The organism is Lachnoclostridium sp. An138, from assembly GCF_002160765.1.
In the GTDB taxonomy this organism is placed as follows: Bacteria; Bacillota; Clostridia; order Lachnospirales; family Lachnospiraceae; genus Laedolimicola; species Laedolimicola faecalis.
This window is the reverse complement of the sequence record NZ_NFLF01000011.1, coordinates 57672-115342: the sequence shown is the minus strand read 5'-3', so window position 1 is coordinate 115342 and position 57671 is coordinate 57672. Positions and strand designations below refer to the sequence as shown.

Below are 57671 nucleotides of genomic sequence, written 5' to 3'. Positions count from 1 at the left end.
TACGCAAGACGGAAATCAAAGACCTGGGGAGTCTGAATGCTCCAGACAAGACTCCGCGCCGGCGTCATCGCCACAAACCCATCCTGATCCGCAATCTTTACCGTGTCCTTGGAGGGCATTCCCACAGCACAGGCATGATACTTTTCCACTGCGTCAAAGGCGCGGGATAGAATTTCCTCGTGGATAAACGGACGGACACCGTCATGGATGAATACGCAGCCTTCCTTTTCCTCCTCCGTCAGAGTATGCTCCAGAGCCTGAAGGCCCTTCCAGACCGAAGCATAACGCTCCGCCCCGCCTTCCACAACCATTTTCACTTTACTGAATCCATACTTTTCTACAATTTCCTTCTGTACAAAAGGAATCTCGGCCGCCCCGGTGACCAGAATCATACTGTCAATCAGCGGCGAATCCTGAAAGGCGGCCAGCGAATAATACAGCACCGGTCTGCCGCAAATCTCCAGAAACTGCTTCTGTATTCTGCTGCCCATCCGTTTTCCCTGGCCTGCTGCCAGCACGATGGCCGTACATTTTCTCCGCTTCATTCTCACCGCTCCCCCAGTTTCAGATTCGGAACCGCATTCAGGTCAAGACCGTCCCTTTTTCCGGCAATGAATTCATAGTAAGCCGCCACGCCAATCATAGCCGCATTATCCGTACAGAAAATCGGTGAAGGATGGTAAAAACGGATGTGATTCTTTTCACAGGCTTCCGTAAACGCCGCCCGCAGAGTAGAATTGGAAGCCACGCCGCCCGCAATCGCGAATTTATCCAGGCCGCTGTCCCGGACCGCCTGCATGGCATGCTCCACCAGTACGTCGCAGACCGCCTTCTGGAAGGAAGCCGCCACGTCTGCCCGGTTCACCGTCTCACCCTTCATCTGACAGCCGTTCAGGTAATTCAGCACCGCTGATTTCAGTCCGCTGAAGCTGAAGTCATAGGGCGAATCCTCAAACTTCGGCCTGGGAAATGCAATAGCGTCCGGATTTCCTTCCTTTGAAAGCCTGTCAATCTTCGGGCCTCCCGGATAACCGAGGCCGATGGCGCGGGCTACCTTGTCAAAAGCCTCGCCTGCCGCGTCGTCTCTTGTCCGGCCGAGAATCTCATAGGTTCCATAATCGCGCACAATCACCAGATGCGTGTGGCCGCCGGACACCACCAGGCAGACAAACGGAGGCTCCAGATCGGGATTTTCAATATAATTGGCGGAAATATGGCCTTCTATATGATGCACACCTACCAGCGGCAGCTTTTTCGCGTAGCTGATCGCCTTCGCTTCCGCCACTCCCACAAGAAGGGCGCCCACAAGGCCCGGCCCGTAAGTGACGCCTATGGCGTCCAGATCATCCAGAGTCATGCCCGCAGTGTCCAGAGCTTCCTGGATCACCTGATTGATTTTTTCGATATGCTTCCGGGAAGCGATTTCAGGCACCACGCCTCCGTAAAGCTTGTGCAGCTCAATCTGCGACGAGATTATATTGGAAAGAACGCAGCGGCCATTCTTCACCACCGCTGCCGCCGTCTCATCACAGGAGCTTTCTATTGCCAGTATATAGATATCTTTTTCCGTGTTGCTGCTCATTTCTCATCATCCTCAAAATTCAGTTCTGCAGATTTCCTGTCTTTGCCGGCCTTCGCCCGCGGGAAAATGCGGCGCACCTCATCCATGAATTCCTCCGGCCGCGTCAGCGACGGACTGTAATGGGTCAGCCACAGCTCTCCCACCTCTGCTTCCTTTGCCAGACGAGCCGCCTCGTAAAAGGTCATATGCTTATGCTCCACCGCCTTAGCCTGCTTGTCCTTTTCTCCATACATGCCTTCGCAGATAAACAGATCGGCGCCCTTTGCGTTTTCCACAATGGAGGGCGTGGGCCGCGTATCTGTACAGTAGACCACCTTGATGCCCTTCCGCGGAGCGCCCATCACCAAATCCGGCGTATAGACGGTATCTCCGTCCTCCACGGTCTCCCCCTTCTGCAGCCGGTTCCAGAACTGTTTTGGAATATTCAGCTCCAGCGCCCGGTCCAGCTGAAATTTCCCGGCGCGGTCGATTTCGATGGAATATCCATAACAGGTGACATTGTGGTTGACCCGGAAAGCCCTGATCCGGTAGCCGTTTATGCTGATTTCTTCCTGAGGCTTCGTAAGCTCCCGAAATTCGATGGGAAAGGGAAGCTCAGGCGCGATGACCCGGAGAGCGTTCACCACCCGTTCCAGCCCTCTGGGGCCTATAAGAGTCAGAGGCTCTGTCCTCTCCGCATTTCCCATGGTCAGCAGAAGCCCCGGAAGGCCGCTGATATGATCCCCATGAAAATGCGTAAAACAGATCACGTCAATGGGCTTGAAGCTCCAGCCCTTTTCCTTGATCGCAATCTGTGTTCCCTCTCCGCAGTCTATGAGAAGACTGCTTCCATTATATCTGGTCATCAGCGCTGTCAGCCAGCGGTAGGGAAGCGGCATCATGCCTCCGCTTCCCAGCAAACATACATCTAACATTTCCGTCTCCTATTATAAATACTCTGCCTGCTCCGTCCTGGTCAGGGGAATCCGGAACTGCTCCGTCATCTTGTCGTAGCATTCTTCACAGAGATCAAACCGGTCGATCTCTCCGTCCTTGCCGGACATATATTCCCAGACCTGGCGTACAGAAAAGACACCCTCCATAGGCATCCCCCTTTTGACTGCAATCACCTTGCCGCAGCCATTGCAGATAATCCTGTCCAGAATTCTTGCTTCTTTATTTTTATACTCACGCATCCTGCTCATCCTCCCTGGTTTCGGATACCGCCGTCCCCGGCGGCGTCTGCTTTTCGTTACGTGAATATTTTACAAAATAACTGTTCCCTCAGGTAGTGGGAATCACTGTCATACAGCCGGAAAACACTGCCACAGACCCAGGATGCAGACAGGTTCTGCCTTTTCTCCTCAGTCCTTCAGGCATTTCTGCATGATCACAGCGTCTTCCCGGGGCTTCTCATAGAAATTCCGGCGCAGGCCCATGTTCTGAAATCCCTGCCCTTCATACAGACGGATGGCAGCCTGATTGCCTGCTCTTACTTCCAGCAGAAAAACCCAGGCCCCCCGGGCTTCCCCCACGCGGAACAGCTCCTGCAGCAGCGCCTTTGCGATGCCGCGGCCGCGGAATTCCTGCTTCACCGCCACATTGGTGATCTCCGCTTCCTCCAGGCTCTGATAACAGCCGCAGTAACCTGCGACCCGCCCTTCGCACTCCGCTGTGAGAAAGACCGCATAGGAAAGCGCAAGACTGTCCCGAAAGCTCTGCTCTGACCAGGGAACGGAAAAAACCTCCCCTTCAATCCTGCTTACTTCCGGAAGATCCCGTTCCTCCATAGGGCGGATGACCCACTCACTCATGAAGCCCTGCCTCTTTCTGCTCTTTCTGCTCTTTCTGCTCTTCCGCTTTTTCTTTTTCCACTCTTTCCGCTTTTTCTGCCTTTGCTTTTTCCGCTTTCTCACGCGCCTCTTTTTCCGCGCGTTCCCGCTCAGCCTGGGAAGGCCGCAGGTAATCCGGCCTGTGCTCTGCCGCAGTCTCGATCTTTCCAGCCCGCACATAGGACACAGCCAGAGCCGCCACCGCTCCCGCCCTCTGCTTGTTCAGATGGGCCGGCGCAAAGGAAAAGTCCATTCCCTGCATCAGTTCTTCCATGAGCGCCTTCCGGAAGACAGGCACACCGTCTCCCAGGAAAACCACCTCCCGGCCGAGGGCGCGCAGCTTTCCGGCAATCACTTCGATGCCCACTGCCATCTGGGGCTCAATTACTGAAAGCTCATTGTTCCGGAATTCATAGATTCCCGTATAGACCTGATTTCTGCGGGCGTCCATCAGCGGACAGATGACACGGTCCGTTCCATATAAATTGTAAGCCAGAGCGTCCACCGTAGGCACATGGACAAGAGGCTTGTCCAGGGCAAGGCCCAGGCCCTTGGCTGTCGCCGATCCGATTCGCAGTCCTGTAAAGGACCCGGGGCCGGCCGCCACGGCAATGGCATCTATGGTATTCAGATCCAGCTCAATCATGCGGGCAATCTCGTCCAGCATGGGGAGCAGGGTCTGAGAATGTGTCTTCTTATAATTCACCGTATATTCTGCCAGAAGACTGCTGTTCACTCCGTCGTCTTCCACTACAGCCACAGAGGCCACCAGGCCCGAGCTGTCCAGCGCCAGTATTTTCATCTTATCTCCTCCACCGTAATTTTCCGGTAGTCAAAACCCTTTTCCAGATCCTTTTCTATCCGGACTGCAGTTCTCTGGACCGGAAGAAGCTCTTCAATCAGCTCCGCCCATTCGATCAGGCATACGCCCTCTCCATAGAAATAGTCCTCATATCCGATTTCGTCCATTTCCTCGATGTCGCCAATCCGGTACACATCGAAGTGGTAAAAAGGGAGCCGTCCTCCGTCATACTCCTGCACGATTGTAAATGTGGGGCTGTTCACATGCTCTGTAATGCCAAGCCCCCGGGCAAAGCCCTGGGTAAACACGGTTTTGCCGGTCCCCAGATCTCCGGTCAGGGTGTAGATGCTGCCCGGAGCCGCAAGCCGCCCGAGCTTTTCCCCGAGCTCTCGGGTCTCTTTTTCTGAAAATGTCTCTGCTATCATACTATATCTGTTCTCCAAAAAGGAGCCAGGCATAAAAATGGCTCTGGCTCCTTACTTTCAGCCGTTTTCTGCGGCTTTCATTATAGCACACTCATTTTGCCGCTGTCTACCTGGAATTGACAGTCAGTGCCTTTTCAGAATCGGGCTGATATGCTTATACAGCAGCATGGTGACGACCGAAACAATCAGACCCTTTAAAATGTTGAACGGCACGACAGCAAAGAAAACGAGGGTCCACACGCTGTCGATGCCGGCGTTGATCGCCGTCCCCATTCCGATAATAGCTTCCATGGACATCCCATACAGCTCCGCAAATTTGGGAAGCAGATAAAGGGCGTTGAAAGCGCTTCCGAAAATCGTCATAATCACAGTTCCCAGCGTCAAGCCCAGGAGCGCCATCTTTTTGCTCTTTCTGATATAGTAGACGATGGACGCAGGAAGTACAAGACTGCATCCCACCACAAAATTAGCAAAGTCTCCCACAAAGGCCGTCGTGGTTCCTTTCAGCACCAGCTTCAGCAGAACCTTGCACAGCTCCGCCGCCACTCCGGCCACAGGTCCCATGGCAAAGGCACAGATCATAACGGGGATCTCGCTGAAGTCCAGCTCGTAAAAGCTGGGCGCAAACCAAAGGGGCAGTTCAAAATACATCAGGACCGCCGCAATAGCTGAAAATACGCCTACGATAGCAACCCGGCGGGTGGGCGTATTGCTCCGGGGCATGGCGTTCTTCTTCCGAAGTACCTTTTCTGTCACGCTTGCTATCACAAAGATAGCCACCACAATCAGAAGGCATACCGCCAGAAACGTAAGATTTTCCTCCGCGCTTTGAATTAGATTTGACATGCTGCATTTCTCCTTTCAGTAATCCGATAAATTCCGCAGTTTTCCGCTGCAGGATACAGAAAGGGCAATTCTTCAACTGTATTGACGCCGCATCTTGAGAAACTCTCCTTTTCCGGCAAATACAAAAACCCTGAGCGTACATCCTGCTCAGGGCAAAAAAGCAAAGCAAAAAAAAGCTTCGTTTTCTTCTCTCATCCAGACTTTACTGTCGGTACCGGAATTCTGCTGCATCCTTTTCTTTCCTGTATGTACTGCGCGCTCACCGGTTCAGCCGCCCAAAGGCGGGTCGCGGACTTTACCGCCGGTCGGGAATTCCGGTTCTGCGCTTTCTGCGGTTCTCTGCTGGCCGCGGCTTTTCAGCCGTTTCCAAAACAGGTACTGCATAATTGCGGACCGGTCACCCTGCCCTGAAGAATTAACCGTATTCTATTTCCAAAGAAATTATAACCCCGGAATGGCAGATGTGCAAGACATTTTTCAACCCTCCTCTGAACCGGAAAATTTCTCATCCCTCAGCGCCCCGGCAGCCGCTTCTGCCATTTGAATAACCGGAATATGGAATTGTATCATTTTTAAAGACCAAAACCTGTCCCGCAAAGGATCTTTGCGTGACTTTCCACGCTTTCTGATATACACTGTAAGCAGAAAAAACTTTGTCATCAAAAAATTGCTGGTAAGAGGAGGGGTATCATGGCTGACGTGGGAAAAAATATCCGGCATCTTCGGATTCAAAAACATATGACTCAGGATGAGCTGGCCGAAAGGCTCTTTGTGAGCCGTCAAACTGTCTCCCATTATGAGACCGGAAAATCCAACCCCGATATTGATATGCTGCTGAAAATTGCTGAAGTATTTCAGACAGATGTGACTGTTCTGATTTTCGGCACTTCGGATATGGCTGAGCGCAGAAAGGATGTCCGGCGGCTTGCCGCTGCCGGAGCAGTTCTGATGGTTCTGGTGCTTTTTTATCTGTTTGCGGTTCCCCGGGCAAGGAGTCTGCAGATGAGCTTATATATATCTTCTCCCTTATTCTGTATGCGCCTGCTTCTGATTCCGCTGATTCTTCTTTTGCTGGGATGGAGCCTGGCACAATTCGGAAAAGTATGGATGCGAACCCGCGCGCTTTCCGGCCGCTGGGTAACTGTCGTTTTCTGGGCGGCACTTTTTCTGATAATGCTGTATTTTTTCAGTATATTTCCTTTCCTCGCAGATATTGTGTATCAGGATTTGCAATACCTGCCCGCCTTTCGTTCACCTGATTATTCCGGTTTCTTCAGCAGTGACAGTTCTTCTCTTTTCCCGGATTTTCTCATGAATTACAGCGGTCTTTTCCTGATCCACACCTATGCACTCCGTTCCTCCTTCCTGTTCTATCTTCCATGGCTTCTGGGAGGCATCATATTATGGAACGGATCGGGAAAACACTTTTCCTTCCGGCGCAAAAAGAATAAACCTTCTGCGAATGCCTGAACGTAAAGCCAAAAGGCCGGAGTCTTATGAATTTCCTGGCCTTTCCGCTTTACGTCTCTGTTTCTTATAGACTTTCCATGGGCTTCTCACGGATTCAGTTCGGCAATTCTGGACACGGCCACATAGATCTCCGATACCTTATACCAGGTAGGATAATCTACGATGCCGGTCTGAGGCAGGCCGAAGATGGACTGGAAGGTCCGCACGGAACTGGCTGTGGCAGGCCCATAGATTCCATCCTCGGAAATCGTGGGCATAGCCGGATACGCCTTTGCTATCCGATTCAGCTGCTCCTGAAGCTGCAGCACCTTCTGTCCCCGTGAGCCTTCGCTCAGATTATTTCCCGGCCAGGAATAGGGCACTCCCGAGATCTCTTCCGCTGTGTTGATATAAATAGATTCCCCGTAATAATTCCGCAGAATCTGGATGGCGCTGTAGCCCTGTTCTCCCAGGGCCTGACTTCCCCACTGGCTCATCCAGTTGGGGCAGGTCACCCTGCGGCCGTCACAGTACTGGGTGAGAATGGGCTGCTTTACATTCGGCCGGGACAGATAGTTTCCAAACATTTCGTCCACAATCCTGGATATGTTCTCATAAATATTTCTGTTATGAATCCACTTGTGGTCAAAGGCTGTGGAGGAAGTGATGGTAAAATCATAGCCTTTGTTCCTATACCATTCGGTATATACCCGATTCAGTGTAAATGACATGATCGCCAGCACATTGGCCCGGATTGCCGCGTCCGTCCAGGTGGCATAGATTTCGCTGCTGGCCACATTCTTGATATAATCCCGGTAGCGGACCCAGTAATTGACCGCCGTGCTGTCAGTAGGCACCCCGTCGTGTACAATCACAAACTCCGGCACTACCACCCGGCTTAAGACAATCTCTCCGGTCTCATTGGTGGGCTTAATCTCCGCCTCCGCGATTTTCGGCGGATAATCCCCAAATAACGTATGGGCCGGAATCACGAACCTCTCATATTCTTCTCCCTGCTCCGGAATCATCTGTATCTCCTGCAGGGCGGTTACCTCCGGAAGAATCTCAGCCCCTACCACTTCCACCGGTTCAAAGCCCGGGGCAGTGATGGAAAGTGTATATTCCGAATAGGGCTGCTCCTCACTGGGCTCTATGCTGTACTCCAGCGGCGGCGCGGCAAGCTCCAGCTCCTCTGTATTGCCGGAGCTGTCTGTGGTCACCTCCTCAAGCTGCCGATCCGGCTCCCCTGTATAAGAAACCGTTATCCTCGCTCCGGAAATCGGCGTGCCCCCCGAGGCCGCCGTGACGTGAATTTTCAGGCGTCCTTCATCCGGCCGGTCTGTCTGCATGGCTTTTATGGAAAAACTGCGCATACGTTCCCCTTTAAAATTCAGGTTTTCCTTACAATATATGCGGATAGAAGCAAAAAATCTCTTTTTATAATAAACAAATATCGCTCATACAAACTGTTCCGTTCTCTGTTTTTTAGCTCAGAACCCCTAAAGAAAGAACACTTCTCGGTACACCGACTCCATGTTGAATTTTAACAGCATGCAGTCTGACACAATTTTATAATCGGAACTGTTGCCTTTTATTCTACCGGGCCTGTTTTCCCTGCTCCGGAAAAAGTTGTGAAAACACACCACCTCTCTCCAGGGCTGTTATCAGGATGTTACCGGATAGACTGCCATTCCCTGCCACAGCCAGTTTTCTTGTCTACATGTTTCTCCTTTCTCCGTTCGGAAGGTCAAGAGATCCTTTTATTTACTCCCACCCCATTTTTGAATATATTATTTACCAAACAAAGCCCATTACCTGGTGCCTCTCCCTTGCCCTCAATAGTCTTTTTCTGCCTCGATCTCTCTGTCATATAAAAGGAGAGGGAGCACCGCACCAAATCAGTGCACAAGTCCCTCTCATATGACATCGCATATTTATGTCTATAGATTGTTTTTGTTAATAATTATCATCGCAAGTTAATTTTAACGCAAAAAGGACCTTGGGCTTATTTTGGCCCATGGTCCTTCTTTGTTTTAGGCTGTGCTTTTTTCGCAGCCTCATTTTGCTCCAAACATTCTTGATTCAATTAGTCCATTGCTCCATTACTCAATTACATTACATTTCCCAGCAGAATCCAAAGGGGATTCCTATTTCATAAAGCGGTCGATAGCTGCCGTCAATTCCTCGATGGCTTCATGATCGCCGCTCTCCACCGCGTCCACCAGGCAGTGCTCGATGTGATCTTTTAAAATCACCTTTGCCGTATTATTGATGGCTGCCTTCACTGCCGAAAGCTGAACCAGCACTTCGCTGCAGTCCCGGCCGTCCTCTACCATCCGCTTGATGGACTCCATATGACCAATTGCCCGGGAAAGACGGTTCAGTACCGCTTTCGTATTTGTATGGGTGTGAGTATGATTATGCTCGTGGGTATGTTCATACACTGTTCCGTCCGGAGCAGTATGGGTATGTCTTTCTTCACTCATAGATTTCCTGTCACTTTCTATGTCCTTTTTGTTCCGGAAGGCACCGGACTGATGTGTTTCCGTATACCATGTCCTTCGGACATGGCCCCTCCGGGGGATGCCATGCGGCGCGGTATAATACCTTCCGGTATTATACCATGTCCTTCGGACATGGCCCCTCCGGGGGATGCCATGCGGCGCGGTATAATACCTTCCGGTATTATACCATGGAGTGAAGCAAAAGACAATCCGCCCCACGGGGATGTTTTTTAGCGCTGTTTTTTATATTTGCAGGCGTATATTTACAGGCATATTTGCAAACCCCGCAGTGGTATATTTGATTATGTCCGTAAAATATTTTTGGCTCTGCATATTACAGCATAGAATCCTTCAGCACCCCCTGCTCTCTGAGGACTTTCTCTATTACGGTTCCTTTTACCAGCTTCAGCAGCGGCTTTTTCAACGCGTTCAGCGGACCGGGGAGTTCTATTTCCAGCGGGGATTTGCCATCCATCAGGCACACGGAGCTTCTGAGCAGTTCCCGGATATCGTAGACACTGCCCCATACCTCCGGTACACCCCGGTCCACGCCCAGCAGACCGTACACTGCTTCCATAGCTGTCCTTACCGAGTATTCCGTCGTAAATACCGTATCTCTGGGTGTCTCCGCGAACTGTCCGAGAAAAGCAAAGTTCACGCAGCCATCCGGAATCACATCCGGCCGGTCTCCCTTTGTCCGGGGCATGAAAAAGGCTGTGATATAGGGCATCATAGTCGGCACGCACACTGCGCTGTGCTCCGCCAGTTCGGGAATCTCTGCCTCCGGGACACCGATATGGTAGAGCCATTCCTCCGTAATTTCCTTTCCCGTACATTCCCGCATGGGCTTCTTCACATAATCTCCCGGTACGTCCGTAAAAAGACCGTATACCCAGACACATACTTTTTCCGGCTCCTGCTCCTTAAACTGTCCCTGCCGGTTGATCGTCCAGCTCATAAGCCAGCTGGAATCCTTGCAGCTCACGATTCCGCCCGTCACTACCTGCCCGCTTCTCGGGTCACGTTTGCAGATGTTGGTGATATACGGAAGAATCCTGTCATCCAGTGTTGTCACGGTAGCTGATTCCCAGTTGGTCTTTGTGACATCAGAGCAGAATTTTTCCGGCCGGCCAAAGACAGCGTCCTGTTTCGCGATGTTTTTCCACAGGTTCCAGCATCCGCTGGTCCGTACCTCCGCGTCTCCGTTGGGCGCATGATTCTGGTCCCCGTAAATGGTGCCTTCCGTACAGCTTCCGTTTGTGACAAACACCAGATCGTTTTCTGTCAGGGAAATGCCTGTCTCCACGCCTTTCACCCTGCACTCAATCATCCTTGCTGTCTTTTTTCCATCTTTTATGTCAAAAATGACGTTGGTCACTTCCGTATGAAACTGAAAATCTACCCCCGCTTCCTCCAGATATTTCTGCATGGGCAGAATCAGTGATTCATACTGATTATATCTCGTGAATTTCAGAGCGCTGAAATCCGGAAGACCGGCGATATGATGGAGAAATCTCTGAAAATACAGTTTCATTTCCAGAGCGCTGTGCCAGTTTTCAAAGGCAAACATGGTTCGCCAGTAAAGCCAGAATGTGGACTCAAATACCTCTTCGTCAAAGACATCCTCTATCGTCTTGTCATACAGATCTTCATCCTTTGTCATAAACAGCTTTACTATCTCCATGCACCCTTTCTGGCTCAGATTAAACCTTCCGTCCGTATGGGCATCCTCTCCTCTGTTTACGGTGGCCCTGCACAGAGAGTAATTCGGATCATGCTTATTCAGCCAGTAAAATTCGTCCAGCACAGAGGCCTCCGGCTTCTCCAGGGACGGAATGCTGCGGAACAGATCCCAGAGGCACTCAAAATGATCCTCCATCTCTCTGCCGCCCCGCATGACATAGCCGCGTCCCGGATCGAAAATTCCATCACAGGCGCCTCCCGCCACATCCATGGCTTCCAGAATATGAATATGAGACCCCGGCATCTGTCCGTCTCTGACCAGAAAGCAGGCCGCCGCCAGGGAAGCCAGTCCGCTGCCAACAATGTAAGCGCTCTTTTCTTCTACCCCTTCCGGCTTCTCGGGTCTTGCAAAAGCCTCATAATTTCCTTTGCTGTAATAGATTCCCCTGCTGTTCTTTTTCTGCTTCCCCAGCTCTGTATTCCGGAAGCTTCCGCTTTCTCCGGGTTCTCCGGATTTTCCGGATTTTCCACGCTCTTCTTCCGTCTTCCTGTTTCTGGATTTTTTCGCAATTACTGCCGCGGCTCCCGCGCCTGCGGCGACTGCTGATATAACTGCCAGTCTGGTATTCTTTTTTGACATTTCCACTAACCGCCTTTCCAATTTTAAATTTATTTTCCACATCATTCCGCTGTACTTCATCTGTACAGGATTATCTTAACCCGGCGGCGCGTTACAATCCATTTACAAAACAGGACGGATGATAAAAAACTTATCATCCGTCCTGTTTTGATAAAATTTTTCTGCTATATCCCGGTCCTGCCCGGGCTGCTCTGCCTGCCCTGTACAAAATTGTCAATGGAATTTTGTATATTTCCCCGGAGAGTCAGGCTTATCTTTCTTACCAGTTCCTGATAGTCCTCTTTCATTCCCCGGCGAATCCAGTCCAGCATAATTCCTACAAAGCTGTACTTATAAAACTCTGCGATGAAGCGTCTGTCCTCCTCTGAAATCTCTGCTGTCTCCGCTTTTTCCTCTACGACGCCCCGGATTAAATCATACGTGAGCTGAAACAGGAAATTCTCTATCTGCTCCCGTCCGATACAGCGGTACGCATTCAGGATAAAGGGTTTATTTTCAAGTACAGCCTCAAAGATCTGAAGGAGCCCTTCCTGCCAGGTGTCATAGGTCTTTTTCCCCTGAAGCGCCTTTCTCGCGTCCTCCAGGCAGGTCCATTCAATCAGATCATAAATATCCTTAAAATGATAATAGAAGGCCATCCGGCTGATGCCGCACTCTTCTGTCAGATCGTGTATCGTAATTTTATCCAGAGGCTTTTTTAAAAGCTGTTTTTTCAGAGCCTCCTCCAGCTCCTGCTTTGTCGAATTTGCCATACCCTTATTTATTCAAACCAGAATCCTGTAAAATCATACTTGAACGTCCGGTAATTCTGCATGTCACACTCATATGAAAATTCCCGGATCAGGTTTCCTTCCGCGCCATATTCTCCAAAGACCTTGGACACTCCGCTGTTAACAACCCAGTGTCCGCTGTCTCCGTATACGGAACCGTTTGAAACGATACTGGAATAGGGAACGTCAAAGGAAGAGTCCAGCGCAAAGGTGCCGTTATTCTCATCGATCTTATAAACGTAGACCTGGCTTGTCTCATCTCCCAGACCATACAAATCTGTCCCGACGCTGTCTGCAAGTTCCAAATCAAAATCATCCCGGCTGTTCAGAGACCAGTAGTTGTTATTGTATATAGCCAGGTAATAGACGTCTTCCTCATCTCCGTCATAGAGATATTCCACACAATGCTGGCCGTACTGGGGCACGAAATCTCCTTCCTGTTCCAGACAGTAATCTGCGTACGGCGTATCATCCCAGAAACGGCTGTCTCCTGCCAGCCAGTCAAGTTCTGTGTCCCCATGGATATTCTTCAGCTTGATGATCGTAGAAGTCTCTCTCGACGATACGATCAGGCTGTCATCCTCTTCCATGTACTGAAGGCTGTTCAGATGAATCCAGTCCCATTCTCCGGCCTGCCAGAAGAAATCGTCTGTAGCCGAAATCGGGCGGGTCATCTCATAATATCCGGACATGGCCTCTTTGAAATCGATAAGCTGTGTGACCTCTCCGCTCTCCATATCGATGGAAATCAGCAAATCCTCTACATTTTCTGAACCCTCCAGCTCTGCCAGAGCCAGAATTTCCCCATCCTGTCCGAATCCTATGTCATGATGAAGGGCATATTCTCCCAGATCATAGACCTGCTCTACCTGTCCCAGCCCATTCAGGCGCGCGAGTTTTCCATTTGATACGCAGGTAATAATGGTATCGCCGTCAAACAAGATCCTGTCCGGCCCATATCCTTCCAGCACCATCTCATACCGGAGAACGCCTTCGTTATCAAAGAAAAAGCTGTAGCCCAGATATCCATTGATGCGCATCATCGCGTACAGACCATCCGCAGGCTCTTCCTCCGAAGTCCCGTCGGTATATTCCAGGCGTGTCGGATATCCGGACTGGGTCTCCGGCATATCTACCGTAAAATGAACAACCTGCCGTACATTGCCCCAGGAACCTGTGACGGTCAGCGTAACTTCATTGGTCATACCCGGCACCAGGCCGATAATCTGAAATTCATGGGTACGGCTGTAAGCATTTCCATCCTGATTGTCTGCCGTCGCCGTATAGTCGGAAATGCTCTCGTCTTCCACATGAATCGTATAGCTGACCTGGGTCTCCCGGTCTGTCTCAAAATACAGATACAGTCCATTGCTTCCCGTTCCGTAGGGATTGAGCACTGCAAGCGGAGTCTTAGCTGTCCAGTCCATAGTTTCTGTGTTTTTCAGATTTTCCAGCGCTCCCTCCAACCGACCCTGCACCGCTGTATCGTAGTAGGTAAACCCTTCCTCCTCAATATCCGTGGGGACAAGCTGCAGAACGCGGATGCTGTCACCCAGCTCGGCCTGAGCGTACTCGATCTGATGCTCTGCATCCTGATCAAAAACTTCCCCCACGTCGGTAGTCCAGTCTGTACGAACGACTGTCTCCTGTGCCGTAAAAGACTTTCCCACGTACATGGCAATCGCCGGGACTGCCGCAATCAGCACCAGCAGCACAGCCAGCACAATGAGAATCTTCTTTTTGACCCTTTTCCCTTTTTTGCCTTCTTCGCTTTTCATCCTTTCTCCTTTTCACTGCATAAATCTTTTTTATTCACCGCCGCAGACGGCCTCTGTCCTGGCTCCATCTCCGGCGCAGAATTTTCCATTTCAGTAAATCAGATCATTATGTTTTTCCTGTGAAGCATTTATAAAATATATGTAAAATATTCTTGTTCCCCCGGGCGGCAGAAGCGCACATACATCTCAGTTCCGCCGCCTGTGGAAAGGAATGAAAATTCAGGGAAAATTTTTCTCAGATACAGACTTATTTTACCGCTCTTCTATGCCATACGCAAGTCCTGTTTCTTTCATCAGCTCCATAAAAGGACGGGATGGAAAATATTCGGGTGAAAAGACACCGGTATCTCTCCAGATTCCTCTGGCAATCAGCTCAATTCCAAGGGCCGCGCCGAATCCTGTCTGGGCCACTACCGCCTGCATTCCGAATTTTTGCAGCGCGTCCTCATTGTCAAAAGGCTGATAGATAAAATATTCTCTGCGCTTTCCATCCTTCACACCGATGCAGTGTGCTCCCACACACATACCGCCCGTCATATCTGCGCCGATATCCTGGGGTTTCGGCGCGCAGGCCGCCACCACGTCTCTGGGGATCACCCGGACTCCGTCTACCTCGACGGGGCGGAGACTCCGAAGCCCCAGCCTGTCAATGACCTTCAGGGCATTCAGAAGGTTCTCGTCCAGCGCAATTTTAAAGCTTGCTTTTCGGAGGCCGTATTGCCCGAGATAACGGGGCAGCGTAACCACCTCTTCATGTTCTACCTTCACAAGACGGTTCATGCCGAAAGGCTCCGGCATCCGGAATTCTTCCTCGCCCGCAAAAGCATCCTCAATCAGGAAGCCTTTTTCCCTGTCCCACTCTGCGTTTGGGTTCATAACCTCATCCAGCACGGTCCAGGGATTGAAGCCGAATAAAATATCGTTTTTCTCACTTTCCGGAGGCGTCAGGTTGCCGCCGTCTTTGATATGTACTTCGTAAAGCTCGTCAAAGAGATATTCCGCCGCATACTTCGCGAAGACATTGACCACGCCCGGATCGATGCCAAGACAGATGCAGGCCATCTGTCCTTTTTCTTTCCATGCCTCATGCCGGTCGAAATTGTATTTCGTCATAGGCTCCAGATAACTGCCCTCAAAGCCTGTTCCAAACGCCGGATGCTCTTTCGGAACGGACCAGGTTCCCATGCTGGCATAATCGGCTCCGGCTTCATAGGCAGCGTCAAAAATGCAGTTGCTCACAAAAGGTGAGGCCGCATCCATCACAAAATCGATCCGGTGCTCCTGCATGAGCCGGACAAGCTCCTTTCTGTCATGCGCGTCCACGCAGGCGCTGGCAAAAACAATCCCGCTCCTTTCAGCCTCCAGGTGTCTTTGCACCTCTTCTGCCCGCTTCCCGTCGTAATCTGCTATCAGGACATAAGAAAGCCATCTGCCTTTCGCCCCGCGCTCTTTCAGTACTTTCAGTATACATTCTCCCACAGCTCCTGCGCCGACCAGCATCATCCTCATAACATTTTCTCCTTTCCTGCTGTGTCCCTCCGCGGCCGGCGGGCAGGGCGCGCCCCTGCCCGCCGTGGCCGCGGAAATCAAAAAGGACAGGGAAACAGATGCTTTCCATCTGTCTCTCTGTCCTTTTACCAGTTGGTTATAGCCACGTAGGCGGCGGCATACTTCCGGTAAAATCCGTTCGTCCGTTCTTACCTGTTGATTCTGCCGCTCTCTCCAGAGTTCCGTCGGATAACCTTCCTTTTGCCTGTCAGTTTCCACTCGGGAATGATGAGTTCCTTCGTTTGCTTCTTCGGCGCTCCCTCTGAATACATATGCTGCTGCATTCCCCCGGAAGTCTCTAGGGTTATCCTCTGCCGGAATTATGAAATTATCGTTATTATACCAGCCAGAAGGCAAAAATACAACCGGATTTTTATGTTTCCAGGCTGTCCAGCGTCGGTGTACCAAGGGACAATACGGTCAAAAATGGCTGAATTTGCGCCCCTGCTACGTTACTTTCACTCCGCGTACGCCCTGTACGCTAACTGAGGATAACGCAGAAAACAGGCTAATTTACAGGGCTGAGGCGTATTGCCCCTTGTACGCCGACGCTAGCCTTTCCCGAAGTCTTCTGGTCCTTTCTTTTACCTGATTCCACCTTTTTTCACCGATGCCCTCCGGACAGTCAAGCCGGAGTACCGCTTCCAGCTCTGAATGAAGCTCTGTCTCCGCCAGCAGGGCCGCCGTCTCCAGATCAAATCTCTCCTCTGTGGTCTGAGAAAGCATGCCTTCCACATCAGAAAACGCCTGATCGTGATCCAGCAGCGGATAAAGTCCCGTAAGCCTTCCGGTGGCATTGTCCATGAAAAAGCCCCAGTTTGCCCCATGTCTGTCAATATTATTGAGTATATAATCTGCCGTCTGCATCTCCAGATAATGTCTCCTGTCCAGACGGAGCACCTCTTCGTATACATTTTTTCCTTCGTACTGGCAGTACATCTGAAAATCTTCAAAGTTCACCATGGAATATTCCTGCGACGCGATCAGTCTGCATTTTACCACCCGTTCATCCCAGTCCAGAATTCTCTGCTTTCTTTCCGGTGAAACTACCTCTTCCAGCTCTCCGCCTTCCACTTTCCGATAGGGCACATGAGAAAAGCCAAGGGCGTCCAGAATAACAGACGCTGCCAGCTCTTTTTTCCCTATTTTATACAGATACAGATTCCCGTCCCTTCTGACCCAGGCCTTGGCAGCCTGTCCCTGAGTGGTCAGCTCCGGCGTATGAATTTTTCCATGCTCATGCAGTACATCTCCCACAAGGGCCGTCGAGGCCATTCCCTTTGAAATATCATTCTGAAAGAGATTGACTTCGTCCCAGGTCAGCTCTTCCTCTTCTTCCCGCAGCCAGTACATATCCGACAGGCTTAAGCCATGGCAGGCCATACAGATTCTGAAATCATTCGTCTGGGAGACCCTGAGGGAATTCAGGATCATTTTCCCGTTGGTACGGGACAGCTCCATGGCCCGGTTGCTGATCCACATCCCATAAAAATCTTCCAGGGCCACGCGATCCTTTCTCAAACTGAATGGCAGAAGCTCCTTTTCCAGAACCCTGCACCTTCCCTTATCGATTTTCAGAACAGGGATATCTTTTGCCATCAAATACATGCCTGCGCTCTCCTTTTAACTATACTTCCAAATGTCTGTTCATAAGGTATTATAGTATATTTGCAGGCATTCTACAATTTTTATTTCTCCTGGAGACAGTCCTGCGAAAACAGCTTCTCTTCCGGCTCCCGAATCAGTTCCCGCAGCCGTTCTCACAGCAGTTCTTCCATCAGGCTTTCCCTCTCCTCCTCTTCCTTCTGAAGCTTCTCTTTCATCTCTTTCTTTTTCTTTGTCATCAGGCCCCCGATGCGGCCCGTCTCCTTGGCTGAAAGAGATTTCCAGCCCTCCGACATAACCTTGTCCAGAAGTCCCAGCTCTCCGGCAATCTCATATTTGAGCTGTTCCTCCGGCTCCAGATTTCTCAGATCTATTTTTTTCTTTTTGGCCATAATAAAAACCATACCCCTTTCTGCTGTTTTTTACGCTAAAAGGAGTATGGCCATTTTATGCAAATCTATACAGTTTTCCCGGGGAAGAACTTTCCCTGCCTTCCCCTACATCGGAAACAGCGCCTTCACCGCCGGATACACCTTCCGGAACTTCTGATACTGTTCCTCGTAGCGTGCCGCGTTCTCCGGGATGGGCTCTACGGTATCCACTACTTTCACAATCTTCGCGGCTGCTTCTTCCACGCTCGCGTATTCTCCGCAGGCCACGGCTGCCAGCATGGCTCCGCCCATGGCAGGACCTTCCTCGCTCTCGGGAATATCTACCTTGATATTCAGGATATCCGCTACCATCTGGCGCCACAGCGGGCTCTTGGCTCCACCTCCGCAGATCTTCGTGCGTTCGATGTGGATTCCCAGAGACTTTGCCACCTCAAAAGAATCCCGCAGACCGAAGACTACGCCTTCCAGCACCGCCTGGGTCATGTCTTCCCTGGTGGTATCCATGCTCATGCCGATGAAGGTGCCGCGTACATTCGGATCGTTGTGGGGGCTGCGCTCTCCCATCAGATAGGGCAGGAAGAATACGTGATTCTTTCCAAGCTCCTTTACCTGGATGTCCTTCTGCTCGCCGCTGTAATCCTTTGTGCGCAGTATTTCGTCCATCCACCATTTATTGCAGGACGCCGCGCTGAGCATACAGCCCATCAGATGGTAGTGTCCGTCCGCGTGGGCGAAGGAATGAAGGGCGTTGTTCTCATCCACGCCGAATTTCTCGCTGGAAATGAAAATCGTGCCCGAGGTTCCAAGGGAAATATTGCAGGCCCCGTCTCCGACGGTTCCCGTTCCCACGGCTGCCGCCGCGTTGTCCCCGGCTCCCGCCGCGATTTTTACGTTCTCAGACAGGCCGAGCTCTTTTGCAAGCTCCGGCTTCAGGGTACCGACCGCCTCATAGCTCTCAAAAATCTGCGCCAGCTGGTTTTCCTTCACGCCGCAGATTTCCATCATTTCCTTTGACCAGCACTTGTGCTCCACGTCAAAGAGCAGCATACCGGAAGCGTCCGATACGTCTGTGCAGAAGGTTCCGCTTAAACGGTAAGCCAGATAATCCTTGGGCAGCATGATTTTTTCTATCTTTTCGAAGTTCTCCGGCTCATGCTTTTTCACCCAGAGAAGTTTCGGGGCGGTAAAGCCCGCAAAGGCGATGTTCGCCGTATAAGCGGACAGTTTATCCTTACCGATAACGTGGTTCAGGTAATCGGTCTCCTCGCCGGTGCGGCCGTCGTTCCAGAGAATGGCCGGGCGGATCACCTGATCCTCCTTATCCAGAATCACAAGGCCGTGCATCTGGCCGCCGAAGCTGATTCCGGCCACCTGGGACCTGTCGCAGTCTGCGAGAAGCTCTTTTAACCCTTCCATGCTCTGGTTATACCAGTCCTCCGGATTCTGCTCCGACCAGCCGGGATGGGGGAAATACAGCGGATACTCCTTTGACACGATCTTCTGTATTTTTCCCGTTCCGTCCATCAGAAGCAGCTTCACGGCGGAAGTACCCAGATCAATTCCTACATACAGCATATACTTTCCTCCTGTGATTGCTCATGCAATTTTAAACAGGCCTGTACACCCCTGCACAGGCCCTATTGCCGGCGGACCGGGAACCCTTTCAGTCCCCGGCGCGCCGGATATATGAAAACATACCAATATCAGTTATGTATCCCTTACGCAAAGGGATTCTCGGTGGGATACCGCATTCCCTTCGGCTGATTGAAGCCGATCTCCTCCGGCTCCACTCCCAGATATTTGAATACCTCATAGAGTGCCTTTCCATAATGTCCGAAGGCCACAGCTCCGTGATGCGGATAGTTCTTCTCTACCAGCACGTGGCGGTAGAAGCGTCCCATCTCGGGAATCGCAAAGATACCGATGGCTCCGAAGGACCGTGTCGCTACCGGAAGCACCTCGCCCTGTGCCACGTATGCGCGGAGCTTGCAGTCTGCCGTGCTCTGCAGGCGGAAGAATGTAATGTCGCCCGGAACAATGTCTCCCTCCAGAGTTCCCTGGGTTACCTCTTCCGGAAGGCTTCTTGCCATGATCATCTGATACTTCATGGAGCAGGAGGTCAGCTTGCCGGAGCAGGTGTTGCCGCAGTGGAAGCCCATGAAGGTATCCTTCTGGGTATACGGGAATTTTCCTGCGATATCCTCGTTGTAGATATCAGCCGGAACGGTGTTGTTGATGTCAAGCAGCGTCACGGCATCCTGGCTTACGCAGGTTCCGATGAACTCGCTCAAAGCGCCGTAGATATCCACTTCGCAGGATACGGGGATTCCCCGGCCTGTCAGACGGCTGTTTACATAGCAGGGTACGAAGCCGAACTGGGTCTGGAATGCGGGCCAGCACTTTCCGGCGATGGCCACGTATTTGCGGTAGCCCTTATGCTCTTCTACCCAGTCAAGGAGCGTCAGCTCATACTGAGCCAGCTTCGTAAGGATCTGCGGCTTCTGATTGCCCTCTCCCAGCTCTGCCTCCATATCCTTTACCACATCCGGGATTCTCGGGTCTCCCTCATGCTTATTGAAGGCTTCAAACAGATCGAGCTCAGAGTTTTCCTCGATCTCCACGCCCAGGTTGTAAAGCTGCTTGATCGGGGCGTTGCAGGCCAGGAAGTTCAATGGTCTCGGTCCAAAGCTGATGATCTTCAGGCTGGACAGTCCCACGAGGGCTCTCGCAATCGGAAGGAACTCATGGATCATATCTGCACATTCTTCTGCTGTTCCCACCGGATACTCCGGAATATAAGCGCGTACATTGCGCAGCTTCAGGTTGTAGCTTGCGTTCAGCATGCCGCAGTACGCGTCGCCGCGTCCCTGTACCAGATCCTTTCCGGTCTCCTCTGCGGCTGCCACGAACATCACCGGGCCGTCGAAATGCTTTGCGAGCAGGGTCTCGGAAATCTCCGGTCCGAAGTTTCCAAGATATACCACAAGGGCGTCACAGCCGGCCTTTTTCACGTCCTCAAGGGCCTGCACCATATGAATCTCGCTCTCTACGATACATACGGGACACTCGTAGATATCCGCCGCGTCATACTTCTGCGCATAAGCCTCCACCAGAGCTTTTCTGCGGTTCACAGAAAGAGATTCCGGGAAGCAGTCGCGGCTTACGGCTACAATTCCCACTTTTACAGACGGTATGTTTATCATAGTAAGTCCTCCTTATATATTAGTTTTTAAGTTTTTTCCTGTCAAGCCGACGAAGGCTCCGTCCGCCCCAAGGCCGGACTCTTCGTGGGCGATCAGCCATTTATTGCGCGCCGTCATCAGGCGGTCTTCCGCAATCGCTCCCGTCACCTCCGGCATGGCCTCATTGGTGCCCTTTACCAGAATGATGGCTACCTGAAAGCCTTCCTGTCCAAGGCTGCAGGGCGCATAGTGGAGAGTCGTCGCGTAGAGCTCCACCGCGCAGCCGGCCGGAACCTCAAAAAGCTCCATCTTTCCGGTGTCATAGGTAAAATCATCCGCGATATCCTGCTGGCTTCCCACCATCAGGACCGCGCCCTGATATGCCACATTGATCTCAGAGCAGCGGTGATACTCGATGGCATTCAGCGTATCGTTATGTCCGTTGCAGTAGCCGATCTGAATGGGCAGGCCTCCAAATACACTGTTCTGGATGGCTTCCAATTCCGCGCAGGCCTCCAGCTCCGGTTCGGATGCCACATAGACTACCCCCTCTGTCACCGGCGTCTTTCCCAGGCGCTCCAGCAAATCAGGGATTTTGATGTCCAGAACCCTTCCGTATTTCCGGAATTCCGGATCTGTCACCTTTTTCATGGTTTTTCCTCCTCCTTTTCGCCGCTGAAATTATCCCGGTTCCGGGATAACCGGACCCGGAGACCGGGCCCGGATTTATAGACATTTTAAACAGTACCCCTACTGATTTTTTCTCTTGGAAACTACGTCAAAGATAACCGCTGCCAGAAGCACAAGGCCCTTTACCACTCTCTGATAGTTGGCGTCTACGCCCATGATGGACATACCCAGGTTGATAACGCCCATCAGTACAGCTCCGACGATAACGCCGGGAACCGTTCCGATTCCGCCGTAAGCGGAAGCGCCGCCGATGAAACAGGAACCGATGGCGTCCATCTCGTAGTTCTGTCCGTAAGTGGGCTGCGCGGAGGTCATACGTGCAATCGTCAGCATACCTGCCAGAGCCGCCAGCAGTCCCATGTTGGTATACGCGATAAAGTATACCTTATCTGTATTGATACCGGAAAGCTTGGTGGCCTTCTCGTTGCCGCCTACCGCGTAGAAATAACGTCCTGTGGTGGTCATGGAAGTGATGTATCCATAAATCAGGACCACGATAATCACCCAGATCAGAGCCGCCGGAATACCCTTGTGCAGAGACAGGTTGTAAGTGAACCACAGAAGAACCGCGCAGAGTACAACTACTTTTGCCAGCATGGCGTTGAAGGAGCCTGTCTCGTAGCCTTTCTTCTTTCTGGCGAAATAGCCGCGGAAGGTAAGCAGGGCGTAAATCACGCAGGCGATAACGCCGGCCAGCATACAGGTAATGTTGAATCCGTTTCCACCGAAAAAGTCAGGCACATAGCAGTCTGCGCCGCCGCCGAAGATCCGGATAAAGGTCTGGTTCGTGATGGAGACGGTCATACCGTTGAGCACCACGTTGGAAAGTCCGCGGAATACCAGCATACCGGACAGGGTCGTGATGAACGGAGGAATCCGCACAAACGCGATCCAGAATCCCTGCCATGCGCCGATTACAAGGCCTACCAGCAGCATTACCAGAATGGATACCCACATGTTCATTTCATAGGTCTCCATCATGGTAGCGCCCACCGCACCTACAAAACATACTACAGAACCAACCGACAGGTCGATGTTTCCTCCTGTCAGGATACAGAGCAGCATACCTGTGGCCAGTACGAACACGTACGCGTTCTGCGCGATCAGGTTATTGATGTTCTGGGGAAGAAGAATCTTTCCGTCTGTCTGCCATGCAAAGAAGGCAGTCACCAGAATCAGCACCAGAATCATCGTATATTTTTTTACAAATTCCATAACACTTGTCTTACTCATTGTCTACTCTCCTTTGCTCGACTTCAAAATACAGGACATGATGACCTCCTGGGTCGCCTCCTCATGGGAGAGCTCGCCCACGATCCTTCCCTCATTCATGACATAGATCCGGTCGCTCATGCCGAGAACCTCCGGCAGCTCCGAGGAAATCATGATAACGGATTTTCCTGCCGCCGCCAGCTCATTGATGATGCAGTAAATCTCGTATTTGGCGCCCACGTCGATGCCCCGCGTCGGCTCGTCGAGAATCAGCACGTCCGGGTCCGCGAACATCCACTTGGCCAGCAGTACCTTCTGCTGGTTTCCTCCGGAAAGATTTCCCACATTCTGCTCCACCGTCGGGCATTTTGTCTTCAGCTTTTCCCTGTATTCCTCCGCTACGGCATACTCCTTATCCTTGTCGATGATGCCGTGGCTGGACACGCCTGCCATATTGGCCAGGGTCGTATTGGTCTTGATGGGATTGGACAGAATCAATCCGTTGCCCTTGCGGTCTTCTGTCACATAAGCCAGTTTGTGGTCGATGGCGTCTCTCTCGTTTTTCAGATGGACTTCCTCGCCGTTGATAAACAGCTTTCCGGAAATATTCGTTCCATAGCTCTTTCCGAAAATACTCATGGCAAGCTCGGTACGGCCCGCGCCCATCAGTCCGGAGATTCCTACCACCTCTCCCTTATGTACCTTGATGGAAACGTTGTCTACTACCTTACGCTCAGAATACAGCGGATGGTATACGGTCCAGTTCTGTACCTCCAGATTGACCTCTCCGATCTGCACGCCCGGCCTCTTCGGAAAACGGTCCGCAATCTCACGGCCAACCATGCCCTTGATAATCCGCTCCTCTGAAAATTCATCCACACCCTTCACCAGCGTCTCAATGGTAGCGCCGTCGCGGATGACGGTGATCTTGTCCGCCACATAAGCCACCTCATTCAGCTTATGGGAGATGATGATACAGGTCATGCCTTCCTTCTTAAATTTCAGAAGCAGATCCAGCAGAGCCTGAGAGTCTGTCTCGTTCAGGGAGGCTGTCGGCTCATCCAGAATCAGAAGTTTCGCGTTCTTTGCCAGAGCCTTCGCAATCTCCACAAGCTGCTGCTTGCCCACTCCGATATCCTTCACCAGTGTTCTGGAGGATTCTTTCAGTCCTACCGTCTTTAAATGCACATCCGCCTGACCATACGTCTCGTTCCAGTCGATGGCGGCCTTTTTTCCACGTTCATTGCCGAGGAACATATTTTCCCCGATGGTCATATAGGGAATCAGCGCCAGTTCCTGATGGATGATGACGATTCCTTTCTCCTCACTGTCCTTGATTTTTGAAAACTTGCATACTTCGCCGTTATAAATAATATCGCCCTCATAAGTGCCGTACGGATAGATACCGCTTAAGACATTCATCAGGGTAGATTTTCCCGCCCCGTTCTCACCGACCAGGGCATGGATCTCTCCTTCTTCTACCTGGAGATTTACATTATCCAGTGCTTTGACACCAGGGAATGTTTTGGTAATATTTTTCATTTCAAGCAAAATCTTTGCCAAGTGAACCCCTCCCTGCCTTGCAGCAGTCCGGCCGCTCCAAATCCTAAGCGCAGCCGTCCTTTTCTCAAAACAGGCGGGGCAGTTCTGCCCCGCCTGCAATCCTTACTGTTCCATGATAATTACTGAAGATCTGCCTCTGTATAGTATCCGGAGTCAATCAGCAGTTCCTGATAGTTGGAAGAATCCACGATAACCGGCTCGCACAGATAGGACGGGATAACACCTGTTCCGTTGTCGTAGGTCTCGGTATCGTTTACCTCAGCCTCGCCGCCCTGCATAACGGCTTCTACCATCTTTACAACCTGGCTTGCCAGAGTTCTTGTATCCTTGAATACGGACATGGACTGCTTTCCGTCAACGATATTCTTCACATTTGCGATATCACAGTCCTGACCAGTCAGGATCGGGTACTCGCCGGTGTAATTGGATGCCAGAGCATTCGCAACACCCAGAGCTGTGGAGTCGTTGGAAGCCAGAACCACGTCAAGCTGTGTTCCGTCTGCATAGTAGGAAGACAGGATATTCTCAAATCTGGACTGAGCGGTCTCTGTAGCCCAGTTGGCAGTTGCAACTTCTTCCTTCGCAATCTGTCCGGAGGGAACTACCAGCTTGCCAGCGTCGATGTAGGGCTGCAGAACGTCCATAGCGCCGCCGTAGAAGTAGTTTACGTTGTTATCGCCCGGGTCACCGGTAACGATTTCCATGTTGAACGGTCCCTCAGCGTTGTCCAGGTCAAGGGCGTCTACGATGTACTGTCCCTGTGTCTGGCCTACCAGATAGTTGTCAAAGGTTGCATAGTAGCTGACAGCGTCAGAGTTCATAATCAGACGGTCGTAAGCGATAACCGGAATGCCCTGCTCCTTTGCCTGAGCCAGAACGGTTCCAAGGGAATCACCGTCGATGGAAGCGATAACGAGAAGCTCGCATCCGTTGGTAATCATGGTCTCAATCTGGGATACCTGAGTTGCGATGTCGTTGGAAGCGTACTGAAGCTCTACCGTATAGCCTGCTGCCTCCAGCTCAGCCTTCATGTTGGAGCCGTCCTGGTTCCATCTCTGAAGGTCCTGTGTCGGCATGGATACACCGATGAGTCCGCCTGCGGAAGCGTCCGTCTCTGCGGCGTCTGCGTCTGCCGTATCTGTCTCTGCGGCATCCGTCTCTGCCGTGTCTGTCGTTTCGGTCGTGGTCTCCGCCGCGTCATTTCCTCCGCCGCAGCCAGCCAGCATGGAGACTGCGAGAGCGCCTGCAAGAAGCACGCTTAAGAATTTTCTCTTCATGATTTTTCCTCCCTTTGAAGATGTTTTTTTGATAAGAAAACTATAACACGCACCCTCTAGCAAATAGTTGTCCAGATACTTGAAATTCTTGTCAGTTAGTTTATTCATTAAACAAACTATTAGCACTTTTTTGCAAAAAACACAGGACAGAACAAAATTGTCCTGTCCTGCTCCTGATTCATTCCTCCCGGTTCACATTCAGATAAATATCCTCTTCCAGATGATAGCCGTCGTCAATGATCACCTGCATATTATTCTCTGTCACTGCCACAGGCTCCAGGCCGATATAGGGCACATCCCAGGTTCCGTCAAAATAGGTTCCGCCTGTCTTGACCTCTCCGTCCCGGGCCAGGGCCACCGCGCTCTCCGCGGCCCGCATGGCCAGCTTCTCGATGGATTTGTAGACCGTCATAGTCTGAGTGCCCTCCACGATACGCTGACAGGCCCCAAGCTCCGCGTCCTGCCCTACCACGCAGACCTCCCCTGCAAGCCGCCTCTCAGATAACGCCTTAATGACCTGGCTTGCCACGTCATCATTTCCGCACATGACCGCGTCCAGCTCTCCGCCGCCGTCCAGATACTCTCCCACAGCCGTATAGCCGAGCTCCGCCAGCCAGTTGTCGGCATAGGCTGTTTCCACAATCTCCAGATCCGTCCTGTCCATGACGCTGCGGAATCCCTTTTCCACCAGCGACACGTTGTTATCCTCCGGGGAGCCGCACATCATAAAGACTTTTCCGCCAGCCGGCGTGTTTGCCGCAATGCTTTCCCCCATCATCTGGCCGATGCGCTCATTGTCAAAGCTGATGTACAGATCCGCCCCTGCATCTGTAATCAGGCGGTCATAGGCAATAATCCGGATGCCTTCCCGTTTCGCCTTCGCCACCACATCCGACAGCCTCTGGGAATCCACAGCTACGATGGCTATGACATCCATCTTTTTCTCTATCAGATATTCAATCTGGGCGATCTGCTCTTCCACATCTCCGTTGGCATTCTGCACATTCACGTCCGCCCCAAGCTCCGCAGCCCGGGCCACAAAGGCATCCCGGTCCCTCTGCCACCGTTCAATGACGAAGGAGTCAAAGGAAAGGCCTATCTGAATTCTGTCCTCCTCTTCCTGCACCGGAACCTGTTCTTCCGTCTTCCGGGAACCGCAGGCAGGCAGAAAGCACAGGACCATCAGGATAAAAAGCGCTGCTGCCGCAGGGACAGTCCGCCGTCTTTTCGCCACTCTGCTTCTCTGTTTCACACCTTCCCCTCCCTGAACTCTGTCGGCGTGCAGCCTTCGTATTTTTTAAAGATACGGCTGAAATAATTGGGATCACTGTAGCCAATCTCAGCGCAAATCTGTTTGATACTCTTTCTGCCCTCTGTAAGCAGCTCTCTGGCGCGCTCCATGCGCACGCCCGTCACATATTCCACGAAATTGGAACCTGTCACTTCTTTGAACAGCTTACTGAAGTAATAGGGGCTCATATCCATCTGCCGGGACATCTCTTCCAGAGACAGATCTTTCCGGTAATTCTGCCGTATGTACTTCTGCGCCCTCTCAATGGCCTCGCTGGAATACTCCTTTTTCTGTCCCGCCACATTTCCCGCCGCGGCCTCGGTCTTCTGAATAAACCAGGCACGTACCTTTCCCAGATCTTCCTTTTCAATCAGTTCCAGATATTCCGCCCTGTCACGGAAGCGGTACACCAGGCCGCCGCTTTTATAGGCGACATACTCCATAAAAAGCACAAACTCCAGCGCCTTCAGACGGATATTCGGCTCATACTCCTTCTGGGTCTCCTCCATCCAGTTAAAGTAAACCTTTGCCGCCTCCTTGGATTCCTGAACTTTTCCGGCCTTGATGCAGTCGAATAACCGGTTTTCCAGATGAAGGGGGTAATCCGGCTCGTACTCGCAGAAAACCGGCAGATCCCTGCAGTGGGCCACGCTTCCCTTTCCTGTCTCCAGAGCCTTCTGGGCGTCCCGGTAGGACTCCTCCATCTTCTCCGGCGGAAGAATGCTTCCGATACCAATGCGGCAGGTAAGTCCCGTATACTCTGAAATTTTTTTCTGCATCTGGCGGCAGCGCTCCACGTCCCGTACCCTGCTGTCGTAATCTCCCTGCTCCATCTCGGTGGGAACGCAGCAGACCAGACGATTGGTCATCAGCGGCCCGATAAAGCAGTGGTAATAGTCCTTGATGATATCCCGGATTCGGGAATAAAAGCTCTGCAGGCGCACTCCCGTCCCCACAGGGTTCGTCATCTTCTCGTCCTCGATCTCCTCCCCGAACTCCAGCACCAGCGTGAACATATTATGCTCCGTCATGCCCAGAAGCTCCCGGTAGTTCTCGATCCCCGAGGTCTCCCCCTCCTGCAGAAGCCCCGCCATGACAAAGCCCTGCTCAATCACGGGAACTACGAATTCCAGTTTTTCCTTGATCTCCAGATCTCTGCTGCGCTTTTCTCTTCTCGCGTCTATGAGATCCATGGCTTTCTGAAGCACGCTTACTATCTTCTTCTGGTTTACAGGCTTATTCAGATAATCCAGAACCCCCAGATTGATGGCTTCCTTGGCATAATCAAACTTGTCATAGGCAGACATCACAATAAAAATGGTATTGGAATTGTTTTTCTTGATCTCCTTCATGGCCTCGATTCCGTTGATTCCGGGCATCTGAATATCCATGAATGCAATATCCGGACGGAAGCTCTCAGCCAGCTCTATGACGCTCCGCCCTGTTTTCGCCGAAGCAATCTCGCAGTTTTCCCCGAAATTCTGCCGGATAATAAAGGTCAGCGAATCAATTACGATCCCTTCGTCATCCGCCAGCATAATCTTATACATCTTCTTCTCCCTCCCCCGTATCCAGATCAGGCAGATACAGAATGACTTCTGTTCCCCTGTTTTCTCCTTCGCTCCGTATCTCCAGCACATGTTCTGTATTGTAATACAGACGGAGACGGCTAATCACATTGCCCAGGCCGATTCCCGTGGAATTTCTGGAAAGATCCGTCTCCTGCACCTTTCCTTCCATGACTTCCCGGATCTTTTCCCGGCTCATGCCTGCTCCGTTATCCCGGATAGAGACCCGGATTCTTCCATCCTCCCGGCCTGCCGTCAGAAAAATCCATCCTTCCCATTCGATGCCCCGGATACCGTAACTGACGGCATTTTCCACGATGGGCTGCAGAATCATGCTGGGAACTTTCACATTCAGAAGTTCCTCGTCCACTCTGCTGCTGAAATGAATCTCCCCGCCGAAGCGTACATTCATGATATACAGATAACTGTCCACCAGCTCCAGCTCTTCCCGGAGGGTAGCCTCCTGATTGATCTTCTTTACGTTATAACGGAAGAAATCCGCCATATTCTCCACGAAAAGGCAGGTCTTCTCCGCGCCCTCCATCATGGCAAGCTGAGCGCCCGCATTCAGGGTATTAAAAAGAAAATGCGGATTGATCTGCGCCTGAAGGTATTTGAGCTGGGCGTCTTTCAGATGGCTTTCCATCATCAGCTGCTTTTCCTTCATGGCTGCTTCCTTCTCCATGTTCTCCCTGGTCCGCTCCAGATTGAGCCGGATACTCTCGATCATCTGGTTGAAGGCTCCTGTCACGACCGCCACCTCATCCTGGCCGCGGGCCTGCAGCAGCTCCACGTCCAGCCGGCCGCCGGCCACCTGATTGGCCGTCCCGGCCAGCGCCGTCAGCGGCCCGGTAATGTTTCTCGCCAGCACATAGATGAGAAATCCATTGGCAATTCCCGCCAGGACCAGGATTACCAGGCTGAACCGTTCAAAGATCCGTAAGCTTCCCACCAGCGTCAGATAGCTGTCCGTGTTGATCTCAAACCGCATGTTGTTCAGACTGTAAATCCAGTCGTTGATATATTCAAATTTCTGAGAAGCCTCCTCATACTTCTGGCCGTACCTCTCGATGTTGCGTCCGCGCTTGGCCTGCATGGCCTCGTCCGTCACTTCCAGATATTCCGCCGTCATCCTCCGGATATTCCGCTCCATCATCAGTATTTCATTGCCGCAGATTTCCTCGTTCAGCTCCTGCAGCTGACGGTTCAGCTCCTGGCAGTTCTGATAATAGGCATCCAGGGTATCCGTGCTTTTTACGCTCAGATACTCCGTCATACTGTTCTGCACCTTTTCCAGAGTCTCGGAAAGCTCGTTCAGTCTGCTGTTGCTCTGATAGACCTCATTGACCCGCTCCAGCATGGAATTGACGTTCATGTAAAGAAACAGATTGATAAAAAACAGAATCAGAAGCGTGAGCAGGAAGGCCGATGTCAGTTTCACCCGAATGGACAGAGATTCCCATATTTTCATGACACAGCCCCCTTATTCCGGATACCGTTCCAGGTATTCGGACACATTTCCCCTGTCGATGAGACAGGTATCCACCGGAAGATAGCCATTCACATATCCTGTCTTCCGGTATTCTCCCAGCGCCTGCACGCAGAGGCTTCCCACCTGCTCCCCGTCTACCGTGATGGTGGAATCAATGATTTCTTTGTCTATGCCTTCCAGCACCTGCCGGGACTCATAGTACCCGAGAATCCGCACCTCTCCCACCCGGTTGTAGTCCACCGCAGCCTGATAGGCCCTTCTCGTGTCCGCCTCGCTTAGGCACACCAGAATCTTCGGCCGTGGCGCAGCCTCCACCATCAGCTGGCGGATGACTTCTTCAGTCTGAAACGCGTCGCTGCCGTCCACTGCCGTGGCGCTGATCTCCACCTGCCAGGGCCATTCCTTCTGGGAAATTCTCTGTTCCAGGCTGTCCCTCAGCCCCAGAAACAGGGTGTTCTTCCCTGAGTCTGCGTCCCCGGAATTTAAAAGTACCTGAATCTGGCAGTCGCTCCGGATCTCCTGCAGCAGCCCCCAGATTCTTTCCGCGTATTCCTTGCCCAGATTGTAACTGTTCACGCCCACAAAACACTGCCGGATGTCTTCGGCTCCGTCATTCAGCGCCGTCACCACGGGAATGCCTTTCTGTCTGGCCTCTTTTACCAGCGCTTCCACCTCCGGGCTTCCGTCTCCGTTCAGAATGATGCCGTCCACCCCCGCGTCTATGGCCATGCGCAGCTTTTCTCCTGTGGTCCGCTCTGAAACCAGACGGCCGCCGAAAAACTCCACGCAGGCATCCCAGTTTTCTTCTCCCTCTGCCTTTGCTCCTTCGTATACGGAATTCCAGAGCAGGGTATCGTCATCCTCTGAAATCAGGGCATAATAGGAACCGAAACGTTCCGCCTCCAGTTCCTCCTGCCGCGATACCTGACGTACGCTTGAACGGAACGCTGCAAGCATAGATACTGTCACGCCGAAAAGCAGCAGCAGAAAACAGACTGCCGCTGCCACCCAGCTGATTTTTCTCTTTTTCATTTTGGGCCACCTTTAGCGTCGGTATGCAAGAGACCATACGGTATTCCCCCTTGTATACCAGCATTAGTTCATTTACTGAATTAACTTAGAATTATAGTAACATTTCACATATGGGAATGCAAGTATTTTGTTTACTTTCCAAACAAAGTATATTATACTGGAAACAGTCAGAAGACGGAACATTTTACATTTGCAGCACAAAAGGCGGTAAAATATGAGAACAGGAAGCAAAGAACTAATAAGAGACATCAACAGTCATCTGATTCTGGAAATTATTCTCCGGGAAGGAAAGATTTCGCGGGCAGCCCTGTCCAAACAGTCAGGACTTACCAAGGCCACTGTTTCCGCAATCGTTCTGGAGCTCATAGAAAAAAATCTGGTGATTGAGGTGGGAAGCGACGACACCTCCATGGGCCGCAAACCCATCCTTCTGACCTTCAACGCTTCCTGCGGGCATGTGCTGTCCATCGACCTGAACGTGGACACCATTGCCGCCATGACCTCAAATCTTCTGGGGGAAAACTGCCGCCTGAAACAATATCCCAACACCGCGGACCGCGATACCATTCTCCCGCTCCTGATCTCCGTGATCCGGGAAATGACGGAGCCACTGGAGCCCACTCCCTGGGGGGTGGTCGGAATCTGTCTGGGTATCCATGGCATGGTCTGGAAAAATGAAGTGCTTTTTACCCCTTATACCTCCTATGCGGATCTTCCCTTCCGTGAGACACTGGAAGAGGAATTCCACGTTCCCGTCTTTCTCAATAACGAAGCCAATCTCTCCGCTCTGGGAGAACACGCCTTTTACTACCATGTGCCCAATCTCATCGGCGTCAGTGTTCACTCCGGTGTGGGCGTGGGAGTAGTCATTGATAATGCTCTGTACACCGGAGCTAACGGCAGCGCCGGAGAATTCGGCCATACTATCATCGAGCCGGATGGCCGGCCCTGCCCCTGCGGCAATCTGGGCTGTCTGGAGCAGTACGCTTCCGAGCGGGCCATCCTGCGTCAGTACGCAGACAGGATGAATCTGGAGAAAACGGATATTGATGCCTTTGTGGCTGCCTGCGGCCGTCAGGAACCGGAAGCCCTGGGGCTTCTGGATGACTTTGTCCGGTATATGGCCATTGGCATCAATAACCTGCTGAATATTTTCAATCCTGACATCATCGTGATAAACAGCTCCTTCACGATCTATTTTCCTGAAGTGCTGCAGCGCATTCAGGATAATCTGAGAAACCGTATGCATTCCTACTGCCGCCTGGTTCCCTCCGGTCTCCAGGATACTTCTATCCTGCTGGGCGCAGCCTGCGTGTGCATCCGAAGCTTTCTCGGGGTCAGCCACCTGAATCTGCCCGCAAAATCAGGGCTGGCCAAGATATAAAAGAACTATGAAAGGAAGAGAAAAAAGAGTACCGTTCAATCTTTCGCGATGAAATGAACAGTACTCTTTTTAATTAACATCATTTTTTTACTTCCGCAGTCTTCCTATGCCTTTCTTCCGCAGCACTGCTTATATTTCTTGCCGCTTCCGCAGGGACAGGGATCATTCGGATAGACCTTGGCAGCCTCGCGCTTCTTCGGCGCGTTCGCCATGGAGGTATCCTTATTCGTGCCGGTCACCTTGGCTACCTGCTCACGCTCAGCCTTCTCTTCCACGCGCACATGCATCAGAATCCGGACGGTCTCCTCCTGAATGCTGGCTGTCATGGCCGAGAACATCTCATAGCCGCTCAGCTTATATTCTACCAGCGGATCTCTCTGGGCGAAGGCCTGCAGGCCGATGCCCTGGCGGAGCTGATCCATATCGTCGATATGGTCCATCCACTTCCGGTCAATAACCTTCAGCAGGAATACGCGCTCCAGCTCACGCAGCATCTCCGGATTCGGGAACTCCGCTTCCTTGAGCTCGTAAAGCTTCACAGCCTCTTCCTTCAGCATATGCTTCAATTCATTCTTATTCTTTTTGTCTTCAATCCGCTCCGGCGTAATGGGCTTTAAGGGGATTGTACGCAGCAGGCTTTCGTTCAGTCCTATCAGATCCCAGTCCGCCTTGTCCTGGTCATCTCCAATCAGGCTGTCTACCACATTCTCTACCGTATCGGTGATCATCTTGTAGATAGCGTCGCGCATGCTCTCGCCGTTCAGCACCCGGCGGCGCTCCGCATAGATGATCTCACGCTGCTCATTCATAACCTGGTCATATTCCAGCAGGTTCTTACGGATACCGAAGTTATTACTCTCGATCTTCTTCTGAGCCTTTTCAATGGCGTCAGACAGCATCTTGTGCTCGATCTGCTCATTCTCCGGCACGCCCAGAGCATTGAATACACTCATCAGACGCTCCGATCCGAACAGACGCATCAAATCATCCTCCAGAGAGATGTAGAAACGGGACTCACCCGGGTCTCCCTGTCGTCCGGAACGGCCGCGCAGCTGATTGTCAATACGTCTCGCCTCATGGCGCTCGGTGCCGATGATCTTCAGTCCTCCTGCCGCACGGGCATCGTCATCCAGCTTGATATCCGTACCACGGCCGGCCATATTCGTGGCGATGGTCACGGCGCCGTGCTGGCCGGCCAGAGCCACGATCTCTGCCTCGCGCTCATGGAATTTCGCATTCAGCACTTCGTGAGGGATGCCCTGCTTACGCAGAAGACCGCTTAAATACTCAGAGGTCTCAATGGTAATCGTACCTACCAGCACAGGCTGTCCTTTGGCATGGGCCTCTTTGATGGCCTCCACTACCGCGTGGAATTTTTCTTTCTTAGTCTTATATACGGCGTCGTCCAGATCTTTCCGGATGACAGGACGGTTCGTGGGAATCTCGATAACGTCCATGCCATAGATCTCACGGAACTCCTTCTCCTCTGTCAGAGCCGTACCGGTCATACCGGCCTTCTTGTCATACTTATTGAAGAAGTTCTGGAACGTAATATTGGCAAGGGTCTTGCTCTCACGTTTTACCTTTACATGCTCCTTGGCCTCGATGGCCTGATGCAGACCGTCGGAATAGCGGCGGCCGGGCATAATACGTCCCGTAAACTCGTCTACGATCAGGACCTGATCGTCTTTTACTACATAATCCTGATCCCGGTGCATCAGATAGTTGGCCCGCAGAGCCAGGATAATATTGTGCTGAATCTCCAGATTTTCCGGATCAGCCAGGTTTTCAATGTGGAAGTAATCCTCCACACGCTTCACGCCGTCCACGGTCAGGTTTACAATCTTATCCTTCTCATTGACAATGAAATCGCCCGTCTCCGTGATCTCTTCGCCCATGATGGCGTTCATCTTGCTGAACTCGCCGCTGGCCTCGCCGCGCTTCATGGATTTTGCCAGGATATCGCAGATCTCATAAAGCTTTGTGGACTTTCCGCTCTGGCCGGAAATGATAAGAGGGGTCCGCGCCTCATCAATCAGTACCGAGTCCACCTCGTCGATGATGGCGTAATGAAGATCCCGCTGTACCAGCTGCTCCTTATAAATAACCATATTGTCACGCAGGTAATCGAAGCCGAGCTCATTATTCGTCACGTAAGTGATGTCGCAGGCATAGGCTGCCCGGCGCTCATCTCCTGTGCTTCCATTGAGCACCACGCCTACGGTCAGGCCCAGCGCTTCATGGACCTTTCCCATCCATTCTGCGTCACGGTGAGCCAGATAATCGTTTACCGTAACAATATGGACGCCCTTGCCTTCCAGCGCGTTCAGATATGCGGGAAGCGTCGATACCAGCGTCTTTCCTTCACCGGTCTTCATCTCGGCGATACGGCCCTGATGCAGAATAATTCCTCCGATCAGCTGTACCCGGTAATGCTCCATGCCGAGCACACGTCTGGCTGCCTCGCGGACTGCGGCAAATGCGTCCACCAGCAGATCATCCAGCGTCTCGCCGTCTTCCAGACGCTTCTTAAACTCTTTCGTCTTACCTTTCAGTTCCTCGTCCGACAGCTTCATCATTTCCGGACGAAGAGCTTCGATTCGATCTACAATCGGATAAATCCGCTTTAATTCATGTTCGCTGTGTGTACCAAACACCTTTGTTAAAAATCCCATCTAATTTCTCCAATCCTTGCGGCCCAGGCCGCTTTCTCTTAACCTCCGGTTAATTCACCTTGCACCCCAGGGCGCTTTCTCCTGCCTTCTGGCAATACTCCGTTTTGTATTTTAGCACTATATGGAGAATTATTCAAGAATAGAAATTCTCCATCTGCAACGCGGGGATGCCGGCCGGCTGATTTCTCAGCCGGCCGGCATCCCCATCCGTTTCATCTGTCTCACAGGCATTTTCCCTGTCTTCGAAGCCCTGTCTTATCTCTCCGGCTCCAAAAGTCCGTAGGTATTGCCTTTTCTCTTGTAAACCACATTAACCTGATCGGTCTCGGCATTCACAAACACATAAAAGCTGTGTCCCAGCATCTCCATCTGCACGCAGGCATCTTCCGGATACATGGGCTTCAAATCATACTGCTTGGTGCGGATGATGCGCACTTCCTCATCCTCCGCCTCTTTATCGATAAATTCCTGCCGGAAGCTTCCGCCTCCCTGCTCCCGCTGTACAATCTTGTTCTTGTATTTGCGCAGCTGGCGCTCGATGACTTCCTCTACCAGATCAATAGATACATACATATCATTGCTTACCTGCTCGGAACGGATAACCGTCCCCTTTACAGGAATTGTAACCTCGATTTTCTGCCGCTCTTTCTCAACACTTAAGGTCACCTGCACTTCCGTGTCAGGAGTAAAATAGCGCTCCAGCTTCCCCAGCTTGTCTGTAATCGCTGTACGAAGCCCCTCTGTCACATCAATGTTCTTTCCGCTGATAATATAACGCATAGACTCAACTCCTTTACGCTTTTTTGGCTCGCGCCTGGAGTACAAAGGACACCGGAATCTTACCCGGTCTTCCTGTTTTTGTACTAGTTCAAGTATACCACATTCTGGTAGGGGATACAACCGCCAAAAAGGTCCAGAGCGCTCCCAATCGTCACGTCTACTCTGCCCTTTCCAAGCTCTTTTAACAGCTCCAGATCCCCCATGCTTCCCACTCCGCCGGCATAGGTGACGGGAATTCCCTCCCAGTCTCCCAGCATCCGGACAAGGTCCTTTTCAATTCCCGAAGCTTTTCCTTCCACATCCACCGCGTGAATCAGAAATTCACTGCAGGCTGCGGAAAGCTCTGTCAGAAGCGCCGGCGTCACCTGCACGTCCGTAAACTTCTGCCACCGGTCTGTCACCACATAATAGTCTCCGTCTTTTTTTCTGCAGCTTAAGTCCAGCACCAGATGCTCTTTTCCTACAGTATTCCTCATTTTCTCCAGATTATCATACTGAATCTGTCCGTTTCGGAACACATAGGATGTCACAATTACATGGGAAGCTCCCGCGTCCAGCCAGTCTTCCGCGTTTTCCGGGCTGACGCCTCCGCCGAGCTGGAGACCTCCCGGATAGGCCCGCAGGGCCTCTTCCGCCTGCTTCCTGGTGGCCTCATAACAGGGAGAATCCGCTCCGTTCAGCAGGATCACATGACCTCCCCGGAGACCGTCCTTCTGATAAAGAGCGGCGTACCAGGCAGCCGTCTGCTCCGATACAAAATTTTCTTCCGCAGAATCGTTCTGATCTCTCAGGCTTCCGCCCACAATCTGCTTGACCCTGCCGTTATGAATGTCAATACATGGACGAAACCGCATTACAGAATCACCCCTACCGCATCTGCCACCGTGCGCACACCGCACAGGCGGATGCCTTCTACTTTTCCTATCTGCTCCCGGCATACCTCCGGAAGAATCACCGTGGTAAAGCCCAGTTTTTTCGCCTCCAGGACCCGGCCGGCTGCCTGGCTGACCGCCCGCACTTCCCCGCTTAAGCCCACCTCTCCAAAGGCCAGCACTTTCTCGTCGATGGCTTTGTCCCGGGCGCTGGAAACCACCGCCAGCACCACGCCCAGATCGATGGCTGGCTCACTGATACGGATTCCGCCTGCGATGTTGATATAGACGTCGCTGTTGGACAGAGACAGGCGCAGCCGCTTTTCCAGCACTGCCAGAAGAAGGTTCACACGGTTGTAATCCATTCCCGCCGCAGTCCTTCTGGGCATGGCCAGAGGGCTTCTCGTCACCAGAGCCTGAATCTCCAGCAGGATGGGACGGGTTCCTTCCATAGAACAGGCCACGATAGATCCGGAAGCTGCCTCCGGACGGCCGTTCAGCATGAATTCTGACGGATTTTCCACCTCTGCAAGACCGTTCTCCCGCATCTCAAAGACGCCAATCTCATTGGTAGAGCCGAAGCGGTTCTTCACTGCTCTTAAGATCCGGTAAGAAGCATGCCTGTCTCCTTCAAAATACAGCACCGTATCCACCATATGCTCCAGTACTCTCGGACCGGCCACGGTCCCTTCCTTAGTCACATGGCCCACGATGAAGATTGTGATTCCAAGCCCCTTGGCCAGCTGCAGAAGCACGGAGGTAGCTTCCCTCACCTGGGACACACTGCCCGGCGCCGAGCTTACATTTTCGTGATACATGGTCTGTATGGAATCAATAATCACTGCCTCCGGCTTAAGCTCCCGTATGGTATCCTGAACCACATCCAGATTTGTCTCACACAGCAGACGCAGCTTGTCTGAAAACTCTCCGATTCTGGCTGCCCGGAGCTTAATCTGCTTTAAGGATTCCTCTCCTGAAATATAGAGAACTTCATGCCCGGCGCCCGACAGCTTCTGACAAACCTGAAGAAGCAGCGTGGATTTTCCGATTCCGGGATCTCCTCCCACCAGAACCAGGGAGCCGGGGACAATTCCGCCTCCCAGAACACGATCCAGCTCTTCGATCCCTGCGCTGACCCGTTCCTCCTCTTTCATCTCAATAGAAGAAAGGCAGACCGGCGCTGCGGCTGCCTTTCTCTCTTCTCTCGCCTTTCCGGCGCTCTTTTTTTCAACAGTCTCTTCCACAAAGGTATTCCACTCTCTGCAACCCGGGCACTGCCCCATCCACTTGGGGGATTCATACCCGCAGTTCTGGCAGAAAAATACCGTCGTCCTGCCCTTTGCCATACTGCCTTCTTTCTATACTTTCTGTATCCTTTATGGCTTATGCCTTCAATACCTTTACGCTCACTGCGTCCCGGCTGCCAAGCTCCACGCTTAAAACCAGCTTTCCACCAAGCCCTGTCTTGATCGCTCCCGTGCTTACGCCGTCCACAAGGGTCAGATACTCGGTGTCATCTTCCATACCCAGGGTGATCTGAGCGTCCTCCGGTCCTTCCACCTGAAACTCCACACTATCCGCGTCCGCGCGGAAATGCTCCACTGCCGTGCCGGGAACAGACTCATACACAAACATATCATTGCGCTCCAGCTTTGTAATCTCACGGAAAGTCTTTACCTTATAGAGATCTCCCTGATATTCAAAATCCTGCTTTTTTGTCTTGGACGCCAGTTCATAGTCTCCAAAACTGATACTGCCATCGGCCTCTGCACGGATCAATTCTTTTACTGCTGCCATTTTCTTTCGTCCTCCTAATCGGATTCTTCTCTTTATTCCCGCGGGCAGTGAGCCGGGCAGACACCGCCCGGACCGTTCTCTTAACCTTGCGGTCTGCGTATCCGTTCGGCAAGCGCCGCGAGGGGCAAATGCCCTGCTGCCTGCAGCGGGATATTTCACTTTGATGTTTTGATTATAAACGATTCCCGCCCGTATTTCCAGAACTTTTTTCACCAGTTCCGCCGTGCGGAAAGACGGAACAGGACCGGCTGTGGGAGCTTGCTCACAAAAGACGGGACTGGGCCGGATTTCCATAGGGCGGACGCCCTATAAGCCCGGAGACGCTGCCTCCGGCTGCGTGTTCGGGCTGCACGGCGGAACTGTATCCCCCGGCGGAAAGACGGAACAGGACCGGCTGTGGGAGCTTGCTCACAAAAGACGGGACTGGGCCGCGGAATTAAATTCCGGAATCAAAAACCAGCTTCCCTCTCCGCATAGTGACCGTTACCTGGCTGCCCTTCCTGATCTCTCCGGAAAGAAGCGCGTCTGCCAGCGGGTCCTCCACCTGGGTCTGAATAGCTCTCTTTAAGGGGCGGGCGCCGTATTTCACATCATAAGCGCTGTCTACAAGATGTGTCTTCACGCTGTCCCGGATTTTCAGGGTAATACCCATCTGCTCCTGGCACCGGCTGATAAGCTCCTTGAATAAAATAGTAACTATCTGCTTCATCTGTTCTTTATTCAGGGCGTGGAAGACAATGATTTCATCAATCCGGTTCAGGAACTCCGGCTTGAACATCCGGCGTACCTCTTCCATCACACTGGCCTTCATGGCTTCATAATTCTGCTTTTCATCGTCCTTTGAGGCAAAGCCCAGCCGCTTCGGTGATATGATGGAACCGGCCCCCGCGTTGGAGGTCATGATAATCACTGTATTTTTAAAATCCACGGTTCTGCCCTGCGAATCCGTAATACGTCCGTCATCCAGAACCTGTAGCAGAATGTTGAACACATCCGGATGGGCCTTTTCGATCTCGTCAAACAGAATCACCGTATAGGGATTGCGCCGTACCTTCTCGGAAAGCTGGCCTCCATCGTCGTGTCCCACATATCCGGGAGGCGCTCCGATCAGCTTGGAGACGCTGTGCTTCTCCATATATTCCGACATATCTACCCGGATCATAGCTTCCTCACGCCCGAACAGCACCTCTGCCAAAGCTTTGGAAAGCTCTGTCTTTCCCACACCGGTGGGTCCCAGGAACAGGAAAGAACCGATGGGACGGCCCGGGTCTTTCAGGCCTACGCGTCCCCGGCGGACAGCCCGGGCCACTGCGGTGACTGCTTCATCCTGGCCGATGACGCGCTTGTGCAGAATCTTCTCCAGCTTCTGAAGGCGCTGCGTCTCCGTCTCCGCAAGCTTGCTGACGGGAATCTTCGTCCAGTCGGCCACGATCTGCGCTATCTCATTTTCGCCGACTGTAAGAGCTTTTTTCCCGCGTCCGCGTCCGGTCTTTGCCCGCTCCTTCTGCAGTTTTTCCTCCAGCCGCATACGCTCTTTTCGAAGTTCTGCCGCATGTTCAAAATCCTGCTCCCGGACAGCCTGTTCTACGTCCCCCAGAAGATCTGCGATACGCCGCTCCAGTTCTGCCGCGGCATGCACCAGCTGAGTCCCGCCCAGACGTACACGGGCGCAGGCCTCATCCATCAGGTCAATTGCCTTGTCCGGAAGGAAGCGGTCGCTGATGTAACGTTTAGACAGCTTCACCGCCGCCTCCAGAGCTTCATCCGTGATTTCCACCTGATGATGACGCTCATAATTTCTCCGGAGTCCTTTCAGAATCTCCACCGTCTCCTGCTCGCTGGGCTCCTCCACCATAATCGGCTGGAAACGGCGCTCCAGAGCCGCGTCTTTCTCGATATGTTTTCTGTATTCCTCCACAGTAGTGGCGCCAATCACCTGAAGCTCTCCTCTGGACAGAGCCGGCTTTAAGATATTGGCCGCATCCATGGCGCCTTCCGCGCCGCCGGCCCCAATCAGTGTATGAAGCTCGTCGATAAACAGAAGCACGTCTCCTGCTTCCATCACCTCATCCATAACATTTTTGATGCGCTCCTCAAATTCGCCCCGGTACTTGGTGCCGGCCACCATTCCGGAGAGATCCAGGGTCAGCACCCGCTTTCCCTTGATGGAATCGGGAACTGCTCCTTCCGCAATTCTCTCTGCCAATCCTTCCACAATAGCCGTCTTGCCCACGCCGGGCTCGCCAATCAGGCAGGGATTGTTCTTCGTCCGCCGGCTTAAGGTCTGGAGCAGACGCCGAATCTCATCCTCTCTGCCGATACAGGGCTCCAGCTTCCGCTCTCTGGCAAGCCGGGTCAGATCCCGGCTGTACTGGTCCAGCGTCTGCGTACCGCGGCTCTGGCTCCGGCCGCTGCGGGCAGACTCCTCCCGATAATCCCGTCCGGTCTTTCCCATGGAATCCAGCATGGCGGAATACAGCTCTTTTACATTCACATTCATCGTATTTAAGAGCCGGCTTGCGGCGCACTCCACGTCTTTGAGCATGGCAATCAGAATATGTTCCGTGCCCGCCTGTCTCTCATGAAAGCGGGCCGCCTCCTGCTCCGCCGCCTTCAGAACTTTCTCGGCCCGGGGCGTAAAGCCGCCGGGGTCTGCCACTGCCACGTTTCCCTCCGGAGAAATCAGATCCCGGATCAGCTCTAATACAGCCTTTTCTTCTACCTTTCTCTCTGCCAGAAGCTGTGCCGCCGCACAGCCAGTATCTCTGAGAATGGCAATCAAAATATGCTCGGTTCCCACATAATTCTGTCCAAGCTCTTTTGATACCTTTCCGGCCTGCTTCAGCACCCTCGCAGCCCTTTCCGTATACTGTTCAAACATAAATAAAAATCCTCCTGCTGCAAGGGGCGGAGTTGCTCACCCCGCCCCTTTCTTTTTCTCTGCGTCTTTCGTATCTTACAGATTCAGATCATCGATATCAAAAATCTCAATATCGAAGTCTTCATCTCCATCGTCCTCTTTCTGAGCTTTCTCAGTCTTCCCGGGAGTCTTTTCCGCTTTCTTCTCCACTTCTTCCACTGCGCTCATATCAATCTCAGGAAGGTTGGCAGTCAGAGTCAGGTCCACTTTTTCCTCTGGTTCTGCTTCTCCCTCATTCTCTTCCTCCGTACCGAAGTCTGCGCCGCCGGTCCGCTTCTTATTCACTGCTGCCAGGAAGTCGTCGAAATCATCCTCCTCGTCGTCTTCCTCCGCCTTCCTCCTGGAAAAGAAACCGCCTTTCTTTCTGCCCTTCTCTTCCCAGCTGTCATCCTCGTCATCGTCGTCCTCCGGCTCCTCATCGTCTTCGTCATCGTAATATTCATAGCCTGCATTCCGGCTCTTCACCGCGAACACAATGACAAGCACAAGAAGAACCGCGCTCAGGACCCCAAGTCCGATGATAATATAAAGGCGCATACTCAGACTGGAAGCGCTTGACTCCTTTAAGCTGGTAAGCTCATTCTGGAGCGCTGTGACAAGCCCCTGGGCTCCAAACTGTCCCAGGTCCTGCTGGAAGGTTTCCTGGGCCGGGTCATACCAGTACCAGCCGGAAGTTCCATCCGGAGCTGACGCCCATACAAGATAAAGCGCCGTATCCGTGTCCGCCTGCCAGGCCGTATAGCTTGTGTCCCCAGCCTGAACGGAAGTCTGCGTCAGATAATCCGCAGACGGCGCTTCCGAAGGCTCCTGGATTGTATAGACCGCCGCCGGCGTCTCCGGCTCTTCTGTCTCCTGCGGTTCTTCCGTGGTCTCCTCCGGCTCCTCTGACTCACTTACAGACAGCAGATCCGAACGGAGCCAGCCGGTCACTTCCTCTCCATCCTGGGTATAGCTGACCTGATACCAGGTAGAGCCGCCGCTTTCTGTCTCATCCACAATCGTTACCGTATCACCCGAAGAAAGGGAACCGGCAATCCCCGCGCTCGTTGATGCCTCCTGGCGTACGCGCGCGCTTTCTACGGATACCGTACCCGTCCGGGCAGCCTGCCCCTGAAGCCCGGCCGAAAGAAACAGCACACAGGCGGCACACACGGCCAGCCCTCCCACGTATTTCCAAACTCCCCGTCTCCGGCAAAGTCTTTTCATCATATTTTATCCTCCATTATCACATATCCTGCGTTCTTTTTTCGTTCTCACAGCGCCGTTTTCAAAGCGGCGCTGCACTGCTCTTATTATAAGCGCAAAGGCCCTTGTTTGTCAAATTAGAGATTACTGGCATATTCTATGATATAGCACCGGCATTCCCGGCATCCGCACGGCCAAAAACGGGCATTTCCCGCCCTCCCGGGGCTTTCCGGCAAAGCTTCAGGCCGGGTGTGCGGCGCGCCGTCATGTCCGGACGGATTAAATAGTCCGCGCAGAGAATCAGCGTAATAAAATTTACGGAGGTGGATTGATTGATTTCCAAATACGGTGCCTTAAGCGAACTGAATCCCGGGCAGAGCGCGCGTGTCCGAAAGCTTGCCTGTACCGGGAAACTTCGGCGGCGTTTTCTGGATCTGGGATTTGGTGAAAATACAAAAATAGCCTGTGTGGGGCGCAGCCCTTCCGGCGACCCAAAAGCATTTCTGGTCCGCGGCGCAGTCATTGCCATCCGGAACCGGGACAGCCGGGAGATTCTCATAGAACAGGAGCGTCCTTCCGCGCAGGGAAAGACTCCAGCTCCCAGATCTACGGCCCTGGCGGGTAATCCTAATGTGGGAAAGAGCACCGTTTTCAACGGACTTACGGGCCTCCGGCAGCACACCGGAAACTGGCCGGGAAAAACCGTGGAACAGGCCTCCGGTTCTTTTCAGACGGCTCTGCATACGTATCAGCTTACAGACACTCCCGGAGCCTATTCCCTGTCAGCTCATTCTCCGGAAGAGGAAATCACCCGGGATTTTCTATGCTTCGGCGGCGCAAATACCGTCATTGCCGTCTGTGACGCCACCTGCCTGGAAAGAAATCTGAATCTCGTTCTGCAGATTCTGGAACTCTGTCCTAAAACTCTTGTATGCGTCAATCTTATGGATGAGGCCGAAAAGCGCGGCATCCGGGTCAGCCTGCGCGCTCTTTCCCATAATCTGGGCGTCCCTGCCGTAGGCGTGTCCGCCCGGAACAGGCAGACGCTTTACGCTCTGGCAGACGCTCTGGATGACCTGACAGACGGACAAAAGACCGGTCCTGCCGCCCCGGTTATTTACCCGGCACCTCTGGAAGCTGCCCTGAAAATCCTGGAACCTGTCGTTCAGGAGTCCGTTTGCGGCCTTCTTCCCGCACGCTGGCTCTCGCTGCGCCTTCTGGAAAATGAAGCTTCTCTGGCAGAAAAACTCCGGGATTATCTGGGCTTTGACCTTGAAAAGGTCCCCTCTGTCCACGCTGCTCTGGAAGAAGCCCGGGCCGTACTGCGGGCGGCAGAGCTGATAAACTGCGGGAAAGACACGGCAGAAACGGACAAAACAGAAGCCGGCAGAATTTCTGATTTTTCCTGTCTCTCTGACATCATTGCGCAAAGTATTCTGACACGGGCGGAAGAGATCGCTGACAAATCTGTCCAGGCTGATATGGACAATGCCCGGAAAACGGATCGGATTCTGGACCAAATCTTTACCAGCCGCCTGTCCGGCTATCCGGCCATGCTTCTTCTGCTGGCTCTGATTCTCTGGCTGACCATCGCCGGGGCCAACTATCCCTCCCGGCTGCTCTCTGAGCTTCTGACCGGCTTTCAGGACGTGCTGGACGGCCTGTTCACATCGCTTGGGGCTCCCGGCTGGCTCCGGGGAATTCTGCTGGACGGAGCGTACCGGGTTCTGGCCTGGGTCGTTTCTGTCATGCTGCCGCCCATGGCGGTTTTCTTTCCGCTGTTTACCTTTCTGGAGGATCTGGGGTACCTGCCGCGGATTGCCTACAATCTGGACCATGCTTTTCAGCGCTGCCGTTCCTGCGGGAAGCAGGCGCTGACCCTCTGCATGAGCTTTGGCTGCAACGCAGCAGGTGTGACAGGCTGCCGGATCATTGATTCGCCCCGGGAACGCATGATCGCGATCCTGACAGCCTCTTTTATCCCCTGCAACGGACGCTTTCCCGCCCTTATTTCCCTTATCTCCCTGCTTGTCATGTTTTTTGCGGGGACAGCTTCCACAGACGCCGCCACGGCCTTTTCCCCGGTTCCGGCCCTGCTGCTTACCCTCCTGATCCTCTCCGCTGCAGGCATATCTCTTCTGTTTTCCCGGCTGCTGTCTGTGACAGTCCTCCGGGGGCTGCCCTCAGCCTTTGCGCTGGAGCTCCCCCCTTACCGGAAGCCCCAGATCGGAAAAATTCTAATCCGTTCTCTTCTTGACCGGACACTTTTTGTTCTGGGAAGAGCCGTCTCGGCAGCGGCTCCGGCCGGAGTTCTGATCTGGCTTTTGGCAAATATCCGGATTCAGGGTTCCAGCCTGCTGACTCTGTGCGCTGGCGCTCTGAACCCCTTTGCCGCCCTCTTCGGGCTGGACGGCGCGATTCTGATGGGCTTTCTCCTGGGGCTTCCGGCAAACGAAATCGTAATCCCGCTCATTTTAAGCATCTACCTTCAACAGGGAGGACTGACAGAGACCGGGAACCTGCTTTCTCTTCATGAACTTCTGGCTGCGCAGGGCTGGACCCCCGTCACAGCCCTGTGTACTCTGGTCTTTATGCTCTTTCACTGGCCCTGCGCCACGACGCTTCTGACCATCCGGAAGGAAACCGGCTCCTGGCGCTGGACCGTGTTAGCCGCCGTCCTCCCCGCGGCCGTGGGCCTGGCTTTATGTTTCCTGATCGCGCAGGGTGCCGGAATGATCCGTTTCATGACCTGTGCCTCCTTCATTTCCGCATGAAACATAACTTTTTCATGCCAGAGAGGCTGCCGCACTCCTTCCGGTGCGGCAGCCTCTCTGTGTCATCTGCTCTATATTTTGTCTTTAGTAATTAATCCCTGTCACTGCCAGCTTTCCGTCCACGACGCCGAAGATGATATTCGGTCTGCCGCTTTCGCCTGCTACTACAAAACCGGCCATGCTGGGCTCCTGCCCGCTCATATCAGCCTCTTCTACAGAAGCCAGAAGCTCGTCTGTAAAAACCTGATCCGCTCCCAGCGCCAGAAAATCTTCCCGGGTATTTACTGCGCCATCCGTATCCGGAAGTCCCACATAGACCGGGAAAGAGGTCAGATCTGCCAGAGCCTCCAGATCCTTTGCTGCCACAGCCTCTTTGATCCTGTCGGCAAAGGCTGTCACAGCCTCGCTGTCTACCGCGAAATTATCTTCATAGGTCTCTGCCCCATCCGCGCTCTCTGATGTCTCGGCTCCGCCTGCGCTTTCCTCACTCTGTTCTGTCTGATCATTTTCAGTCTCCTCCGCCTGTTCTGACTCTTCCTGACCGGATTCCTCTGTGTCTGTCTGATCTGTATTCTCCTGAACAGTCTCTTCCGCCTCCTGAGTCTGGCCGGCGTCTCCTCCCGTATTTCCACCACAGCCTGCCAGAATCATCACTGCTGTCAGTCCTGCCGCTGCCATTACTTTTCTCATTTTCATTTTCATATCCTCCTTTTTCATTGCGCGGGTATGCAGGAGCCGGAGGCCCCTGCATACATCTGCGCATCTTTGCCGTGTTTATCGCCAGTTTTGCATATTCTGCCTGTTTTGCTGATTTTGGGGATTCTGCTCATCCATCCTCAGCTCAGCTCGCCCACAGCCGGCTGAAAACTCACTGTCAATATGTCGTCCATCATGCGGTACAGACTGGCAGCTGTATCGCCTTTTCTCCATTTCCAGCTTCTGGCTCCTGACTCCACTGACTGATATTTGCAGAACGGTTCTGATTCCATCGCCTCTGAGATGCGCTCTATCCACTGCTCTGTCTCAGCCTCTGTAATCTCCCGCTCTCCATTTACAATCCATATGGAAACAGACTCTACTGTCCTGTCCGGATCTTCGCCGCAGGTGGTAAATACTTTACATTTCCCGCCATAAAGCTCTGTCTGATAGACTCTGCCTACATAGAAGCTCCTGTCCTCTGTCCAGTTTTCCTCTCCTCCTCCAAACAGTCCGGCAGTCTCCTTATCCTTCATCCCCGGAAGCTTCATCATGGCCTGCAGCAGTTCCCTACCGCTCTCATTTTCATCTGCTTCCGTATCCATCCCTGCCGCTTTCACCTCAGTCAGGACTGCCTCCGCCAGAGTTCTTCCTCTCTCAGAAGCTGTACATCCGGCCAGCAGGCAGGCCAGGCCGCAGACCAGAACCAGGCTTTTCTTTCCCAGTCCCTTCATATCCATCACCCCGTGATTTCAAACTCCGGCTGGCCCGCGGCTCCCGGCGCGATTTCATACTCGCCAAAGACGATGACCGGATTGCCGGCTTCATTGATATAAAACTTTGTATCCTCCGTTACGCCTGTGAAGTCCTCTTCCCAGTAATCCAGACCGCTTTGGGCTTCTTTCTCCGGAATCTGGCTTAAAATGGAGGCATCCGCGATGGCCGCGTAGTCCTCTCCCAGAAGATCTTCCAGAGTCACCTGGCGTCCCTTCTCCAGATCAAAGTTGTAATAACGGGTTTCACTGTATGCGCTGGTCCAGTTCTCGCTTCCCATAACGGCCACGGACAGATATCTGTCGGTGTGAGCCTTTACCTCATACCAGACCTTAATCTGGATATTGTGGGCAGCCCATTCTTCCTCTGTTCCTCCGGTATCAAGGAAAGCCTGCCGGTATTCCTTCGCCCGCTCTGCCGCTTCATCCGCATACTGCTCGCACATATTAAGGATCTCTTCATTGACGGATTCCGCCAGATTTCCGGTTCCTTCCGCTATCATTTCAATGCTTGGAATATCTACAGAAATCTGTAAACTATCCTCCGTCTCCATCTCGTAGGAACGGAAGGTCAGAACCTTTGCAATGGCCCCGATCACAGGAAGCTCTCCCATACTCTGGGCAAAAACTGTACTGGTATTCAGAGCGGTTACAAAAACCGCCATGGCAGCGGCCGCAGCCGCAAGGCCTTTCTGCCAGCCATACAGATGTCTTCTCCGCTTCCGCACAGAGGCATTCTCTGCTTTTCTGCGCCGATCTGCTTTTTCCACTTCCCACTGCACCCGTTTTGAAAGTTCTTCCGGAATGGGAACTTCATCGTATCTCTTTTTTGCATCTTCCATTGGATTCATATGTCCACCTCCTGAACAGCTATCCTGAGCGTCTTCAGACCCCGGTACAGCTTGGATTTCACTGTATTCAAGTTCATTTCCATAATCTGCGAAATCTCCTGGAGAGACAGCTCTTCATAAAATCTCAGTTTAATGATAGCCTGCACGTCCTCTTCCAGACGGTTGATATGCAGATACAAATCTTCTTCCGGGGGCTCAAAACCCTTTTCTTCATAGGACTCCTCTTTCTGAGCTTCCTCTCCTGTAAGAACGGTTCTCCCCCGCTCCCGCAGGATAGAAAGACTTTCATTTACTACAATCCGGTAGAACCAGGTCTTGATGGCAGCCCTGTTTTTCAGCTCGCCAAAGTGCTCCAGTGCTTTGCACACCGCGCTCTGTACCGCATCAAGAGCGTCCTCCTGATTCTGGACATAGCTGAAAGCCAGCCGGTAACATTTATTCTGATTTTCTATGATATAAGCGACAACCTTGTCATACAAATCTTCTTTCACAGTTATCACCTTCCTTATCTTCCACAGCGCTGTTTTCTTCTTTCATTATATAGATGATCAGAGGTTCAGAAAAGTTGCAGAATCCGCAAAAAAATGCAGGGCGTTCCGAAACCTTTTTGTTCCAGAACGCTCTGCATGCTGTCATTCCTTTTCCGGTCTAGATTTATCTACGCCTCATCAATGGCCTTTCCGATATCGCTTCTGCAGTAGGCCTTCTCAAAGGTCACCTGCTTTACCGCCTCGTAAGCGTTGGCCCGGGCTGCCTTCAGATCGGGGCCCGTAGCTGTCACGCCCAGTACACGGCCGCCGTTTGTGACAAATCTTCCGTTCTCTTTCCTGGTTCCCGCATGGAACACATAGACGCCGTCTCTGCCCTTCAGGTTCTCCAGTCCTTCAATGGGGAAGCCCTTTTCATAAGAAACAGGGTATCCGCCGGAAGCCAGAACCACGCAGACAGCCGCATTATCCTCGAACTGCAGGTCAATCTGATCCAGTGTTCCATCGATACAGGCCTCAAAGACGTCCACAATATCATTCTTCATGCGCGGAAGCACCACCTGGGCCTCCGGGTCTCCGAAACGGGCGTTGTATTCCAGCACCTTCGGGCCTTTTTCCGTCAGCATCAGGCCGAAGAAGATAACTCCCTTGAAGGGCCGTCCCTCTGCCGCCATGGCGTCCACCGTAGGCTGGTAAATGTGTTTCTGGCAGAACTCGTCAATCTCCGGGGTGTAGAAGGGGCTGGGAGAAAAGGTACCCATGCCGCCGGTATTCAGACCCTGATCGCCGTCCAGGGCACGCTTGTGATCCTGAGCGGAAGTCATACATTTGATGGTCTTTCCATCCACAAAGCTTAAAACAGACACCTCGCGTCCTGTCATAAACTCTTCGATCACCATACGGTTTCCGGCCGCTCCAAAATGCTTGTCCAGCATAATTTCACGTACGCCGTCCTTCGCCTCTTCCAGCGTATTGCAGATGAGAACGCCCTTGCCGAGCGCCAGTCCGTCTGCCTTCAGCACGATCGGGAACTCCGCTGTCTCCAGGTAAGCCAGCGCCTTGTCCGGGTCGTCAAAGTTCTCATAGGCCGCTGTGGGAATTCCGTATTTTTTCATCAGATCCTTGGAGAAGGCCTTGGAGCCCTCCAGGACAGCCGCGTTTTTCCGGGGGCCAAAGACGCGCAGCCCCTCTTTTTCAAACACATCCACGATTCCGCCCACCAGCGGATCGTCCATGCCTACTACCGTCAGATCGATCTCTTTTTCCTTTGCGAACGCTGCCAGCTTCTCAAATTCCATGGCGCCAATGGGCACGCATTCCGCATATTCTTCGATGCCCGCGTTTCCCGGCGCGCAGTATATCTTTTCTGCCTTCGGACTCTGGGAAACCTTCCACGCAATGGCATGTTCCCGTCCACCGGAACCTACGATTAATATTTTCATCCCTTTTCCTCCTGATTTGCCAGCATATCAATAGCTTTCGGCAGCAGCACCCATTCTGCCTCTTCCATTACACGCCGCTGTAAGATTTCGGGTGTGTCGCCTTCCTTCACTTCCACCGCCTTCTGCAGAAGAATCGGACCGGTATCGGTTCCCTCATCCACAAAATGCACCGTGGCTCCCGTCACCTTTACGCCGCGCTCCAGCGCCGCCTCATGCACCTTCAGTCCGTAATAGCCTGTCCCGCAGAAAGAGGGAATCAGAGACGGATGAATGTTGATGATGCGTCCCCGGTATTCCTGAATAATCTTCTCCGGAATCACCACCAGGCAGCCGGCCAGAACCACCAGATCGGCCCCGCTGTCCTTTATGGCTTTCAGAAGGGCGTCGTCAAAAGCTTCTCCTGAACCGCAGGCCTTCCGGGACACACACACAGCGGGAATGCCATGCTTTTTTGCCCGTTCCAGAGCGTACGCCTGGGGATTATTGCTGATCACAGCCACCACTTCCGCGTTCCGGATGCGTCCTGTCTCTACCGCGTCCAGAATCGCCTGCAGGTTCGTGCCGCCGCCGGACACCAGAACCGCTACTTTCAGCATAATGTCACTCCTTTTTCTCCTGCCTGTACTTCGCCGAGCACATAGGGCGTCTCGCCGGCCGCGCGGACAGCCGCCGCGCACTGATCTGCCTGGGCCGGGTCTACCGCCAGCACCATACCGATACCCATGTTGAAGGTATTGTACATCATCTGCTCCTCGATGCGTCCGTCCTCCTTCAGCATCTGGAAAATCATCGGGATCTCATAGCTGTCCTTTTTAATGACCGCCCGCATCCCCTCCGGAAGCATACGGGGAATATTCTCGTAAAAACCGCCGCCCGTGATGTGGCTGCAGCCCTTGATGTGCACCCCTGCTTTTTTCACAGCCTGAAGCGCTTTCACATAAATCTTTGTGGGCTCAATCAGCGCTTCGCCCAGGGTTCTTCCCAGAGTCTCAAAATATGTATTCATGTACTCTTCCTTCATGGTGAATACCTTGCGCACCAGAGAGAAACCATTGCTGTGGACTCCTGAGGAAGCCATACCAATCAGCACATCGCCAGCCTTGATATCCGCGCCTGTAATCAGATCCTTCTGATCTACGATGCCTACCGCAAAGCCGGCCAGATCGTACTCGTCCACCGGATAGAAACCGGGCATCTCCGCCGTCTCTCCGCCGATCAGGGCCGCTCCCGCCTGACTGCAGCCCTCCGCCACGCCACTGACGATGGTGGCGATCCGCTCCGGAATGTTTCTGCCGCAGGCAATGTAATCCAGGAAGAACAGCGGCTCTCCGCCTGCGCAGGCGATGTCGTTCACGCACATGGCCACGCAGTCGATTCCCACCGTGTCATGCTTGTTCATCAGAAACGCAAGCTTCAGCTTTGTTCCCACGCCGTCTGTGCCGGAAACCAGCGTCGGCTTTTCCATATTTTTGTAAGCCTCCATGGAAAAGGCTCCGGAAAATCCGCCGAGACCCGTAAGCACTTCCGGGCGCATGGTCCGCTTTACATGCTCCTTCATCAGTTCCACTGACCGGTATCCGGCCTCAATATCTACACCAGCATTCTTATAATCCATTCTCTATCCCTCCATTAAAACCGGTTCCGCATATGCCGGCCGGCTCTTCGTTCCACTTTCCGCTGTCTTCCCATTCTCTTCCCATTAATAATTTTTATAGCCCACTTCCGCAAGTCTTTCCGCCTTTTTCTCTACCTGCTCCTTCAGCCCCTCAGAATAAGCTTTGAGCCGGTCCAGAAGCTCCGGATCTGAGGTCGCCAGAATCTTTGCCGCCAGAAGTCCGGCATTTGCGCCTCCGTTAATCGCCACGGTAGCTACCGGGATTCCGGAAGGCATCTGCACGATGGAATACAGGGAATCACGTCCTCCCAGGGATGTGGTATGCATGGGAATTCCGATGACAGGCATCGGGAAAATGGCCGCGCACATACCCGGCAGATGAGCTGCCATGCCAGCTCCGGCGATAATTACCTTGAACCCTTTGCTCTCCGCGCTCTTCGCGTATTCAAAAAATACATCCGGCTCTCTGTGGGCGGAAATGATGGTCATCTCAAAATCAACACCCAGCTGCTCCAGAATCTCAGCCGCCTTTTTCATTACGGGCATATCAGAATCGCTGCCCATTACAATGCCTACCTTTGCCATAACAGGTACCTCCCTATAAATATTTATTAGTATTACTTATAACTTGCTTCTTTTTATTGTTTCCTGCTTATAAATGAGTTTACAGGCCAAACCACCGTCTGTCAACAGGAAAAACCATTCTCTTTCAGATTTGCGCAGAAAATTTTTACTCCGCCCTGTTTTCCTGCTCTTCTTCGAAGGGCCTGTTCAGTTCTTCCGTGCCCGGAAGCACAAAACGTCCGTTCTCAATCAGCGGAATCTCGCTTCCGTCCGGACGCACCACCCGGATGCTTCCCAGCTCGTCATAGGGAATCGTAATATCCGTGTGACAGTTGAAATACGCCTTTGACACGTCTTCCCTGCGCAGAATTGAGCACTCATTATCCTTGGCAATGATCCGCTTTCCGTCCGGATTGAAGGTGGGATTGTCCTCCGACCAGGAAAAACAGGTGTCTCCCACCGCAAAATGGGGCCCCATCTTTTCCGCTATGAGGATCGGCAGCCTGGCGCCGATGTCATACTTTTTCGCCACCATATAAGCCATCGTGTTCGTACCGATGGCAAACTCGCCCAGGGGAAGTGTCTCATGGTTGAACAGCACGTTGTTTCTGATGAAGCTTTTGTTTTCCTCCTCGTCTTCAAAGTTCGCGCAGGTATAGGACGCGATCCGTCCGTCCCGGAACGTCAGCTCCAGGTCCAGATACTTCAGTTCGTTCAGATATACCTCGCTTACGTGGAGGGTACCTTCGGTCCCCGTAAGCTTTGGAGAAGTGAAGACCTCACCTACCGGAATATTCACATCCGCCACACAATTCTCAAAGATCGTCTCCTTTTCCGGATCGTTCCTGGACCAGAGCTGCACCTTCATATCAGTCCGGTTATTCCCTGCCCCTTTGACACGCACATACGCTCCCTGATCGAGGGCGTCGATAAGCTTCTGCTGAATCTGCTGATACAGCCGGTAATCCAGATTGTTGATTTTCACAATTTCCCCGAAAATCTCTTTGAAATTTTCCCCGATCTCGGGAATGGGCCAGGCAATAATCGTAAAACTCCGCTCATCCCCCGGAATATACCGGTTCGCCAGCTGTCCGGCCTCACTGTTATAGAAGACGCTCAGCTCCTGCTGCTTCTCATCAAGCTTCAGCGCCTCCCTGCAGCTCTTTGGCAGGAAGGGCCGCTCTCCAAAGATCTCCATAACAGCCGGACCCGCATGGACTGCGGCCAGCGCCTTATACTCCTCATAAGCGCTGTGCAGGACCGAAAGCTTTCGTTCCACCAGCTTCCTGTCCAGATACAGGGCCGAATCTTCCTTATGATCAAAGAGATACTGCTTGCTGGGCGGCGTGCTGCCATAGCCCGGATTCCCCTGGGGCCTGCGGTTGACGCTGTGCCGGGCCTCCCGGTAAATAATGCTCTGCAGTCCCATTTTTTCAAACTGTTCTACCGCCGCCCGGACAATCCGCTCAAATCCCAGAGAATAGCGAATATTCACCGTCTTCTTTTTTCCGAGATCAATTCCCGCGTTCACAAAACCGATCCGGTATCCTTCCGTGAACGTAGACGCCATGGCGTCAATCTCTTCCTGAGGCAGTCCCGCCAGGTACCGGCTTATACCAAGCTCATTTCCCAAAATATACTCTCCAAAGCGGTACAGATACCTGGGATCGCTTAAGTCTGCCCCGCAGATAATGTCCCTGGCAAAGGAAAGAGACGGGTCCAGCTGCTCCCGTATCCGTCCGGGGACAAACACATCACAGTAATCGCTGATATACCAGTAAATGATCTGGCGCAGGCTCTTCTCTGCCGGAACTTCTCCCTCAAACGCATTGTATACTTCGATAAAAAGCTCCGCAGCCATAGCCAGATCTCCATACTTCTGCTCTGCGGCCCAGGCAGCCATTCCCCGGATCTCTGTATAAAGAAAGCTTAAAATCTGGCCGTAGCCCTCTCCCAGAAGCCGCACCGCATACACAGGACTGGCGTAACTGTTTTCATAAGCCTCTCCCGCGATGTCCTCATAGAGCCTCCGGTTCTGCTTCTGCAGCTCCTCCAGAGTCATTCTGGCCTGACGTCCTTCCCGGATGTCCGACGCCAGCCGGTCTGCTTCCAGAATAAAATCCGCGGTTTTCTGAAAATAATCATAAAAAGGAGCCGATACGGCTGTCTCTTCTTTCATCGCCCGTATCCGCTCCATCGAGAGCTCATATCTCTCCCGTATCTCTTCTGCTTCTTCCATTCGGCTTGTCTCCAGCTCCATCTTTTTCCAGCCTCCTACATCCCTATCATGCAAACCAGCGCCCACCCGATAAACAGAATTCCGTTCAGGACCGCCCCAATCTGGGAAGCGGCATAATAGACATCTTCCTCCCGGAATCCCCGGACAGCCAGTACAAACCCCGTAACACTGAACAGCATTGCCAGAACGCCCAGCAGGCCCACGGCGCTTCCGGCTCCGCCCGACATTCTGTAGGCCAGAGACAGAGCCAGAACCGTGAAAACCAGCGCCGCCGCTCCCATACCCATGGACATAAGCCCCTGTCTGGTATGCTTTTTATCTGTAAACTTATAATTCCTTCTTGCCATACTTTCCCCTCCAGTACCGCCGGAACAGCAGATATACGAAATAGCCGATACAGCCGCCTACTGTATTCAGCAGCAGATCGTCCACATCAAAGCAGCCCACTCGAAGTATAAGCTGCATGGTCTCCGCCAGCAGACTGGTTCCAAAAGAAAGAATCACAACCCGGAGAAAGCTCTGGAGACGTTCAAACAGCAGCGGCAGTCCAAGGCCATACGGAATGAATACCACCACATTTCCAACTATATTAATCAGCACTGCCGGCAGTCCCAGAATATCACGGTGTCTCAGAAAACGCCGGATCTCCTGAAACAGAACCAGGTTATAGCGGTACTCGGTGTGAACCTCCGTTCTCCCATAGCTTTCCGAAAAAAACATGAAGTAAATCAGGCACGCCAGATATAAAACCAGCAGCACCCTGCCTCCCCACCTCAGCTTCTTTATGGAATTTCTGCTCATTCTGCTCCGCCTTCACTCTAAAAGAGCAGGTCTGACTTGGACTTCAGAAGTCTGCCTCCGCCCACAATCATCAGAATTCCGGAAACAAGGCCTACCACCACCAGAAGAATTCCCAGAACCAGATTGCCTGCTCCCACATTTGTCATAGTCTTATACGCTTTTTCGTTCATCTGCATACCTCCTGTTATTTTACTCCATACTGATCGTAGTATGCGTCAATCGCTTCCTTTAATGCGTCATCAATGATGACTTTTCCTTTGTATGGACGGTTATACAGATGCTCTACCACATCCGCCATGGTCACGATGGCAGCAGTATCAAACCCATAGAGATCCCGGATTTCCTCCAGAGCGCTCTTCTCGCCGCCTTTTCCTATTTCCATGCGGTTCAGGGAAACCATCAGCCCCCGAATCTCCACATCCGCGGCCCCCTTTACCTTAGGTACTGTCTCCTCCATGGATTTCCCCGAGGTGGTGACGTCCTCAATCATAATCACCCGGTCGCCGTCTTTTAAGCTGCTTCCCAGAAAGCTTCCCTTATCCGCGCCGTGATCTTTCTCCTCCTTCCGGTCGGAGCAGTAGCGGATCTCCTTTCCATACAGCTCACTGTAAGCTACGGCTGTGACTACACCGATGGGAATCCCCTTATAGGCCGGTCCAAACAGCACGTCAAAGTCATCCCCGTAGACATTGTGAATCGCCTTCGCGTAGTATTCTCCCAGCTTTTTCAGCTGAGAACCCGTCACATAGGCGCCCGCGTTCATAAAAAACGGTGATTTTCTTCCGCTCTTCAGCGTAAAGTCGCCGAACTTCAGCGCCTGACAGTCTATCATAAATTCAATAAATTCCTGCTTATACTGTTCCATCTAATCCAGTTCCTCCTGCTTCCTGTTCTTCTTTCCAATTCTAACATAAGTTTCATATTTTTTCAATTCAGTACTATCCTCTCACCGCAGGCAGCAGGCGCCGGATCTGGGGAGATAAATGCTCTGCCTGGTATCTCACCTCAGCGCGCGGCTCCGATCAGCTCCCGGATATCCTCTACCTGGTACTTCTTCATATAATCCAGAATTCCCTCCGCCGTCTCTTTTGCCGCAAAAGGATTGGCAAAGTTCGCGGTTCCCACCGACACAGCAGTGGCTCCTGCCAGGATGAATTCCACAGCATCCTCTCCGTTCATGATGCCTCCCATGCCGATGACAGGCAGAGATACCGCCCGGGCTGTCTGATAGACCATGCGCACAGCCACCGGCTTTACGGCCGGGCCGGACAGTCCTCCGGTCTTATTTGCGATGGCAAAGGTCCGCTTATGGATGTCGATCTTCATTCCCGTAATCGTATTGATGAGGGAGAGCACATCCGCGCCGCCGGCCTCGGCGGCGCGGGCCATCTCCGTGATATCTGTCACATTAGGGCTCAGCTTCATGATGACAGGCTGCTTCGCGTGGCGCTTCACTTCTTTTGTGATAGCCTCCAGGGCCTCCGGCTTCTGTCCGAAGGCAATGCCGCCCTCCTTCACATTAGGGCAGGATACATTGATCTCCAGCATATCCACAGGCTGATCCGAAAGGCGCTCCACCACCTCACAGTAGTCCTCCACCGTCTTGCCGCAGACATTGACAATTATTTTCGTATCATACTTTTTCAAAAGCGGAAGATCCCGCTCTATAAACACATCTACGCCCGGATTCTGCAGGCCGATGGCATTCAGCATGCCGCTTTTTGTCTCAGCGATGCGGGGCACGGGATTTCCCGGCCATGGCACGTTCGCTACTCCCTTGGTCACGACGGCGCCCAGGCAGCCCAGGTCGTAAAATTCTCCGTATTCCGCGCTGGAACCAAAAGTACCTGACGCAGTCATTACAGGATTTTCCAGTTCCACCCCCGCAAGATTTACGCTTGTCTTATATTCCATAGTTATGTCCCTTTCCGGTCCTGTACCAGGCCCAGCCCTTCTTTCTTTTTGCGCTGTCCCGGACACAGTCCTGCCTAGATCTCGATTTCTCCGGCGGCAAAGACAGGACCGTCCTTGCAGATCCGCTTGTTCTTTACATTTGTATGAGCGTCCACATCCTTGGAGGTACAGACGCAGGCCAGGCAGGCTCCGATGCCGCAGGCCATCCTCTCCTCCAGAGACAGGTAGCAGTCGATTCCCTGCTCTTCCGCATACGCCTTCAGCGCCCGCAGCATGGGTCCGGGCCCGCAGGCAAAGATGGCGTCTGCTTCCAGGCGGTTCTCCCGGATGGCATCCAGCACATTGCCTTTCGTGCCTGCGCTTCCATCCTCTGTGGCAATATAGAGGGCGGCGTTCCTGGAGAGCTCTTCCTTCAGAAACAGATCGCCGTTCCGATAACCGGACACCACCATCTTCTCTCCGGGAAGCCATTTTGCCAGCTCTACCATAGGCGGAACACCGATTCCGCCCCCCACCAGAAGCACTTTTTTATAACCCTTATCCAGAGGGAAGCCGTTTCCGAGAGGTCCTACCAGCTCCAGGGCATCCCCCGGCCCATATCCGGAAAACTCCCTTGTGCCTGCTCCTGCCGTCCGGTATACCAGACGCAGCCTTCCGCTCTCCTTATCCACCTCGCAGATACTGATTGGCCGGGGCAGAAGCCGGCTTTCGTCCCTGCAGTACACCGACACGAACTGGCCGGGGCGGGCTTCCTTTGCG

52 protein-coding genes (2 of these 52 cut by a window edge) are annotated in these 57671 nt (G+C 52.6%); 4 read left to right on the top strand and 48 right to left on the bottom strand.

Going from position 1 to position 57671, the window contains the following annotated elements:
• From ispD to B5E82_RS10730, 8 genes are all read right to left on the bottom strand, one after another.
• Positions 1-545, bottom strand: partial view of a 2-C-methyl-D-erythritol 4-phosphate cytidylyltransferase gene (gene ispD / locus B5E82_RS10765; RefSeq protein WP_087307551.1) — the 5' portion only. It extends 175 nt beyond the left edge of the window; 545 of the gene's 720 nt are visible here — the first part of the coding sequence; the start codon lies at positions 543-545; its stop codon lies off the left edge, out of view.
• Between the two features lie 2 nt (positions 546-547).
• Entirely contained in the window at positions 548-1582 is a 1035-nt protein-coding gene (tsaD, locus tag B5E82_RS10760; RefSeq protein ID WP_087307550.1) for a tRNA (adenosine(37)-N6)-threonylcarbamoyltransferase complex transferase subunit TsaD, read from the bottom strand.
• On the bottom strand, positions 1579-2496 hold the full coding sequence (locus tag B5E82_RS10755; RefSeq protein ID WP_087307549.1) for a ribonuclease Z: 918 nt from the start codon (positions 2494-2496) through the stop codon (positions 1579-1581). Before B5E82_RS10755 ends, tsaD begins: the two co-directional genes overlap by 4 nt.
• Positions 2497-2508: 12 nt before the next feature.
• The gene (locus B5E82_RS10750; protein ID WP_087307548.1) at positions 2509-2757 is read right to left on the bottom strand and encodes a hypothetical protein; all 249 of its coding nucleotides are present in this window, start codon (positions 2755-2757) and stop codon (positions 2509-2511) included.
• 168 nt (positions 2758-2925) lie between these two features.
• Complete coding sequence (gene rimI, locus B5E82_RS10745; protein ID WP_087307547.1) at positions 2926-3375, bottom strand: ribosomal protein S18-alanine N-acetyltransferase; 450 nt, start codon at positions 3373-3375, stop codon at positions 2926-2928.
• Entirely contained in the window at positions 3368-4195 is an 828-nt protein-coding gene (tsaB, locus tag B5E82_RS10740; protein ID WP_087307546.1) for a tRNA (adenosine(37)-N6)-threonylcarbamoyltransferase complex dimerization subunit type 1 TsaB, read from the bottom strand. Before tsaB ends, rimI begins: the two co-directional genes overlap by 8 nt.
• Positions 4192-4620 (bottom strand): tRNA (adenosine(37)-N6)-threonylcarbamoyltransferase complex ATPase subunit type 1 TsaE, encoded by a 429-nt coding sequence (tsaE, locus tag B5E82_RS10735; RefSeq protein ID WP_087307545.1) that lies wholly within the window; start codon positions 4618-4620, stop codon positions 4192-4194. The genes tsaB and tsaE overlap by 4 nt, the downstream gene beginning before the upstream one ends.
• Before the next feature lie 123 nt (positions 4621-4743).
• Positions 4744-5466: an ECF transporter S component gene (locus B5E82_RS10730; RefSeq protein ID WP_087307544.1), complete on the bottom strand. Its 723-nt coding sequence runs from the start codon at positions 5464-5466 to the stop codon at positions 4744-4746.
• Between the two features lie 690 nt (positions 5467-6156).
• On the opposite strand from B5E82_RS10730, the gene B5E82_RS10720 reads away from it, so the two are divergent.
• The gene (locus B5E82_RS10720; RefSeq protein WP_087307542.1) at positions 6157-6936 is read left to right on the top strand and encodes a helix-turn-helix domain-containing protein; all 780 of its coding nucleotides are present in this window, start codon (positions 6157-6159) and stop codon (positions 6934-6936) included.
• A gap of 86 nt (positions 6937-7022) precedes the next feature.
• On the opposite strand, the gene B5E82_RS10715 is transcribed toward B5E82_RS10720, so the two are convergent.
• Together B5E82_RS10715 and B5E82_RS10710 are read right to left on the bottom strand one after the other, a co-directional pair.
• On the bottom strand, positions 7023-8288 hold the full coding sequence (locus B5E82_RS10715) for a peptidoglycan-binding protein (protein ID WP_087307541.1): 1266 nt from the start codon (positions 8286-8288) through the stop codon (positions 7023-7025).
• A gap of 774 nt (positions 8289-9062) precedes the next feature.
• The gene (locus tag B5E82_RS10710) at positions 9063-9401 is read right to left on the bottom strand and encodes a metal-sensing transcriptional repressor (RefSeq protein ID WP_087307540.1); all 339 of its coding nucleotides are present in this window, start codon (positions 9399-9401) and stop codon (positions 9063-9065) included.
• 53 nt (positions 9402-9454) lie between these two features.
• On the opposite strand from B5E82_RS10710, the gene B5E82_RS18125 reads away from it, so the two are divergent.
• Positions 9455-9616: a hypothetical protein gene (locus B5E82_RS18125; RefSeq protein WP_162610762.1), complete on the top strand. Its 162-nt coding sequence runs from the start codon at positions 9455-9457 to the stop codon at positions 9614-9616.
• Between the two features lie 137 nt (positions 9617-9753).
• On the opposite strand, the gene B5E82_RS10705 is transcribed toward B5E82_RS18125, so the two are convergent.
• The 16 genes from B5E82_RS10705 to B5E82_RS10630 form a co-directional block, all read right to left on the bottom strand.
• Positions 9754-11742: an oleate hydratase gene (locus tag B5E82_RS10705; protein WP_087307539.1), complete on the bottom strand. Its 1989-nt coding sequence runs from the start codon at positions 11740-11742 to the stop codon at positions 9754-9756.
• Between the two features lie 164 nt (positions 11743-11906).
• Positions 11907-12494 (bottom strand): TetR-like C-terminal domain-containing protein, encoded by a 588-nt coding sequence (locus B5E82_RS10700; protein WP_087307538.1) that lies wholly within the window; start codon positions 12492-12494, stop codon positions 11907-11909.
• Positions 12495-12502: 8 nt separating this feature from the next.
• Positions 12503-14290, bottom strand: coding sequence for an aryl-sulfate sulfotransferase (locus tag B5E82_RS10695; RefSeq protein WP_087307537.1), 1788 nt, complete (start codon positions 14288-14290; stop codon positions 12503-12505).
• A 252-nt stretch (positions 14291-14542) separates the two neighbouring features.
• Positions 14543-15799, bottom strand: a complete 1257-nt coding sequence (locus B5E82_RS10690; protein ID WP_087307559.1) for a saccharopine dehydrogenase family protein — start codon at positions 15797-15799, stop codon at positions 14543-14545.
• A gap of 552 nt (positions 15800-16351) precedes the next feature.
• A complete protein-coding gene (locus tag B5E82_RS10685) occupies positions 16352-17446 on the bottom strand; it encodes a hypothetical protein (RefSeq protein ID WP_087307536.1) in 1095 nt (364 codons plus the stop codon).
• Positions 17447-17598: 152 nt separating this feature from the next.
• Complete coding sequence (locus B5E82_RS10680; RefSeq protein WP_087307558.1) at positions 17599-17835, bottom strand: small, acid-soluble spore protein, alpha/beta type; 237 nt, start codon at positions 17833-17835, stop codon at positions 17599-17601.
• Between the two features lie 105 nt (positions 17836-17940).
• A complete protein-coding gene (gene xylB / locus B5E82_RS10675) occupies positions 17941-19410 on the bottom strand; it encodes a xylulokinase (RefSeq protein WP_087307535.1) in 1470 nt (489 codons plus the stop codon).
• A gap of 143 nt (positions 19411-19553) precedes the next feature.
• On the bottom strand, positions 19554-21038 hold the full coding sequence (locus tag B5E82_RS10670; protein WP_087307534.1) for an L-fucose/L-arabinose isomerase family protein: 1485 nt from the start codon (positions 21036-21038) through the stop codon (positions 19554-19556).
• A 12-nt stretch (positions 21039-21050) separates the two neighbouring features.
• Positions 21051-21668 (bottom strand): DUF4867 family protein, encoded by a 618-nt coding sequence (locus tag B5E82_RS10665; RefSeq protein WP_087307533.1) that lies wholly within the window; start codon positions 21666-21668, stop codon positions 21051-21053.
• Between the two features lie 99 nt (positions 21669-21767).
• Positions 21768-22940, bottom strand: a complete 1173-nt coding sequence (mmsB, locus tag B5E82_RS10660; protein ID WP_087307532.1) for a multiple monosaccharide ABC transporter permease — start codon at positions 22938-22940, stop codon at positions 21768-21770.
• 3 nt (positions 22941-22943) lie between these two features.
• The gene (gene mmsA / locus B5E82_RS10655; protein WP_087307531.1) at positions 22944-24482 is read right to left on the bottom strand and encodes a multiple monosaccharide ABC transporter ATP-binding protein; all 1539 of its coding nucleotides are present in this window, start codon (positions 24480-24482) and stop codon (positions 22944-22946) included.
• Between the two features lie 119 nt (positions 24483-24601).
• Complete coding sequence (gene chvE / locus B5E82_RS10650; RefSeq protein ID WP_087307530.1) at positions 24602-25759, bottom strand: multiple monosaccharide ABC transporter substrate-binding protein; 1158 nt, start codon at positions 25757-25759, stop codon at positions 24602-24604.
• Positions 25760-25937: 178 nt separating this feature from the next.
• Complete coding sequence (locus B5E82_RS10645) at positions 25938-26942, bottom strand: sugar ABC transporter substrate-binding protein (RefSeq protein ID WP_087307557.1); 1005 nt, start codon at positions 26940-26942, stop codon at positions 25938-25940.
• Positions 26943-27007: 65 nt separating this feature from the next.
• Positions 27008-28600 (bottom strand): helix-turn-helix domain-containing protein, encoded by a 1593-nt coding sequence (locus B5E82_RS10640; RefSeq protein WP_087307529.1) that lies wholly within the window; start codon positions 28598-28600, stop codon positions 27008-27010.
• Positions 28593-30089, bottom strand: a complete 1497-nt coding sequence (locus tag B5E82_RS10635; RefSeq protein WP_087307528.1) for a sensor histidine kinase — start codon at positions 30087-30089, stop codon at positions 28593-28595. The genes B5E82_RS10640 and B5E82_RS10635 overlap by 8 nt, the downstream gene beginning before the upstream one ends.
• Positions 30090-30101: 12 nt before the next feature.
• Complete coding sequence (locus B5E82_RS10630) at positions 30102-31142, bottom strand: substrate-binding domain-containing protein (protein WP_087307527.1); 1041 nt, start codon at positions 31140-31142, stop codon at positions 30102-30104.
• 214 nt (positions 31143-31356) lie between these two features.
• On the opposite strand from B5E82_RS10630, the gene B5E82_RS10625 reads away from it, so the two are divergent.
• Entirely contained in the window at positions 31357-32526 is a 1170-nt protein-coding gene (locus B5E82_RS10625; protein WP_087307526.1) for an ROK family transcriptional regulator, read from the top strand.
• Positions 32527-32630: 104 nt separating this feature from the next.
• Here the strand turns inward: B5E82_RS10625 and secA are convergent, their stop codons facing one another.
• From secA to B5E82_RS10590, 7 genes are all read right to left on the bottom strand, one after another.
• On the bottom strand, positions 32631-35201 hold the full coding sequence (gene secA, locus B5E82_RS10620; RefSeq protein WP_087307525.1) for a preprotein translocase subunit SecA: 2571 nt from the start codon (positions 35199-35201) through the stop codon (positions 32631-32633).
• Positions 35202-35456: 255 nt separating this feature from the next.
• A complete protein-coding gene (gene hpf / locus B5E82_RS10615; protein ID WP_087307524.1) occupies positions 35457-35981 on the bottom strand; it encodes a ribosome hibernation-promoting factor, HPF/YfiA family in 525 nt (174 codons plus the stop codon).
• A gap of 83 nt (positions 35982-36064) precedes the next feature.
• Complete coding sequence (gene hisA / locus B5E82_RS10610; RefSeq protein WP_087307523.1) at positions 36065-36835, bottom strand: phosphoribosylformimino-5-aminoimidazole carboxamide ribotide isomerase; 771 nt, start codon at positions 36833-36835, stop codon at positions 36065-36067.
• A complete protein-coding gene (gene radA / locus B5E82_RS10605) occupies positions 36835-38199 on the bottom strand; it encodes a DNA repair protein RadA (RefSeq protein WP_087307522.1) in 1365 nt (454 codons plus the stop codon). Before radA ends, hisA begins: the two co-directional genes overlap by 1 nt.
• A gap of 37 nt (positions 38200-38236) precedes the next feature.
• Positions 38237-38650: an endosialidase gene (locus tag B5E82_RS10600; protein ID WP_087307521.1), complete on the bottom strand. Its 414-nt coding sequence runs from the start codon at positions 38648-38650 to the stop codon at positions 38237-38239.
• 436 nt (positions 38651-39086) lie between these two features.
• Complete coding sequence (locus B5E82_RS10595) at positions 39087-41531, bottom strand: ATP-dependent Clp protease ATP-binding subunit (protein ID WP_087307520.1); 2445 nt, start codon at positions 41529-41531, stop codon at positions 39087-39089.
• Positions 41532-41606: 75 nt separating this feature from the next.
• Positions 41607-42779: an SH3 domain-containing protein gene (locus B5E82_RS10590; protein WP_087307519.1), complete on the bottom strand. Its 1173-nt coding sequence runs from the start codon at positions 42777-42779 to the stop codon at positions 41607-41609.
• A 308-nt stretch (positions 42780-43087) separates the two neighbouring features.
• Here B5E82_RS10590 and feoB point away from each other — a divergent pair, with 308 nt between their 5' ends.
• Positions 43088-45529 (top strand): ferrous iron transport protein B, encoded by a 2442-nt coding sequence (feoB, locus tag B5E82_RS10585; RefSeq protein WP_162610761.1) that lies wholly within the window; start codon positions 43088-43090, stop codon positions 45527-45529.
• A gap of 84 nt (positions 45530-45613) precedes the next feature.
• On the opposite strand, the gene B5E82_RS10580 is transcribed toward feoB, so the two are convergent.
• The 15 genes from B5E82_RS10580 to B5E82_RS10515 all read right to left on the bottom strand — a co-directional run.
• The gene (locus B5E82_RS10580) at positions 45614-46225 is read right to left on the bottom strand and encodes a hypothetical protein (RefSeq protein ID WP_242966305.1); all 612 of its coding nucleotides are present in this window, start codon (positions 46223-46225) and stop codon (positions 45614-45616) included.
• A gap of 140 nt (positions 46226-46365) precedes the next feature.
• Entirely contained in the window at positions 46366-46959 is a 594-nt protein-coding gene (locus B5E82_RS10575) for a hypothetical protein (RefSeq protein WP_140393128.1), read from the bottom strand.
• A gap of 5 nt (positions 46960-46964) precedes the next feature.
• On the bottom strand, positions 46965-47849 hold the full coding sequence (locus tag B5E82_RS10570; RefSeq protein ID WP_087307516.1) for an RsiV family protein: 885 nt from the start codon (positions 47847-47849) through the stop codon (positions 46965-46967).
• Positions 47846-48340 (bottom strand): RNA polymerase sigma factor, encoded by a 495-nt coding sequence (locus B5E82_RS10565; RefSeq protein ID WP_087307515.1) that lies wholly within the window; start codon positions 48338-48340, stop codon positions 47846-47848. Before B5E82_RS10565 ends, B5E82_RS10570 begins: the two co-directional genes overlap by 4 nt.
• A 167-nt stretch (positions 48341-48507) precedes the next feature.
• On the bottom strand, positions 48508-49779 hold the full coding sequence (gene purD, locus B5E82_RS10560; RefSeq protein ID WP_087307514.1) for a phosphoribosylamine--glycine ligase: 1272 nt from the start codon (positions 49777-49779) through the stop codon (positions 48508-48510).
• Positions 49776-50375 carry a phosphoribosylglycinamide formyltransferase gene (gene purN, locus B5E82_RS10555; protein ID WP_087307513.1) on the bottom strand — a complete coding sequence of 200 codons (600 nt, stop codon included), beginning with the start codon at positions 50373-50375 and terminating at the stop codon, positions 49776-49778. Before purN ends, purD begins: the two co-directional genes overlap by 4 nt.
• Positions 50369-51394: a phosphoribosylformylglycinamidine cyclo-ligase gene (gene purM, locus B5E82_RS10550; RefSeq protein WP_087307512.1), complete on the bottom strand. Its 1026-nt coding sequence runs from the start codon at positions 51392-51394 to the stop codon at positions 50369-50371. Before purM ends, purN begins: the two co-directional genes overlap by 7 nt.
• 84 nt (positions 51395-51478) lie before the next feature.
• Positions 51479-51979: a 5-(carboxyamino)imidazole ribonucleotide mutase gene (gene purE, locus B5E82_RS10545; protein ID WP_087307511.1), complete on the bottom strand. Its 501-nt coding sequence runs from the start codon at positions 51977-51979 to the stop codon at positions 51479-51481.
• A gap of 145 nt (positions 51980-52124) precedes the next feature.
• Complete coding sequence (locus B5E82_RS10540; RefSeq protein ID WP_242966304.1) at positions 52125-54218, bottom strand: aminopeptidase; 2094 nt, start codon at positions 54216-54218, stop codon at positions 52125-52127.
• Between the two features lie 14 nt (positions 54219-54232).
• Positions 54233-54544, bottom strand: coding sequence for a DUF6142 family protein (locus B5E82_RS10535; protein WP_087307510.1), 312 nt, complete (start codon positions 54542-54544; stop codon positions 54233-54235).
• The gene (locus B5E82_RS10530; RefSeq protein WP_087307509.1) at positions 54525-54998 is read right to left on the bottom strand and encodes a VanZ family protein; all 474 of its coding nucleotides are present in this window, start codon (positions 54996-54998) and stop codon (positions 54525-54527) included. The genes B5E82_RS10535 and B5E82_RS10530 overlap by 20 nt, the downstream gene beginning before the upstream one ends.
• A gap of 17 nt (positions 54999-55015) precedes the next feature.
• Positions 55016-55168: a hypothetical protein gene (locus B5E82_RS18205; RefSeq protein WP_164488691.1), complete on the bottom strand. Its 153-nt coding sequence runs from the start codon at positions 55166-55168 to the stop codon at positions 55016-55018.
• Positions 55169-55182: 14 nt separating this feature from the next.
• Positions 55183-55863 carry an orotate phosphoribosyltransferase gene (pyrE, locus tag B5E82_RS10525; RefSeq protein WP_087307508.1) on the bottom strand — a complete coding sequence of 227 codons (681 nt, stop codon included), beginning with the start codon at positions 55861-55863 and terminating at the stop codon, positions 55183-55185.
• 140 nt (positions 55864-56003) lie between these two features.
• Positions 56004-56912, bottom strand: coding sequence for a dihydroorotate dehydrogenase (locus tag B5E82_RS10520; RefSeq protein ID WP_087307507.1), 909 nt, complete (start codon positions 56910-56912; stop codon positions 56004-56006).
• A gap of 74 nt (positions 56913-56986) precedes the next feature.
• On the bottom strand, positions 56987-57671 hold the 3' portion of the coding sequence (locus B5E82_RS10515; RefSeq protein ID WP_087307506.1) for a dihydroorotate dehydrogenase electron transfer subunit. 86 nt of this gene lie beyond the right edge of the window; 685 of the gene's 771 nt are visible here — the last part of the coding sequence; its start codon lies beyond the right edge, outside the window; its stop codon occupies positions 56987-56989.

What these genes read in the sequence shown, in the direction of transcription:
- tsaD (WP_087307550.1), bottom strand. Translation starts at nt 1,582, where the DNA reads ATGAGCAGCAACACGGAAAAAGATATCTATATACTGGCAATAGAAAGC.
- B5E82_RS10755 (WP_087307549.1), bottom strand. Translation starts at nt 2,496, where the DNA reads ATGTTAGATGTATGTTTGCTGGGAAGCGGAGGCATGATGCCGCTTCCC.
- B5E82_RS10750 (WP_087307548.1), bottom strand. Translation starts at nt 2,757, where the DNA reads ATGCGTGAGTATAAAAATAAAGAAGCAAGAATTCTGGACAGGATTATC.
- rimI (WP_087307547.1), bottom strand. Translation starts at nt 3,375, where the DNA reads ATGAGTGAGTGGGTCATCCGCCCTATGGAGGAACGGGATCTTCCGGAA.
- tsaB (WP_087307546.1), bottom strand. Translation starts at nt 4,195, where the DNA reads ATGAAAATACTGGCGCTGGACAGCTCGGGCCTGGTGGCCTCTGTGGCT.
- tsaE (WP_087307545.1), bottom strand. Translation starts at nt 4,620, where the DNA reads ATGATAGCAGAGACATTTTCAGAAAAAGAGACCCGAGAGCTCGGGGAA.
- B5E82_RS10730 (WP_087307544.1), bottom strand. Translation starts at nt 5,466, where the DNA reads ATGTCAAATCTAATTCAAAGCGCGGAGGAAAATCTTACGTTTCTGGCG.
- B5E82_RS10720 (WP_087307542.1), top strand. Translation starts at nt 6,157, where the DNA reads ATGGCTGACGTGGGAAAAAATATCCGGCATCTTCGGATTCAAAAACAT.
- B5E82_RS10715 (WP_087307541.1), bottom strand. Translation starts at nt 8,288, where the DNA reads ATGCGCAGTTTTTCCATAAAAGCCATGCAGACAGACCGGCCGGATGAA.
- B5E82_RS10710 (WP_087307540.1), bottom strand. Translation starts at nt 9,401, where the DNA reads ATGAGTGAAGAAAGACATACCCATACTGCTCCGGACGGAACAGTGTAT.
- B5E82_RS10705 (WP_087307539.1), bottom strand. Translation starts at nt 11,742, where the DNA reads ATGTCAAAAAAGAATACCAGACTGGCAGTTATATCAGCAGTCGCCGCA.
- B5E82_RS10700 (WP_087307538.1), bottom strand. Translation starts at nt 12,494, where the DNA reads ATGGCAAATTCGACAAAGCAGGAGCTGGAGGAGGCTCTGAAAAAACAG.
- B5E82_RS10695 (WP_087307537.1), bottom strand. Translation starts at nt 14,290, where the DNA reads ATGAAAAGCGAAGAAGGCAAAAAAGGGAAAAGGGTCAAAAAGAAGATT.
- B5E82_RS10690 (WP_087307559.1), bottom strand. Translation starts at nt 15,799, where the DNA reads ATGAGGATGATGCTGGTCGGCGCAGGAGCTGTGGGAGAATGTATACTG.
- B5E82_RS10685 (WP_087307536.1), bottom strand. Translation starts at nt 17,446, where the DNA reads ATGTATTTGATGGCAAAAGATATCCCTGTTCTGAAAATCGATAAGGGA.
- B5E82_RS10680 (WP_087307558.1), bottom strand. Translation starts at nt 17,835, where the DNA reads ATGGCCAAAAAGAAAAAAATAGATCTGAGAAATCTGGAGCCGGAGGAA.
- xylB (WP_087307535.1), bottom strand. Translation starts at nt 19,410, where the DNA reads ATGCTGTATGTAGGAATTGATCTGGGTACTTCCGCCGTGAAGCTGCTT.
- B5E82_RS10670 (WP_087307534.1), bottom strand. Translation starts at nt 21,038, where the DNA reads ATGATAAACATACCGTCTGTAAAAGTGGGAATTGTAGCCGTAAGCCGC.
- B5E82_RS10665 (WP_087307533.1), bottom strand. Translation starts at nt 21,668, where the DNA reads ATGAAAAAGGTGACAGATCCGGAATTCCGGAAATACGGAAGGGTTCTG.
- mmsB (WP_087307532.1), bottom strand. Translation starts at nt 22,940, where the DNA reads ATGAGTAAGACAAGTGTTATGGAATTTGTAAAAAAATATACGATGATT.
- chvE (WP_087307530.1), bottom strand. Translation starts at nt 25,759, where the DNA reads ATGAAGAGAAAATTCTTAAGCGTGCTTCTTGCAGGCGCTCTCGCAGTC.
- B5E82_RS10645 (WP_087307557.1), bottom strand. Translation starts at nt 26,942, where the DNA reads ATGGTCCTGTGCTTTCTGCCTGCCTGCGGTTCCCGGAAGACGGAAGAA.
- B5E82_RS10640 (WP_087307529.1), bottom strand. Translation starts at nt 28,600, where the DNA reads ATGTATAAGATTATGCTGGCGGATGACGAAGGGATCGTAATTGATTCG.
- B5E82_RS10635 (WP_087307528.1), bottom strand. Translation starts at nt 30,089, where the DNA reads ATGAAAATATGGGAATCTCTGTCCATTCGGGTGAAACTGACATCGGCC.
- B5E82_RS10630 (WP_087307527.1), bottom strand. Translation starts at nt 31,142, where the DNA reads ATGAAAAAGAGAAAAATCAGCTGGGTGGCAGCGGCAGTCTGTTTTCTG.
- B5E82_RS10625 (WP_087307526.1), top strand. Translation starts at nt 31,357, where the DNA reads ATGAGAACAGGAAGCAAAGAACTAATAAGAGACATCAACAGTCATCTG.
- secA (WP_087307525.1), bottom strand. Translation starts at nt 35,201, where the DNA reads ATGGGATTTTTAACAAAGGTGTTTGGTACACACAGCGAACATGAATTA.
- hpf (WP_087307524.1), bottom strand. Translation starts at nt 35,981, where the DNA reads ATGCGTTATATTATCAGCGGAAAGAACATTGATGTGACAGAGGGGCTT.
- hisA (WP_087307523.1), bottom strand. Translation starts at nt 36,835, where the DNA reads ATGCGGTTTCGTCCATGTATTGACATTCATAACGGCAGGGTCAAGCAG.
- radA (WP_087307522.1), bottom strand. Translation starts at nt 38,199, where the DNA reads ATGGCAAAGGGCAGGACGACGGTATTTTTCTGCCAGAACTGCGGGTAT.
- B5E82_RS10600 (WP_087307521.1), bottom strand. Translation starts at nt 38,650, where the DNA reads ATGGCAGCAGTAAAAGAATTGATCCGTGCAGAGGCCGATGGCAGTATC.
- B5E82_RS10595 (WP_087307520.1), bottom strand. Translation starts at nt 41,531, where the DNA reads ATGTTTGAACAGTATACGGAAAGGGCTGCGAGGGTGCTGAAGCAGGCC.
- B5E82_RS10590 (WP_087307519.1), bottom strand. Translation starts at nt 42,779, where the DNA reads ATGATGAAAAGACTTTGCCGGAGACGGGGAGTTTGGAAATACGTGGGA.
- B5E82_RS10580 (WP_242966305.1), bottom strand. Translation starts at nt 46,225, where the DNA reads ATGAAAATGAGAAAAGTAATGGCAGCGGCAGGACTGACAGCAGTGATG.
- B5E82_RS10575 (WP_140393128.1), bottom strand. Translation starts at nt 46,959, where the DNA reads ATGAAGGGACTGGGAAAGAAAAGCCTGGTTCTGGTCTGCGGCCTGGCC.
- B5E82_RS10570 (WP_087307516.1), bottom strand. Translation starts at nt 47,849, where the DNA reads ATGAATCCAATGGAAGATGCAAAAAAGAGATACGATGAAGTTCCCATT.
- purD (WP_087307514.1), bottom strand. Translation starts at nt 49,779, where the DNA reads ATGAAAATATTAATCGTAGGTTCCGGTGGACGGGAACATGCCATTGCG.
- purN (WP_087307513.1), bottom strand. Translation starts at nt 50,375, where the DNA reads ATGCTGAAAGTAGCGGTTCTGGTGTCCGGCGGCGGCACGAACCTGCAG.
- purM (WP_087307512.1), bottom strand. Translation starts at nt 51,394, where the DNA reads ATGGATTATAAGAATGCTGGTGTAGATATTGAGGCCGGATACCGGTCA.
- purE (WP_087307511.1), bottom strand. Translation starts at nt 51,979, where the DNA reads ATGGCAAAGGTAGGCATTGTAATGGGCAGCGATTCTGATATGCCCGTA.
- B5E82_RS10540 (WP_242966304.1), bottom strand. Translation starts at nt 54,218, where the DNA reads ATGGAGCTGGAGACAAGCCGAATGGAAGAAGCAGAAGAGATACGGGAG.
- B5E82_RS10535 (WP_087307510.1), bottom strand. Translation starts at nt 54,544, where the DNA reads ATGGCAAGAAGGAATTATAAGTTTACAGATAAAAAGCATACCAGACAG.
- B5E82_RS10530 (WP_087307509.1), bottom strand. Translation starts at nt 54,998, where the DNA reads ATGAGCAGAAATTCCATAAAGAAGCTGAGGTGGGGAGGCAGGGTGCTG.
- B5E82_RS18205 (WP_164488691.1), bottom strand. Translation starts at nt 55,168, where the DNA reads ATGAACGAAAAAGCGTATAAGACTATGACAAATGTGGGAGCAGGCAAT.
- pyrE (WP_087307508.1), bottom strand. Translation starts at nt 55,863, where the DNA reads ATGGAACAGTATAAGCAGGAATTTATTGAATTTATGATAGACTGTCAG.
- B5E82_RS10520 (WP_087307507.1), bottom strand. Translation starts at nt 56,912, where the DNA reads ATGGAATATAAGACAAGCGTAAATCTTGCGGGGGTGGAACTGGAAAAT.